The following is a 57,671-nucleotide window of genomic DNA, read 5'->3' as shown; positions in this document are numbered from 1 at the left end:
CTTCTGACCGTTGCGTGCCTGCGTCAGTAAATGGCCAGAGCGGCTCATGCTCTCCGCACCGCCAGCAAGCACGATATCGGCTTTGCCAAGCTCAATCTGTTCGGCAGCGGAAACGACCGCCTGAAGGCCCGAACCGCACAAGCGGTTCAAAGTCAACGCAGGCGACGTGTGAGGAACCCCAGCACGAACCGCAACGACGCGCGAAATATACATATCTTCCGGTCTGGTGTGAATGACATTGCCGAAGACTGTCTGCTCAACCTGATCGGGCTCGATGCCAGCACGCGCGATCACTTCGCGCGCCACTGCGGCTCCCAGTTCACACGGAGGAATACCTGCAAGAGAGCCACCAAAATCTCCGATTGGCGTGCGAACCCCGGAAGCAATAACCACTGAACGTTTCATGTTGGTCTTCCTTAAACCTTGTCAGCCATTTCAGGCAAAGCCTGGAACAAATCAGCCACCAGCCCGTAATCGGCGACCTGGAAGATCGGCGCTTCTTCGTCCTTGTTGATGGCGACGATGACGCGGCTGTCCTTCATGCCAGCCAGATGCTGGATAGCGCCGGAAATACCGACAGCGATGTAAAGCTCCGGTGCAACCACCTTGCCCGTCTGGCCGACCTGCCAGTCGTTTGGCGCATAGCCCGCATCGACTGCCGCACGGCTGGCGCCAACGGCAGCACCGAGCTTGTCGGCAACCGGAAGGATCACTTCCTGGAACTTTTCAGCCGAACCAAGTGCACGACCGCCTGAGATGATGATCTTGGCCGAGGTCAGTTCCGGACGATCCGAAGCCGACAGCGCATTGCCAACAAAGCTCGACAGCGCCGGATCGGCAGGCACGGTTGCGTTCTCGACGGCAGCCGAACCACCCTCGCCCGTTGCGGAGAAGGAGGCCGTACGCACTGTGATCACCTTCTTGGCGTCGGTGGACTGCACTGTCTGGATCGCATTGCCCGCATAGATCGGACGCTTGAACGTATCCGCTGACACCACTTCCATGATTTCGGACAACTGCATCACATCGAGAAGTGCTGCAACGCGCGGCAGGATGTTCTTGGCCGAGGTCGTCGCCGGTGCGATGACCGTGTCGTAATTGGCGGCGAGTTCCACGATGAGTGCTGCCGTTGGCTCGGCCAGACGGTTTTCCAGCGCATCGCTTTCAGCCAGCAGAACCTTGCGCACGCCTTTGAGCTTGGCGGCTGCATCGGCTGCAGATTTTGCACCCTTGCCTGCAACCAGAATATCGACATCGCCGCCGATCTGGGCAGCTGCCGTCAGCGCCTTTGCCGTCTGGTCCGAAAGGGTTGCATTGTCGTGTTCGGCGATAAGAAGAATAGCCATTTATCTCGTCCCTTCCGATTTCTTAGATGATGCCGTCAGCCTTGAGCTTCTCAACCAGCTCGGCAACCGAGCCAACCTTGACGCCAGCCTTGCGGCCACCCGGCTCTTCGGTCTTCAGCACCTTGAGGCGTGGCGCAATATCGGCGCCGAAATCGGCAGGCGACTTCTCGTCCAGCGGCTTCTTCTTCGCCTTCATGATATTGGGCAACGACGCATAACGCGGCTGGTTCAAACGAAGATCAACCGTGACAATCGCCGGAAGCTTCACATCGATGGTCTGCAGACCGCCATCCACTTCGCGCGTGACCTTGGCCGAACCGTCAGCCAGTTCCACCTTGGAGGCAAAGGTTGCCTGGCTCCAGTTGAGGAGCGCCGACAGCATCTGGCCGGTCTGGTTGGCATCGTCGTCGATCGCCTGCTTGCCGAGGAAGACGAGGTCCGGCTGTTCAGCCTCGACCACACCCTTCAACACCTTGGCAACGCCGAGTGGCTCGACCGTCTCGTCGGTCTTGACCAGAATGGCGCGGTCCGCACCCATGGCAAGCGCCGTGCGCAGCGTTTCCTGCGCCTGTGCCGGGCCAACCGAAACAGCCACAATCTCCGTTACCTTGCCAGCTTCCTTCAGACGGATCGCCTCTTCAACCGCAATCTCGTCAAAAGGGTTCATCGACATCTTGACGTTGGCAAGCTCAACGCCCGAGCCGTCTCCCTTCACACGGATCTTTACGTTGTAATCGACAACCCGTTTTACTGCGACAAGGACTTTCATTCCTGACTCCTTCGAATTTTTGCTGCCCCAATTGCATCGGTGCCAGACATAATCGCAGCCAACTGGATGGCTCCCGTCGATGCGTACATCGCGTTATGGTCTGGTTGATAAGAACTGGGGCAAATCACATTAAAAATCGATGATTTCTGCGGCTCTGGCTGCGAGTGCAAAGGGCCCCTCGCGCCAGGAATAGCCAAGCTGCATGGCGGTATCGATTGCACCAGCGTCCGATGCAATCTCGGACAGATGTGTCTCGCAGTAGCGCACCAGCTTGCGCAACACCGAACGCGCGTAGTTCCCAACCGGACCTTGTTTGCTAAGCAGGTCATGCAATTCCGTAGGCAACGGCACCGGGCGAGTGGCGCGATAAAGCATTTTGTCAGTATCGAGCACTTCGAACTGCCCATCGGCGGCCTTGCGGTAGAACCCGCCGCCCGCCTTGCGCCCAAACGACCCTTTTGCCAGCAATTCAATGATGAGCGGATTGCCCGGCAGATTATAGTCCTGCAAGGCATCATCTTTCGGCAGCGCCTGCATCAAACCGCCCCATATGGTTGGCACGAGGTCAATGCCAATCAGATCGAGCAACCCGAAAACACCGGTATTTGGAACTCCGAGTACCGTCTGCACAGCGTCGGCAGTTTCGATATCCAGTCCAAAACGACAAGCTTCCGTGACCGACACCGCTATCCAGAAACAGCCGATACGGTTGGCTATGAAGCCTGGCGTGTCATGGCAATCAATCGGTGTTTTGCCCAGCAATAATCTGGCCGCTTGATGCAACTGATCGCGCAGGTCAGGATCAGCCTGATCGTCGACAACAACTTCCAGAAGCGGCATCAGTCGTGGCGGATTGAAGAAATGCGTGATGGCAAAGCGGCGTGCAAGACTGCTTTCCATATCAGCAACCAGATCATGACGCGGGATGGTTGATGTGTTCGAAGAGAGAATTGCCGACGGTTTCAGATGGGGTGCAATTTTCCGGAACAACTCGCGTTTAATGTCGAGTTTTTCCACCACTGCCTCAATGACCCAGTCTGCATCCTGTAACCGCGCGAGATGATCGTCAATATTGCCGGGGCGTATTCGGGCTGCAGCCTCCGGCGTCGTAAACCCGCCCAATTTAAGCTGGCGGGAAATCCCGGTTTCCGCCGGTTCGATACGGTTGACGCCACGGGCAATATCCAGCAGTTCAACGGCAATAACGGCATCGGCAAACTGCGCTGCAATACCCGCCCCCATGGCGCCGGCTCCGATGAGCCCGACTTTCTTTATTCCGGTTGTCTCGGCACCCGCGACTTTTGCTATCAGATTTTGCATGACGTGATCTCAGTCCAGTCGTACATCGATGAGCACCGGCCCATCCTTGGCCAGAGCTTTGGTCAAGGCTAAATCCAGCTCGCTATTGGTGGTCACCGTCACCGCCTCGACGCCAAAGCCCCGTGCAATCGATACCCAGTCAATTTCCGGCCGGACCAAGCTCATCATGTCGAGCGCTGTCGGGCCGGGTTCGGCACCAACCTTGGCATATTCTCCGAGCAGAATGGCGTAGGAGCGATTGTCGAGCAGCAATGTGGTGACGGGCAAGTTTTCGCGGGCCTGCGTCCACAATGCCTGGACCGTATAGGCGGCGGAACCGTCAGCCTGCAAAGCGATGACCCGTCGTCCCTTGTCGCCGACCGCTTCCGCCCCGATGGCAGCGCCCGTTGCGAGCGGCATTCCTCCACCGATTGCACCGCCTGTCACAGTCAACCAATCACACGGAGCAGCCAATGGCATGACCGCAGCAAAACCGCCTCCTGAGGTCAGCGCCTCATTGACGATGATGCTGTTTTCCGGAATCTGACGCGCTACAATCTGGGCCAGAGTATCCGACGTTACCGGACCATCCACCGGCACTTCGATCTCTCCATTCTGGATGGCGATGTCGCTTTCACGAGCCCCAAGCGCTGTGGCCAAAGCAGTCAACGCACCCTTCGCGTCCTGATGAGCGGTCGTCAGAGTCAGAACCTCGGCATCGGCGCGATGCAGCAGGCTCGGCAGACCGGGATAGCGGAAGAAGCCCACTGGCGGCGGACAATTGACCAGCACGACCAGATCATAAGGATCAAGACAATGTAGCGCTTCCGTTACCACATAAGGCACGACCGGCAGCACCAGCCGCCCTTTTCCCTTCGGCATGTTGGAAATGGTTGAACTTCCCATCAATTCAACGCCGGTTTGGTCGGCAATGCCCTTGAGTAAGGGATGCAACTCTTCGACGACAGCCGGATTACCGAGGATGATGACCGCCTTGCGGCCAGATTTCAGAGCTTCGGCAACTTGTGTCACGATTGCCGGGTCCATTGGAGATGGCCCTTCTATGTCCCCAAGTTCCGCCGTTTCGCCGCCTTCGCTCCATGACACGTCTGCGGGCAAGACCAGAGACGCGATCTGGCCATAGCCAAAAGAGGCCTCTTTCAGACCAGCCATGGCGTCGGCACCGATTGATGCCGGTTTTGTGCCGAAGCGGTGCCATTCTGAACTGCCCCCTACGAGCGCTTCCACATCGGCAGTCAACGGACTGTCATGCGCAACATGATCTGTTGCATGATCGCCGACAATATTGAGCATGCCGCTGCCAGCACGACGCGCATTATGAATATTGGCAATGCCATTGGCATAACCTGGACCGCAATGCAGCAGTGTTACCGCCGGGCGCTGCGTGACGCGGAAATAGCCGTCGGCCATCCCGGTCACCACATTCTCCTGCAAACCCAGCACACAGCGGATACCGGGTATCCGATCAAGCGCCGCGACAAAATGCATTTCACTCGTGCCGGGATTGGCAAAGCAGGTATCTACCTTGGCAGCAACAAGACTATGGACGAGCGCTTCCGCTCCAGTGAGATGCGGTCTGTTCATAATGTTTCCAGTCGGACTTGAGTGAACATGGCCGCCATACGCCGACGGCGGCCAGTGGCTTCATTCTAACGATGTTCTATGATGAGGGCGTCCACAGCGATGGCGCTGTCGGTTCCCAGCATCAACGGATTGACGTCTAGTTCGAGCAAATTATGCCGATGATCGCCAGCATAGGCCGCAATGGCCATGACAGCATCAATAACCGGCTCCAGTTGCACCTTTGGCTTGCCGCGAAAACCGTCGAGAAGCGCAAAGCTCTTCAGTCCGCGTAGTGCATTTTCAACGTCTGCACGACTGACCGGTAACAGCAATGGTGTGGCGTCCTTCAACAGCTCCACCAGAATACCGCCTGCACCGATGACGAGAACCAGCCCAAACAGCGGGTCGCGTTTGACGCCGACGATCAGTTCAGCAAGTGGGGCCGCTTGCATCGGTTCCATCAGAAATGTCGTAAGCTCGATTGAAGCATCGTGCTGTTTGACCGATGCGACCATGCGCTCGGCTGCAGCGATGGCATCATTTCGGCTACGAATGTTGAGAGCAACACCGCCAACTTCTGTCTTATGCGCCAGCTGATCGTGCAGAACCTTCAGAACCATCGGGGTGTCGAAGGTTTCCGGCAGTTCGCGGATCGTCTCAATGGTCAAAATGTTGCCGTTCGGCACATTCAACCCATAGGAGCTCAATCGCCGCTTGGATTCCGCTTCATTCACTGTCACGCCGTTTGAAGGCAAGGCGGTGACTGCAAACGGGACTTTGGGTTCCAGGGCAGCATCGCCCTGCCGCCGGTCGCACCCAACCATTTTGCAATAATTCGCCCATTTCGCGACAACCTGCGCAGCATCATGCAGACCATTCAGAGGGACTATCCCTTGCGCGATCAGCGCTTCGGCATCTTCTGGCGGTATGCTTTCCGTATTCACCGATGCATGAAATACCGGCTTATCCGCAATCTTGCCAGCTGCAGCCAGAGCCCGGTCCATAGCCTGATGCGCGGATTTATCCTTGTAGGGCGATCCGACCGGCGGATAATCGATCACCAGCATAGCCGCATCGTAATCACCGTTCAGCATGGTGGTGAACATGGGTGTCAGCAGTTCTTCGCTGCCCCAATAGCCTGCTGTGAAATCGAGCGGGTTGGACACATGACCAAAATCAGGCAATGTCGGCTTGATGATAGCTTTCTGTTGCTGACTTGGCTGTGGCAATTGCAGGCCAGCAAAGGAACAATAATCCGCAGCCAGGCCATTATCGCCGCCGGAACTGGAAAACACGGTGATGCGCTCGCCTTCAAGCGGTGCGGCAATCGAAGCAAGCTTCATCATTTCGAGGAATTGCGGGACCGTATCGGTCTCGATCACGCCGAGACGGGCAAACAATGCTTCATAATATTCATTTTGCCCTGCCAGCGAACTCGTATGGCTGGCGGCCATCACCGCACCAAGTTCTGAACGCCCGGAACGGCAGACGATGACCGGAATACGCTTTGCACGCGCCCGCAAGGCGGCCTGCGAGAACGCGGCCACATCACGTATGCCTTCCATAAACAGACCCAGACAAGTCACGTTCGGGTCATCGATGAGGTAATCAATATAGTCTTCAAAGCCGAGAACAGCCTGGTTGCCCGCGCTGATCAGATAGGAATAAGGCACCGAACGACCGTTGGAAACCAGATGCCCGGTGACGTTGCCACTCTGGGAAATGACCGCCGCGCCGCGACTGTTCTGCAACTTCGGGTAAAGTGCTGGCCAGATCGAGCCATGATTGACGTAATTGACGAGGCCATAACAATTCGGGCCGACCACCGCCATGTCGCCTGCAGCTTCGACAAAAGCCAGATTTCGCTCAAAACCCGCCGCGCCAATTTCGGAAAAGCCGGAAGCATAGCAAACGACACCACCCGCCTTCATGGCCGACAGTTCATGCAATGCGGTGATGGTCGCATCGGCATTGACGGCCAGAAATACAGCATCAGGCGAAACAGGCAGATCGGCAATCGACGGAATGCATTTATATCCGGCGATTTCGCTGCGCTTGGGATTCACCACATAGACATCGCCAGCATAATCCTGCTGACGCAGGGTTTTCAATGTTGCCTCGACCTGACCACCACCAATGAAGGCCATGGCGCGGGGCGCAAGAAGACGCGCAAAATTCTCTCGCAGCGTAGGGCTGATACGGCCCTCCTCCACGCTCGTACTCACCTGTAGCATATTCCTCTGCCTCTTAACTTAAGGCACTGCCAGCCCAGCGGGCTCAAACTTCCACGGCAGCGCTCGTTCCAGCTTGACTGGTAAGAGGTGCAGACGTCGGGAAATTCTCCACATCGAAATTGGGCAGCAGCGGATGATCGGCGGGATTTTCGCCAAACAGATCGCACAGCCATTTGCGGATGATGATACAGCAATCCTCGGCCGAATAGGCTTCTTCCATGACCCAGCCGTGCCATAGCCCGTCCGCCAGTTGCGTAAGAGCGATGGCCGCCAGGCGGACATCAATTTCCATATTCTTTTCTGCCGCGACCTTGGCAAGCCGACGTCCGAGAAACGCGCGGTATTTGCCCCATAGTTCGCGATGTAATGCCATAATCTCTGGAACAATCCAGGCGGCACTGTTGTAGTGAATATGAACCTGTTGATATCCGCGTCCGTGGAAAAATGGCCCGCAGGCAACAAAGTATAGCGTATCGAAATTCCCGGTCTTCACCGATGATACAAGGTGCCGGTAATAATCGTCCCCATTTTGAAGGTAATAGCGATGTGCTGCGGTCAGCAGATCTTCCTTGCTGTCAAAATAGTGGTTTATCAATCCACGTGAAAAACCAGATTCTTCACTGATCGTGTTGATCGTCGAATTCAGATAGCCATGTTTGACTATTGAATTCAGCGTCGCAAGGATCAGATCCTGTCGTCTGATTTCGTTGGTTTGCCTCTTTTTGACAGCTTTCCGCATTCTTTACCTTCTCGAAGGCCGATGACTAACGGCGACACTTATTATTGATACGGTCTCAACAGATCCTTTGCGATAATATCCTGATGGACCTCGGACGTACCTTCCCAGATACGTTCGATACGCGCATCTCGCCAGAAACGCTGGATGGGGAATTCTTCCATAACGCCCATGCCACCAAAGATTTGCACGGCATCGTCCGCAACCCGGAACACCATTTCCGAGCACCAGTAATTCACCATTGACGCTTCAGTGCGGCTCATCGTCTGATTCTCAATTTTCCACGCGGCTTCTTTCACCATAAGATCACCGAGCTTTATATCAACCGCCATATTGGCAACCTTGAAACCGACCCCCTGGAATTCACCAATTGTTTTGCCAAACGCCTTGCGGGTTCCGGCCCACTCCTTGGTCATTTCGAAGATGCGTTCAGAACGACCGACACAATGGGCGGCCAAAGCAACCCGGCCATCGTAGAGCCACTCATTGGCAGTATCGAAGCCCTTGCCCTCTTCGCCCAGAATATCATCGCTATGAACACGAACATCTTCGAGATAGACCATCGTCGGATTATAGCCGCGGGTGACGATCGACTTCATCGGCTCTACACGCAATCCCGGCAGGGTTTTGTCGAGCAGAAACGCCGTAAAACGCTTGCGTGGTCCGCGTGGCGTTTCATCCACGCCGGTAACGGCAATGAGAACGATGAAATCTGCGATATCGGCGTGAGAGATAAACTGTTTCACCCCGTTGATAACCCAGTGATCCCCATCGCGCACGGCCTTGGTCGTAATGCCGCGTGCGTCAGACCCCGCACCGGGTTCCGTGAGCGCGAAGGCATCCTTACGTTCGCCTCGGATAGCTGGCTTCAGATATTTTTCAATTTGGTCGCCCTTGCATTTGAAGAGGATGCCGGTAACGCCACGGTTCATGCACATGGTGAGCGCGGCGCTCGATTTACCAAGCACGCGTTCAGCCTGCATCTTGGTCTGCTTGTCGAGACCCGGGCCACCCCATTCTTCCGGCAGATTCATCCCGGCGAAGCCCGCCTGGATCGATTTTTGCTGAATTTCCTGTTTGATTTCCTCAGGAACGTAGCGAAGTTCCTCAACGAGATTCTCGTGCGGATAAAGTTCGCGCTTGCAGAACTCTTCCAGTGAATCGATGAGCGCCTGTTGTTCAAAACTTAATGCAAAATCCATGGTGTTCCCCCTTTACGCGCCGATGAAATTCGGTGCGCGGCGCTCATTGGCAGCAGCCAGGCCTTCTTTATGATCTTGGGTCTGTGCGCAGACCTTGCCCGCCGCTACTTCTTCCAGCTGCTGATCGGATAGGCTGCGCGTATGAGCGCTGTTCAGCAATTTCTTGGTCTGCGCGATGGCGACAGTCGGCCCGCTCGCCAGTTGCCGGGCGAAGGCCAGCGTGTCCTGCCACAGATTGTCAGAGCTGCTGACGTGGCTGACGAGCCGATTTTGAAGCGCAATCTGGGCGGTCCATAATTCACCTGTATAAGCAAAACGCTTTGCCGCCTCGAGACCGATCACGCGCGGCATCAACCAGGTTCCGCCGCAGTCCGGGTTGTAGCCGACATTGGTATAGGAACAGATGAACTTGGCCTTTTCCGATGCGTAGCGAAAATCGCACGCCAAAGCCATATCAAGACCGGCACCAACGGCTGCACCGTCGATCATGGCGATAACGGGCTTGGGCATCTCATGGACCTGCTGGACCAGTCGCAGCGACTCCTCGACCCAGTTCATGTCCGGCCAATCCGTTCTGCCCGCCGCCCATTCCTTCACGTCTGCACCGGCTGAAAAGGCGCCACCGCGTCCGGCCAGAATAAGGGCGCGGAGCGTTTGATCAGCCGCCGCCTCCTTTAGTGCCTTGCGCAGTTCTATGGTGATCCCCATACCGAGCGCATTGCGCGCCTCCGGCCGGTTGAGCGCGATAACGCCCACCGCGTCATGACGTTCAATTTCAAGAAATTTGTACATAGCTCTCCCTTTCTGCCCGGCCACAAGGGTTGGGCAGTCTCAATTGTCATTCAGTTATTGGTTCAGCGTCCGCGCCAGCGCGGCGGTCGTTTTTCGAGGAAGGCTTTTTGGCCTTCGATCATATCCTCCGAGGACAGCATAGCGGCAAAGGTGGACAGCTCCGGATTATCGCCAGCTCGCAATTTCATGGCGTCGCGGTCTGACATGCCATCCACGGCACGCAACGCTTCTTTCAACGCTTGTTGTGCCAGCGGTGCAGATTCCGCAATTTTCCGGGCTATTTCCAATGCCATCGGCATAAGATTTTCTCGTGACGCGGTGCGATAAACCAAACCCCAACGCTGCGCATCCTGCGCGCTCATGGGGTCGCCGGTCCAGATCATCGCGGTTGCCACATAATAGGGAATACGGCGAGGCAGACGTTGCAGTCCCCCGCCATCGGGCAGCAGTCCCCGCTCGAGCTCGGGCAGCTGGATGAAGGCGTCATCCGCCATCAAAAGAATATCGCAAGCCAACGATATTTCGAGACCACCGCCAATGGCCGGGGCGTTGATAGCAGCGATCAGCGGCTTTCTGAGTGACCACAACGTCGTTATACCGCCGAAACCGCCCTCTTTTGCGCCTTCGGTGCTTGCACCACTGTTCTGATCCGTTCCTTCCTTGAAATCATAGCCAGCTGAAAAGGCACGCTCTGACCCGCTGGACACAATACCGACACGCAGGTCGGGATCACCTTGCAAATAGAGCGCTGCCTTCTCCAGATTGCGGCTTAGACTGCGGCAGATCGCATTAACCTTTGGCTTGACCATACGAATCTCAAGTACGGATCCGTGTCTCTCAAGGTGGACAAAGCCATCCATTTCTCGGTTAAGTTCTGCAATCATATCAACCACCGTTCTTTGCTGCCCGCTGGCTGTAAATGTGCAGCAGAAGCGGTGGTAGCGATGTGACAATCAGCATGAGTGTTGAAACCGCCGCCAATGTAGGATCGAGATCATCGCGCAGCGTGGAGAAGGTAACGCGCGGCAATGTCGACATGGGCCCCGATGCCACCATCAGCGAGATAATCAATTCGTCGAAAGAGATCAGGAAAGACAGCAGCATCGAGGTTGCGACCGAAAGCTTGAGCTGAGGCAAAGTCACAGTCAGAAAGGCTTTGAGCCGATTGGCACCGAGACTGCGTGCCACCATTTCCTGCGATGAGTCATAACTGCTGAAACCGGCCAGCATGGTCAGGATCACAAACGGCATCGCAACCACGGAATGGCCGAGGATCATGCCCCAAATGGTGTTCAACAGCATTCCGATCTTTGCATAGACAAAGAAAATGCCGACAGCGATCAGGATCGAGGGCACTGCCAGCGGCGCAACCAGCACCGTCTTCAAAAGACCCTGAACGGCGATGCGTCCCTGATTAAGAGCGTAGGATGCCGCCACGCCGGTGACAGTCGCAACGATCATGGTCCCGAATGCGACCCGCAGCGACACCCAGAGCGAACTGATCCACTTTTCCTGACCGAAAAATGAAGCATACCAGCGTGTAGACCAGCCTGCTGGCGGGAAAACCAGTGATGTCGTTGAACTGAACGAAACCGGAATGACGATCAGGGTCGGAACGATCAGGAAAAATAGCACCAATCCGACGAGAATGTAGAGCCAGAGACGTGCACGGTGAGAAACGTGAGCTTCCATCATACCACCTATCGATCCGACGACAGCCGGCGCACCAACACCAGACTGATCCACAAGCAAAGAGCCGTCATTGCCAGCAGCAACACCGCAAGGGCAGCCGCAGGACCCCATGTCGGGTAAAGCGAGATCATCTCCTCAATGCGCTGCGCAATCATCTTTACCTTGCCACCGCCGAGCAGTGCGGGCGTGATGTAAAAGCCGAGGCACATGACGAACACCATTATGGCGCCAGCGACCAATCCGGGCATCGAAAGCGGAAGGAAGATGCGCAGGAACGCGTGCGTTGGCGACGACCCCACATTGGCGGCAGCACGCATCAGATTGGCGTCGATGGCCTTCATCGATGCATAAAGCGGCAGCACCAGAAACGGGATCATGATATGCACCATACCGATGACAACGCCGGTGGTGTTGTTGACCAATGCCAGCGGCTGGTTGATCAAGCCAAGGCCTTGCAATGTCTTATTGACCACGCCGTTGCGCTGCAAAATGATAAGCCATGAAAAGGTACGCACCAGCCCGGATGTCCAGAAGGGCACCAGCACTGCCAACATCAGTAGCCCCGCCCATTTGGGGGACAGGATCGACATCAGATAGGCAACCGGATAGCCGAGCAGCAGGCAGATAACGGTGACGATGAGCGCGATCTTGAACGTATTGAGAAACATCTCGATGTAGACAGGTTCCGAAAAGAACAATCGGAAATTTCCGAGACCATATTCCCCATTGATGTCGACAAAAGACATCGACAGCAACCACAACAGCGGCGCCACCATCAAGATGCCAACAATAGCGAGTGCAGGGATGGTGAGGCGCACCATCGACCAGCTTTCGTATTTTTTTTTGCGGTTCAGCGCACGGCGGTTTTCATCCAGTTCGGCTTGCGTCACTGGTTTGGGGGCTGCAACAGGAAATGAGACAACAGCTTTTGTCATCATCAAGCCTCCGCGCGCACAAGCCGCGCGTCCGCCCGTTCCAGGCGCAGCGCCACGCGTTCACCAACCTTTGGCACTGCCCGCAAATTTTCCGAGCGGTTGGCAATGCGTGTGAATACCTTATGGCCACCATCCAGCATGACCTCGAAAAGCAGGCATTCACCCTGGTAGATGGCCGTGACGACCTGACCCGAAAACAGGTTTGCTCCCGAAGCGCGCGCCGCCGCTTCGTCTGTGGCAAAACGCAGGCGCTCGGGGCGCATGCTCAGCAACATGTCGTCGTGCAGTTCGCCAACATCATCCGACAAATTTACGTCCTGGTCGCCATAGCTGACACCTGCGTTAGTGCGCCGGAGCGGCAGAAAACTGGTTTCACCAATGAATTCCGCAACAAAACGGCTTTCCGGGTGTTCATAAAGATCGGTCGGCGACGCGATCTGGGCCAGTTTGCCCTTCGAAAATACGGCAATCCGGTCCGACATTGTGAGCGCTTCACGCTGATCATGCGTAACAGAAATGGTCGTCATGTCCAGCCGGTCATGCAGTTTGCGGATTTCGATCTGCATCGTTTCCCGCAGTTGCTTGTCGAGCGCGGACAAGGGTTCATCCATCAGCAGAATGCGCGGTTCGAACACGATGGCGCGCGCCAGCGCTATACGCTGGCGTTGTCCCCCAGACAGTTCGGTGATCTTACGCTCGCCATAGCCACCGAGTTGCACCAGATCGAGTACTTTCTTGACCCGTTCCTCGATTTCGGCACGACCGATCTTACGCAAACGCAGCGGATAAGCGACATTCTCGAATACCGACATATGCGGGAACAGGGCATAGTTCTGAAAAACCATGCCGATATTGCGCTTATGGGGCGGAAGATGCACGATTTCCTGTGTACCAATCTTGATCGAACCATCCGTCGGACGGGAAAAGCCCGCAATCATCATCAGAAGGCTTGTTTTTCCTGACCCGGAGGGGCCGAGCAATGTGAGAAATTCACCGGCTTTAATCGCCAGCGATACGTCGTCAACCGCCCGGACCGTACCGTAATGTTTGGACAGTGCTTGGATCGTAACCGGCAAAGCCGTCGTTGAGGAGTGTTTCATCTCTGCTTTCCATCAGCGCACAACAGGACACCGCAGCGTTGTCAGCTACAGACTGTAATCTCGGGCTCCAAGAAGAAAATTCCGGGTTGGAGGCCGAAACCTCCAACCTTCCAGAACCAGCTATTGCATCATAGCCTTGTCCCACATGGTCTGCGCCTTTTCGTGATTTTCGGCCCAGTACGGCATGTTGGTGATGAGCTGCTTCTTGAGATTCTCAGTGCTCGTGACAATGCTCGCCGCCTTGTCGGCGGGTACAAGCCCTTGTTTGAAGGCATCCTGATTCATCGGCCCATAGGCGATATAATTTGGCAGGTTCGCCTGATATTTTGGATCGAGCAGATGGTTGACCAGGCGCATTGCACCTTCCGGATTGGGTGAATTTTTGGGAATGACCAGGCATTCCACATCCATCACCGCGTCGTCAAGCTTATAGGTATAAGGTGCGCCTTCCTTGATGGCGGCATCTATGCGGGCTGCCCAGATCGATAACATATCGACCTCTTCGGACGTTGCGAGCTGGGTCGCCTGCGCGCCCGTGGCCCATTGAACACTGATATTCGGTTTCAGCGTAGACCATTTGGCCATCGCCCTCTCCATATCAATGGGATAAATCTTGTCCTTGGCCACGCCATCGGCCATCAGGGCAATTTCCATATTTGTCGCTGGCGAATTTCCCGAGATAGCGCGGCTGCCGGGGAATTTTTCCGTATCGAAGAAGTCGGCCCAGTTTTGTGGCCCCTTGTCACCATAAACGTTTTTGTTATAGGCAAGGACCGACGTATAGGCGGTGAATCCTACCCAATATTTTGAGCGCAGGTGTTCCGGGATTCCAGCCGCATTGGGAATTTTTGAATAATCGAGCGGAACCAGAAGCTCTTCTTTACCGGCCAGATCACACAGACCACCATAGAGTTCGGCCACATCGATATCGACCGCATTTGCACGCACCTTGGTACGGATATCGCGGATACCACCAGCCAGTACATAATCGACAACGGTCATGCCATGGTCTTGGGGCAAGTGGTCAAGAATGGCCTTTCGCACGCCTTCCTGATAGGCGCCGCCGTAGGACGCATAACTGACCTTTTCTTCAGCCCCAGCCGAACCGGCTGCCATGGCAAGCACTGCACCCAGTATGAATGTCTTTTTCATTGTTCCTCCTCCCTATGCGGCCCACTAGCCGCGTTTTTTTGTATGCAACAACCGGCAAAGGTACTTCCTCCAAAGCACCTTATTCGGCATTCCGCTGACAAAAGTCAGTTGGAAAATGCGTGTAACCCCCTTGTCATGGCAAGGCGGCAATCACTGACAATACGCTCGATAAGCTCCTGACAGCTCGGAACATCCTTGATCAACCCAAGCGTCTGACTTGCCCAGACCAGACCGCTATCCAGTTCGCCAGTTGTCAGCGCGTGGCGACCTCGCTCTCCGGAAACCAGCGGTCGAACATCTGTAAACTCCGCACCGCCCGGCCGACCTTCGATAGCGACGACTTCATCGGAGATTGCGTTTTTCAAAACACGCCCGGTGTTTCTGAAAGTTCGAAAGATCAAATTGGTGTCGCGCTCACCGGCATTGACCAGCGCCTGTTTGATGTTCTCATGAATGGGAGCTTCTTTGGTGGCACAAAAGCGCGTCCCCATGTTCACGCCCTCGGCACCGAGCATAAAAGCTGCCGCCATGCCTTCGCCAGTGCCGATACCGCCCGAGGCGATCAATGGAATTTTGACCTGCGCCGCAGCAGCGGCAAAAAGGACCAAACCGCCAACATCATCCTCACCCGGATGCCCCGCCGCTTCAAATCCATCGATGGAGATGGCATCCACACCAGCCCGTTCCGCTGACAGCGCATGACGCACAGCCGTACACTTGTGAACGACAACCGCACCAGCCGCCTTTATTTTCTCGATGAACTCTTTTGGACTGCGTCCCGCCGTCTCTATCACCTTCACACCCGACTGTAGCGCCGCATCAAGATACTCTTCATAAGGTGGAGGCGCTGTCGTGGGGAGTATCGTGAGATTGACGCCAAATGGTTTATCGGTCATCTGCCGGCAGCGAGCGATCTCTTCGCTTAGCGCTTTGGGACTAGGTTGCGTCAGTGCTGTCAAGATTCCAAGGCCGCCCGCATTCGATACAGCTGATGCAAGTTCGGCACGACCAACCCATTGCATTCCGCCTTGAATGATCGGGTATTTCGTTTTCAATAGCTCGGTTACTCGGGTCTTCACGCCCCACTCCCTGCTGCAATCAAACCTGATGATTAGATACTGAAATTCGCCGCGGATGAAGTCAAACAAAAAATTTGCTGAACGTCCAACTTTTTATTAACATGCAGATATAACACGATGATTTTCGTCGGAGCCCCATAAAGAGGGCCAATTGGAGGGGGAACATCATGAAACTGCGAAAGATCACGCCATATCAAAGGTGTAGTCTGAATCATCGCTCAATATCCTCGAATTCGCCACCCCCGGAGCAGCGCGCAGAGACCCCGAATCCCGTGTCGCAGACAGCAGGTCTGATAGTTCGGGCGCGGTCTCCAGAGCGGCAACCTGTCGCGGTCATGGCGCGTCCACATGTGTGATGTAACGATCGCCATAACGCTTCCCCATCTTGAGCACTGTCCTTGCGAGTATTTTCAGGTCGCGACTGACCTTGAGGGGGCTGCATGATCCCACTGCGTTTCCTTGGCGCTGCCGCTCTCTGCACAAGCAGTCTTGCTTTTACCCTGAATGATACGACGACCAAGTTTCTCATCAGCGACTATGATGTGTCATCGATCATTTTGATCCGCGGCCTGATGGCATTGCCGATTCTTTACCTGTTTCATGTGCGGACAACCGGCCGAAGCAAAATATGGTCGGCCAGAATTGGGCTCCATGCGCTGCGGGGAGCTTTTGGCTTGATCGCCGCCTATTTATACATCGCTTCCCTGAAAACTCTGACTGTCGCTGAAGCGACAGTCATTCTCTTTATGACACCCGTCATTATCACTGCGATGTCCCGTTTTCTGCTCAAGGAGAATGTCAGTTTTCGCACATGGCTGTCGATCTGTTTCTGTTTCCTTGGCGTGGTCGTGGCGATCAATCCACGGGCATCCAACTTCAATTATGCTATGGGGCTGGCTGGGACATCGAGCGTGTTTTACGCCATCAATGCGATCAATTCGCGTTGGATTCCGTCCGAAGATAACCTGTGGACGATCTCGTTTTTTGGCGCGTTCTTTTCGGCGCTATTTGTCGCCCCGTTCGCCATTGAGCATTGGCGTGGATTGCAAGTCCCACACATTGCCCAGTTTGGGGCTGCGGCGGCATTCTCCAGCATGGGCATAGGTTTAAGCGCCATTGCCTACCGCATGACATCACCTGCCCTCCTCGCCCCCTTCGGTTATTCGGGGCTGATCTGGTCGATTACGGTCACCTGGCTTTTCTGGGGCATTCATCCGGGTCTCAATGCCATTCTCGGCACGCTCATCATTCTGGGCAGCGTCACATTGACCATCAAAACCAGCCGCATCGATCCGCAACCCAATCCGCAGAACTGTATCAAGGGACCCACAAATGACGACCCCAATCCTTGTCGATATGAATAAAGAAACCGGCTTCCGCACCATCACATTCAACCGCCCGGAAAAATACAACGCTATCGATGAGGCGATGGCAGCAGCCTTTCATGAGGCCGTGCAAGCCATAGCATCGGACAAGGGCATACGTTGCGTCGTTCTCAAAGGCGCGGGCAAAGCGTTTATGGCAGGTGGAGATGTCGCGGCTTTTGCAGCCGACCCTGATCGGGCTGATCTTGTCTTGCAGCGCATATTGCGCCACATGCACCCAGCTTTGTTAATCCTGCAGCAATTGCCAGTGCCTGTCATCGCGGCAATACACGGACCGGCAGCTGGCGCCGGATTGAGCATGGTTCTATCGGCAGACTATGCCATCTGCAGTCAATCAGCAGAGTTCATTCTTGCTTATGATCGACTGGCGACGGTGCCCGATTGCGGCGGCAGCTGGTATCTTCGGCAAAAGCTGGGGCCGCGTGCTGCTTTTGCCCTTATGCTCAAGGGTGGCAAACTCAATGCCAGTCAGGCCAAAGCAGTTGGGATCGTCAACGACGTGGTTGAGGATAGCAGTTACCAGGAACAGCTTTCTGCCCTGATACAAAAAATTGCCTCTGGCCCAACACGAGCCTTTGGACTGTTCAAGCAATTGCTGGCCGCGGATCTTTCGTTGGCGGCTCAACTTGAGGCAGAAAAGGCAGCCTTCATGGAAGCCACTTATACGCATGATTTCCGGGCTGCCATCCACAACTTCCCGAACAAGCAACCGGTTCAATTTCTCGGATACTGAAACGAGATCGTGTCCGACGGGAACCGTTGTATTCAACGTCACCCTGCAAAACCTAACAATTACCAGAGAGGGAAATATCGTGCTCCAATCCGACCAGAACACCAATTACATCGTAAAGACTGACATTTATATCGATGGCGCTTGGGTCGAACCTTTCGGAACCGACACCATTGCCGTCGTCAACCCCGCCAATGAGCAGCCTTATGCAACCATTTCGGCAGGCTCAACTCAGGATGTTGATCGAGCGGTCACAGCCGCCCGTAGGGCATTCTCTTCCTGGAGCGAAACCCCGGTTGAGGAGCGCGCCCGCTTCTTGCGCAAGATCGCAGAAATATATGAGGCGCGTCTCGAAGATATGGCCAAAACCATTTCGCTTGAAATGGGTGCGCCTATCACCATGGCCCGCGATCAACAGGCCGCTGCAGGCTTGTATCACCTCAACGCGTTCATCCAGGCGCTGAAAAACTTCGATTTTGAAGAAAAGCGAACAGATAATTCCGGCGAGATCATCGTGCGCGAACCAATCGGCGTCTGCGGTCTGATTACCCCATGGAATTGGCCAATGAACCAGATTGCTTTGAAAGTTATTCCAGCGATCGCGGTCGGATGCACGGTAGTTTTGAAACCCTCCGAAATAGCGCCCATGTCTGCAATGCTCTTTGCCGAATTTCTCCATGAGGCAGGGCTTCCAAAAGGCGTTTTCAACCTTGTCAACGGCGAAGGTTTGGTCGTGGGCGAAGCCATGTCACGTCACGCGGACATCGACATGATGTCATTCACCGGCTCGACCCGTGCGGGCACAGCCGTCGCGCGCGGCGCGGCAGATACAGTCAAACGTGTCTCACTTGAGCTCGGAGGCAAATCCCCCAATTTGATTTTCGCGGATAGCGACATTGAAAGCGCGGTAGAGCGCGCCATTGCGGAGTGCTTCAACAATACCGGTCAATCCTGCAATGCCCCCACCCGATTGCTGGTCGAGAACTCGGTTTACGATCAGGTCGTGCAGCTCGCCGCTCGTGCCACCGATCAGATGCTGGTCGGTGATCCGGCTCTCGAAGGAGATCATATTGGCCCGCTATCATCGAAAGTTCATTTCGACAAAGTTCAAGGTCTGATCCAAGCAGGCATTGATGAGGGTGCACGTCTGGTTGCCGGTGGCCTCGGTCATCCGAAAGGATTTAACGCCGGCAACTACGTCCGCCCGACCATATTTGCGGATGTACGGAACGATATGACGATTGCGCGCGAAGAGATATTTGGTCCGGTGTTGGTCATCATTCCGTTTGCCGATGAACAGGAGGCTATCGCTATCGCGAATGATACACCATACGGTTTATCCGCTTATGTCCAAACCGGATCTGTTGAGCGCGCCAAACGCCTTGGGCGGAAGCTCCGCGCAGGCATGGTGCAGATCAACGGCTCATCGCTTGGTTCCGGCAGCCCGTTCGGCGGCTACAAGCAATCCGGCAATGGCCGTGAAGGTGGAAAATGGGGGCTGGAAGACTTTACGGAAGTTAAAGTAATCTCCGGCTAAACGGACGCGAAAAACGCCAACCGCGGCGAGTTCGATCGATGTTGGAAATTAATCCACTCGACTGACATCATGAAGCCAACTGATTGATGATAGCGCGTTCTCGCCGCGCTCCCAAACGCTAACGATCCAAATTTTTGAACAAAAGCTGAACTGTTTATTTTACCGTCATAAGTGTTGAGCAGCCCTGCCCACTAGACGATGTTTCGCGGCAATGATCGCGCGAATTTTTACGTCCGCCCACAGCGGCCCGTGATCAGGGTATCCAATTTTTTGCACCGCGCATCTGCAGTTGCTTCCAGAAAGGCAGTATCGCTTTGCGCTTTTCATTCCGCTCCCTGTGAAAAGATTTTGAGAAATTATCGGCATTAAAGACTCATTATTGCATTACAAAAATTATCCGCTATCATATTTCAATCGAAGTAATCGCATAACAATTAAATGGGAAAATGACAGTGCCAGTGATTGCGGAACTGATCGAGCTAATCGGTGCTGACGCGGTGATCGTCGATGCCGTCGAAATGGCGCATGCCACCGAAGACTGGCGCGGTCGATATAGTGGCAAGGCGCTTTGCGTTGCGCGTCCGGCGAATACGGAACAGGTGGCGGCCATCGTCGCCTGCTGTAATCGCCACGACGTTCCCGTATTGCCGCAGGGCGGCAATACGGGTCTGGTCGGCGGGTCCGTACCGGCAAAGGATGGTCCTGCTCCAGTGATCGTGAGCCTCGAACGCATGCGCCGGATTCGCAACATCGATCCTGTCAACAACACGATGGAAGTCGATGCGGGTTGCGTCCTTGCCAACATCCACACCGCGGCGACCGATGCTGGTCGTTATTATCCGGTCAGCCTTGGCGCGGAAGGCTCTTGCCAGATCGGCGGCACCATCGCCACCAATGCGGGCGGCACGTCGGTTCTGCGTTATGGCAATACCCGCGAAAACATTCTCGGCCTGGAGGCCGTCTTGCCGGATGGTTCGATCTGGTCCGATCTCAAGGCCCTGCGCAAGAACAATTCCGGCTATGATCTGAAGCATCTCTTCATCGGCTCCGAAGGCACGCTCGGCATCATCACCGCCGCTGTCCTGAAACTGCACCCGCAGCCTATCCGCCATGTCGTGGCATGGGCCGGGCTGCCCAGCGCCTATTCCGCCGTCAAGCTTCTGACCACCGTGCAGGAGCGCTACGGCGCCAAGCTTTCCGGCTATGAACTGATGAACCGCCTCCAACTCGATCTGGTGGTGGCAAACGTTCCGCAGCGCCGTTCGCCGGTCGATACGGAACATGACTGGCATTTGCTGATCGAACTGTCCGACAGTGGCGGCGAAGACGATCTCGACGCTGCGCTGGAAAACCTGCTGGGACAGGCTTTCGAGGATGGCCTTATCGAAAATGCCGTGATCGCCAGCAGCGAGGCCCAGCGCGCCGCGATGTGGGAAGTGCGCCACAGCGTTTCCGAAGCCAATAAAAAGGCAGGCGTGGGACTGACCACCGACTGCGCCGTACCGGTTGCCGCGACCGCCGAATTCATCGACCGCGCCAGCGCCGCAGTGCTTGATCTCGCACCCGATGCGTCACTCGTCATTGTGGGGCATCTCGGCGACGGCAATGTCCATTTCATTCCGTTCTTTACCTTCGACGACTGGAAAGCGCTGGAAGACCGCGACGCGCTCGCAGCCAATATCCGCCATGCCGTCAACGACGCATCCTTTGCGCTGGGCGGCACATTCAGCGCCGAACATGGCGTCGGACAGGTCTCGCTCAAGGAAATGGAGCGTTACAAGACAATCACCGATCTGGCGCTGATGCGGGCTGTGAAGTCTGCCATCGATCCAAAAGGATTGTTCAACCCTGGCCGTCTCATACCGGCAGCACGGGCGGAGCATTGAAATCGAAAGCATTTCCAGCAGAAGCGTGAAGCGGCTTTGCGTCGGATAATGCAAAAAAACAATGAGTTAGATCCGACCGTTGGTTGGTTCAGCATTTTTGAAAGGGAACGAACATGATAATCAAGAATACCACCTGGTCACGCCGCCAGTTTCTGAAAACCACCGCAGCAGGTGCAGTCGCTCTGGCCGCCCCTGCGATCTGGACGCCGTCGCAGGCCCAGAACAAGCGCATCGTCGTGCGCGATGACGGTGGCATCTACACCAAGGCTTACGGTGCCGTTTTCTACCGTCCGTTCCAGGAAGCAACCGGCATCGAAGTCGTGGGTGTTCAGGCCAACGCGGAGCCAACCGCGCAGATCCGTTCAATGGTCGAGGCCGGGTCCTACACCTGGGACATGGCGAAGATCAGCGAACCGGCCATCCTCATGCTCACTGCGGGAGACAAGAAGTATCTCGAAAAGCATGGTCTCGAAAGCGAAGCCGTCATCGCCAGCCTGCCGAAGCAGTATCTGTCGGAATACGGCGTGGGCAACAATGTTTACACCACCGTTCTTGCCTATCGTACTGATGCTTTCGAAGGACGCGAAGCGCCCAAATCCTGGGCCGACTTCTTCAATCTGGAAAAGATTGAAGGCCGTCGCGCGCTGCGCAAGCACCCGTTCGACACCATCGAACAGGCCCTGATGGCTGACGGCGTGGCCAATGCGGATGTCTATCCTTGCGATCTCGACCGCGCCTTCAAGTCGCTCGACCGCATCAAGAAGGACGTTTCGGTATTCTGGACCAGCGGCGCGCAGGTCGAGCAGATGCTGATCTCCGGCGAAGTGGACATGATCCCGACTTGGGTTTCGCGCGCGCAGTCGGCGCAGTCGGGCGGCGCTCCGGTTGAAATCGTCTGGGACCAGAACATCTGGGGCCTCGACAACTGGGCTATCCTCGCCGGAACGCCGAATGCCGACGCCTGCCGCGAATTCATCAAATTCGCTTCCGACCCGAAGCGTCAGGCGCAGCTGGTTGAATATTTCGCCGCTGGCGTTACCCAGCCAGAAGCCTTCGACATCATCGATCCGAAAGTCGCGCAAAACTGCCCGACCTTCCCGGATCACATCAAGAACGGCGTCAAGATCAATGCCCAGTATTGGTATGACAATCAGGACAAGGCCATCGAACGCTATAATAGCTGGCTCCTGAGCTAACCGGAGCAGCAGGCCCGGCATCAGCCGGGCCTGTCACTTCGAGCAGATACGATGTTCGTTCAAACAAAAATTTAGAGCGCCGATCCGGTTCAAGCCGATCGAAACGCGCTCTGGCCCAGCGGAATTGACATGTCTTCATCCAGCCTAACCATCCAGAAACTCGCCAAGCGCTATGGCGACTTCATCGCACTTGCCGAAACGGACCTTCTCGTCCCGGAAGGCGAGTTCCTGACCCTGCTCGGCCCATCGGGATCAGGCAAGACAACCCTTCTCAGCCTCATCGCGGGTCTTGCACGACCGGATAACGGCGCTGTTCTGATCGGCAATGAGGACGTGACCTACAGCGCGCCGCATCTGCGCGACATCGGCGTGGTTTTCCAGAACTACGCCCTGTTTCCGCATATGACTATTCTGGAGAACATCGCCTTTCCGCTGAAGATGCGCAAAGTGGCTGCAGAAGATGCCCGCAAGCGCGCCACCGAAGCGCTGGAAATGATCCGCCTGCCGCATATTGCGCAGCGCTATCCGAAGGAACTGTCCGGCGGCCAGCAGCAGCGCGTGGCGCTTGCCCGCTGCATGGTCTACCGTCCGTCGATCATTCTCATGGACGAACCGCTCGGCGCGCTCGACAAGAAGCTGCGCGAACACATGCAGCTTGAGATCAAGCGCATTCACCGGGAACTCGGCGCTACCATCGTTTATGTGACGCATGATCAGGAAGAAGCGATGACTATGTCGGATCGCATCTGCCTGATGAATTCCGGCAATATCGAGCAGCTCGGCACGCCTGCCGACCTCTATTTCCGTCCGAAGACTCTGTTCGTCGCCGACTTCCTCGGTGAATCGAACCTGCTGCCTGCAAAGGTCGAGAAGATCGAGGGTGATGAAGCGGTAGTCCGCATCGGCGCAAAATCCGTCGAAGCGCGCGCGCTCAGCAATGGGTCGATTGCAGCTTCGGCTTCCATCCATGTGATGATCCGCCCGCAGAACCTTTCTGTGGCGCTTGCTGACGAAAGCAATGCTTCGGCGCTCCGCGCCACCGTCACCGATGTGATGGTGACGGGCAGCCTCACCAAAATCTATATGCGCGCAGAAGACGAAAGCCTGCCCGAACTGGTTGCGGCTTTCCCCACCCGTATTTCCGGTCGCGCTTTCCAGATCGACGACGTGCTTGCACTTTCGTGGCACGGCACCGACGCGGTCACCATTGCCGGCAACGGGAAGGCCTGACCATGAGCGCGCTTCCGACCCGTACCAGCAAACCGCCAAGGCCGCTGTGGATCAAGCATTCGCTGATGATCACGCCGCTGATCGTGCTTCTGCTGGCCTTCCTCGTTTATCCCGTCGGCAAGCTGCTGTCGTTAAGCTTTATCGGTCGCGACGGATTCTCGCTCGCCGCCTATCAGCAGCTTTTCGCCTCCAGTCTTTATCTCAACGTCCTGTGGATCACGCTGAAGATTTCGCTGGCGACGACCGCACTTTCGGTCGTGCTCGGCTATCCCGTGGCCTATCTCATCTCCACCGCAGGTCCGAAAGCCAAGAGTTGGCTGATCTTCCTTGTGCTCCTGTCGTTCTGGACCAGCTTTCTAGTGCGTGCTTTCGCCTGGGTGGTGATTCTCGGTCGTAACGGCGCCATCAATCAGTTCCTGCTGGCGATTGGCGTCATCGACCGTCCGGCCAACCTGATCTACAGCCTCGGCGCAGTTCTGGTCGGCATGGTGCATGCCATGCTTCCGCTTGCCGTCATGACCATGCTGTCGGTCATGGAAAATATCGACCGCAACCTGCCGCGCGCCGCCTCCACGCTTGGAGCGCGTCCGGGTTCGGCCTTCTGGACGGTCTATTTTCCGCTATCCATGCCCGGTGTGGCGGCTGCCGCCATCATGGTCTTCGTCACCTCCATCGGCTTTTTCATCGTGCCTGCGCTTCTGGGCGGTCGCTTTGAAACCATGATCACCCAGCTCATCATCGATCAGGTACAGCAGACACTGAACTGGGGTCTGGCCGGAGCGATTTCCGTGCTGCTTCTGGTGGTCGTGCTGGCGGTCTTCGTCATCTATGACCGGATTTTCGGCTTCGAAAGCCTGACCGGCGAAACCTCGGCAATCAATGTGAACCGCGACACCGCCGCACGTCGCGCCGGTGCAAAGTTTCTCGCCATCATTGGCGATATCAGCGACAGACTGATCGCGCTCTTTCCCGGCAGCCGCAAAAGCTCCGATGCCGAAACCTCGCCCAAGTTGCTGAGCGGCTTCGTCTGGGCTCTGCTCATCATGATCAGCCTTCCAGCCATCATGATGATCCCGATCTCGTTCAGCGCCGCTGGACTGAACTGGCCGCCGTCCGGCTTCACCATGCAATGGTATGAGCAGATGTGGAACACGCCCGTCTGGTCACAAGCCCTGTGGCGTTCGCTGGTCGTGGCGTTGGGCGCAGGCATCCTGTCGATGCTGATCGGCATTCCCGCTGCCTTCCTGCTGGCCCGCGCCAATATTCGCGGCAAGGCAGCAATCCTCGCCTTCGTGCTGTCGCCCATCGTTGCGCCGCGCATCATCATCGCCGTTGGTCTGTTCTATGTCTTCGCAGAACTCGGGCTGGTCGGAACTTCACTCGGTCTCATCATTGGTCATACGGTGGTGTGTGTGCCCTATGTGGTCATGACCATGGTGGCGGTGCTGCGCAACTACGATACGCGTCTTGATCTCGCTGCCCAGAGCCTCGGCGCCAGCCCGATGAAGAGCCTTGCCTATGTCACCTTCCCGATGCTGGCGGCAGGCATGTTCTCCGCCTTCCTCTTCGCCTTCGCAACCTCGTTCGATGAACTGACCATCGCGCTGTTCTCGTCGGGCGGCCTGAATTCCACCCTGCCCAAGCAGTTCTGGGACGAAGTGACCCTTCAGGTCTCGCCGGTCATCGCTGCGGTATCGACGTGCCTCCTCGTCTTTATCTCAGTGCTGATCTTCGTGGCCGACCGCCTGCGCCAGCGCAGCATGTCCCGCTGAACCAATTATTGAATTCGCATGAAAGGACTACCCATGATCAACTCTTCCAGTCTTCGCGGCATTTTGCCTGCGCTCGTCACCCCGGTTCAAAGCGACGACACGATCGACCTGAAGGCGACCGATGCTCTGCTCGCCTGGCTGAAGCAGCAGGGCGTGGACGGTGTCGTTCCGCTTGGCGGAACGGGTGAATATGGCGCTTTGGCTCGCCGCGAGCGCAACCGCTTTGTCGAGCTTTCGGCCAAAGCGATGGAAGGAAAGGGCCCTGTCGTCGCCGGTGTGCTCGATCCCGGCTATCACGACGCCATCGCTTCGGCGAAGGACTTTGCAGCGGCTGGCGCAGACGCTCTGCTGGTGATCACGCCTTACTACACCAACCCCACGCAGGCTGGCATCCGGGACTATTTCCTTCGTTATGCGGACGAATCTCCCGTGCCGATCCTGCTCTATGAAATCCCGTATCGCACGCGCATCGCTATCGATCCGGAAGTTATTCACGAGCTGTCGCGTCACGAGCGCATCATCGGCATGAAGGCATGCAACACCGACATGTACCACTATCTGCGCGTGGTAGCGGGCATCGATGCAGCATCTTTCGCCGTACTCAGCGGAGAAGACCACCTGTTCCCGCTGCATGTTGCAGCTGGTGCAACGGGCGGCATCGTCGTGACCGCAAACCTTCTGCCGCGCGTCTGGCGCAAGATGTTTGATCTCGCCGCAGAGGGCAAGACCGCTGATGCGCTGGCGCTGCATCGCGACATGATCCCGTTGATGAATCTGGCCTTTGCGGAAACCAATCCGGGACCGATGAAGTCGGTGATGGATCTGATCGATGTCAACGCCCCCACCATGCTTGCACCACTGCGCCAGCCGAAGCCGGAATTGAGCGAAGCGCTGAAGAAGGAATATGCACGTCTTCTGGACAAGTACGAAAGATCGCCTGTCGATCTTGCTTCTTGAGCCTTTAGTTAGGCAAATACAAAGTTGAGGTCGGGTTCGCGATCCGACCTTTCGAGCGCAGGGCTTTGCGGTCCTGCGCTTTTGCAGCACATGGAAAACGAAAGAGCCGAAATGTCGATGCAGGCGGATACAGGGAAAAAATCGGGTGAAACGGGCCGCGAGGAAGCCGATCCCAAGCGCTCGTCCCTATTCGTCGGATCGACCGAAAAGACATTTCAGATTCTGCAGGTCTTCGACGGGCCGCAGCGGCAGTTGCCGCTTTCGGAAATCGCAAAGCTGGCGGGGCTGGATCGCAGCGCCGCGCAACGTCTGGTCCATACGTTGGAGACGCTTGGATTTCTGCGCCGCGTCCACAATACCCGCAACTACGCCCTGACCTCAAAGGTTCTACAGTTCGCCTATAACTATCTTTCCGCCCATGAAGTCCTCCATAAGGCAGCCCCCTATCTGTTGGAGATCAGCCGCACGGTTGGGGAAACAGCCAACCTCCAGGAACTGGACGGGACCGAAATTGTCTATGTCGGACGCTTTCCGGGCCAACATCTCGTCAATGTCGATATCATGGTCGGCAGTCGCCTGCCGGCGCTTTTCACGGCATCGGGCACGGTCATTCTGTCCCACCGTTCGCCGGAAGAACAGGAAGACGTCTTCGAACGCTCTGTACTGAAGTCGCTGACGCCCTATACGGTGACGGACAAAGGCCGCTTGAAAGCCCGCATTCAGGAGGCGGCTGAGAAGGGTTATGCGATCGTCGCCAACGAAACAGTTCTCGGCGATATTTCGGTTGCCGCAGCCGTCACCGACGAACGTGGTCGCGCTGTCGCTGCTGTCAACATCGCCGCACCGACCACGCGCTGGTCACTCGAACGCGTCGAAGCCGAATTGGCGCATCATGTTCAAGTCGCCGCCACGTCGATCTCCATGTCGAAGTTTATTCGTTAGGACAAGACGCGTCGGCTCAACCGCCTCACGCATTGGAGGCTCATCCTCCGTTATGGAATGTAACGTCTTTCCGTCTGACATGGATTGAATTTTGCCTATCGATTAACAATATTGCTCAAAATACCGGCAAAAAGAAATAGCTTGACGGAATTGCGCTAAATTCAGTAATTTCTCAGTCAAATTGTTACTTGGCATTTGGGCCCTTCTCGGAATCTGAAAATTCCGGAGGGGTTTTTTTGTTTGGCTTTCTGCATGTCTCAAAACAACAAAATTGACATCCCTGTCGGCGTCTTGTTTTCGCACTCCGGTCCTTATCAAAAGCTGGGTTACGAGGGCTATTGCGGAGCTATGGCGGCGATCAAGGCCGTCAATGATCGTGCGCTTCCGTTCAATCTCGTGCCGCGCATCGCCGACCCAAGTGGTAACCCTGACCGTTATGCGCCGCTGAGCGAAGAACTGATCTCGCAAAAGGGTGTCAAACACATCATCGGCTGCACCACATCCTGGAGCCGCAAGGAAGTCATTCCCGTTGTCGAAAAGCGCGATACACTGCTCTGGTATCCGTGCGTCTATGAGGGATTTGAGGCCAGCGACCGCGTCGTTTATGCGGCGGCCTGCGCCAATCAGCATCTTGTACCGCTGATCGACTTCATCGTTCCCCGCTTCGGCAATCGTGCCATATTGCTCGGTTCAAACTATATCTGGGGTTGGGAAACCAATCGCCTCGCCCGCGAAATGCTGAATGCCGCAGGCGGCGAGGTTCTCGGAGAGCGCGCCATTGCAATCGGCGACACGGATATCAGCCATCTCATCCGCGAAATCGAAAGCAAGAAGCCCGACTTCATCCTCAACAATCTGATCGGTGAATCGTCCTACACGTTCCTGCGCGCCTATGCAGAACTGGGCCGCAAAAACCGCGATTTCCGCACCGATGTCAGGCCGGTTCTGAGCTGCAATCTCTATGAAAGCGAGCTGGAGCATGTCGGCGATGCCGCCGCGGGCAATTATAGCGTAAGCTGTTATTTCCGCACGCTGCCGGGCGAAACCAATCGCGCCTTTCTGGAGGCCGTCAGAAGCAATGGCTTTGACGGTAGCCTATCGGCCATCTTCGCCCAGGCCTATTCCAGCGTCCTGATGATCGCCGCCGGTATTGAGCGGGCTGGCACCGACGATGTCGAAAAAGTGCTTGCCGCCGTCCAGACGCACCCCACCAGCACGCCGCTTGGCGATGTGCTGGTCGAGCCGCGAACAAACCATATCGCCCTGCCCGCGCATATCGGACGGGCCAGACAAGATTGCAGCTTTGAAATCGTGCATGAGGCCGAGGTCGCCATTCAACCGGACCCGTTCATGGCGCGAACGCATCTGCAAACATCCGCCAATCCCGGCCACCAACCCGGCTTTCTGAGGCTCGTCAAATGACTATGACAGACCCGGCCTTCACCGTCGCCAGTTGGGGCGCATTCGAAAACTGGACCGCGCTGATCGTTCATCGCCGCCACACCAATGTCGATGCGATTGTGCAGCAGTTGCGCCGCATCGGCGTGGACGCTGTGGAATGCTGGCCGGACCTGCCTGAGCACGCCGACATCTCCCGATTCAACGTCGTCTTTTTCGATGTCGATATGGGACATGACGAGCAATTTCCGTGGCCACCGCAGCAGGCGCCTGTGCCCACCGTCGCCCTGATCGGCTCGGAAGCGCCGGGCCGGATCGGCTGGGCGCTCAATCAGGGTGCCGATGCGCAGCTTCTGAAGCCGATCGGCAATGCGGGCGTCTATAGCGCTCTGGTCATCGCCATGCACAACTTTCAGCGTCGCCATGCGCTGGCAACAGAAATCGGTGAGCTGCGCGAAAGCCTTGCCGGGCGCGAAGCCATCGCACAGGCCACGGCAATCCTGATGTTCGCAGACAATATCTCCGCCAGACAGGCCTATCAGAAACTGCGCCTTGCCGCGATGGCGGAGCGCGTCAGTGTCGAAGCCTTTGCCCGGCGCTTTCTGAACGAAAAGCAGACAGGGAACGATCGTGAGCGCGCTTGACACTCTTCCGGTCGGCCAGAAAAAAGCCGAACGCGGCGTTCTTGGCCGCATCATCCGCCGACCGCTGGCCGCATTCGGCCTTGTCGTCATCGTCGTCACTGTCGCAGCCGCGCTCTTTGCGCCCTGGATCGTCCCCTTCGATCCGAACGAACAGTTCTTCGACGGGCTGACGCTGGAAGGCGCGCCGCTCGCGCCCAATCTGAAATTCTGGTTCGGCACCGACCTCGTCGGGCGCGATCTTTTCTCCCGCCTGATCTATGGTGCGCAGACATCGCTGATCATCGGCGTCGTGGCCAACGGCATTGCCGTGCTCATCGGTTCGACTGTCGGCATTTGCGCCGGGTATTTCCGTGGCTGGGTAGAAACCGTATTGATGCGCTTTACCGATCTGATGATGGCCTTCCCCGCTTTGCTGTTGGCGATTGTGCTTGCGGCAATCTTCAAGCCGAGCCTCTGGATCGTCGCAATGGTGATCGCCATGGTCAACTGGGTTCAGATTGCGCGCGTGCTCTATACGGAAACCCGATCTCTCTCGGAACGCGATTTCATCGAGGCCGAGCGCGCAATGGGTGCGGGTGCACCCCGCATCATCCTCAAGCATATCCTGCCGCATCTCTTTTCCACGATGATCGTCTGGGCAACGCTCGGTATCGCCACCACCGTTCTACTGGAGGCGACCCTGTCCTTCCTCGGCATTGGTGTGCAGCCGCCGACGGCCTCCTGGGGCAATATCATATTCGAAAACCAGACCTATTTCACGAGCGCTCCCTGGCTCGTCTTCATTCCGGGCGCGGCAATCCTGTTGCTGGCGCTGGCCTTCAACCTCGTCGGTGATGCCTTGCGCGATGTGCTCGACCCAACCCAGCAGGGACACCACTGATGCTCGCCTATATTGCCCGCCGCCTCATCCAGACTGTGATGATCCTGATCGGCATCAGCTTCGTGACCTTCATCCTGCTTTATCTGGTGCCAGCCGATCCAGCGCGCCAGATTGCCGGGCGCAGCGCCACCGCACAAACGGTCGAAAATATTCGTGAGCAGCTTGGCCTCAACCTGCCTTTCTATGAGCAATATCTGCGCTATCTGAAGGGGCTCGTTCAGGGCGATCTCGGACGCTCCTATCTGCAGAAAACCGAAGTGGCGTCGCTGATCTGGTCGCGCCTGCCCGCAAGCCTGCTGCTGATGGCCGGAGCAATCTTTTCGGAACTCGCCATCGGTCTCACCATGGGCGTCATCGCGGCCACCCGGCGCGGCAGCCGCACCGACAATGCCTTGATGATCTTTTCATTCGTCGGCGTTTCAGCACCGCAATTCGTCATCGGCATTCTGATGCTCTACGTGTTTGCGGTTAAGCTCGGCTGGTTCCCGATTGGCGGCTACGGAACGTTCATGCATCTCGTCCTGCCTTCGCTGACGCTCGGCCTTCTGGGCGCAGGCTGGTATTCGCGCATGATGCGTTCCTCGCTGCTCGACGTTCTTCGTCAGGATTATATCCGCACCGCCCGCGCCAAGGGGCTGGCACGCTGGAAAATCCTGCTGCGTCACGCAATGCCCAACGCCATCCTGCCGATCATCGCGATGATCGGCATCGACATCGGCCTGTTCATGTCGGGCATTGTCGTCGTTGAAAGCGTGTTCGGCTGGCCCGGCATCGGCCAGCTTGCCTGGCAGGCAATCCAGCGTGTCGATATTCCCATCATCATGGGCGTCACGATTGTCTCCGCTTTCGCCATCGTTCTCGGCAATCTCATCGCCGACCTCATCACTCCACTGATCGATCCGCGCATCAAGCTGCGGTGAAACCAAAAGACTCCAGAGAAAGGGACACCAATGAAAAAGACTTTTCTATCCGGCATATCGGCGCTGGCGCTTGGCCTCGCCATCTCGTTCGGCGCGCAGGCCGCCGACATCAAGCAGGGCGGCTCGATGATCGTCACCTATAAGGACGACGTTTCGACGCTCGACCCTGCCATCGGCTATGACTGGCAGAACTGGTCGATGATCAAGTCGCTGTTCGACGGCCTGATGGATTACGAGCCGGGCACCACCAATCTGCGCAAGGAAATTGCCGAAGATTACACGATCTCTGAAGACGGCAAGACCTTCACCTTCAAGCTGCGCAAGGGCGTGAAGTTCCACAATGGCCGCGAGCTGACCGCCGATGATGTGAAATATTCCATCGAGCGCGTGGTCAACCCGAAAACCCAGAGCCCCGGCGCTGGTTTCTTCGGCTCCATTCTCGGCTTTGAAGATGTATCGACGGGCAAGTCCGAGGCACTTTCCGGCATCACCGTGGTTGATCCCTACACGATCAAGTTTGAACTGAGCCGTCCCGACGCCACCTTCCTGCATGTGCTGGCGCTGAATTTCGCCCATGTCGTGCCCAAGGAAGAAGTCGAGAAATATGGCGCTGATTTCGGCAAGCATCCAGTTGGTTCCGGTGCTTTCAAGATGACCGAATGGACACTCGGCCAGCGCATCGTCTTCGAGCGTTTCAAGGACTATTACAATCCGTCGCTGCCCAAGCTCTACCAGATCACGTTTGAAGTCGGCCAGGAGCCGGTGGTTGCGCTCCTGCGTCTCCAGAACGGCGAAGTCGACATTCCGGGTGACGGCATTCCGCCTGCGAAATTCATCGAAGTCACCAAAGATCCTAAGTTCAAGGACCTGATTATTCAGGGCGGCCAGTTGCACACCGGCTACGTGACCATGAACGTCAAGATCAAGCCTTTCGACAATGTGAAGGTGCGTCAGGCCGTCAACATGGCCATCAACAAGGACCGTATCGTCCGCATCATCAACGGTCGCGCCGTTCCGGCCAATCAGCCGCTGCCGCCGTCGATGCCGGGCTATGCCAAGGACTATAAGGGCTATCCTTACGATCCTGAAAAGGCAAAAGCGTTGCTTGCCGAAGCCGGTGTGCCCGATGGTTTCGAAACCGAACTCTTCGTCGCCAATACCGATCCGCAGCCGCGCATTGCGCAGGCCATCCAGCAGGATCTGGCCGCCATCGGCATCAAGGCCTCGATCAAGTCTCTGGCGCAGGCCAATGTCATCGCGGCTGGCGGCGAGCCCGAAGGCGCACCGATGATCTGGTCCGGCGGCATGGGCTGGATTGCCGACTTCCCCGATCCGTCCAACTTCTACGGCCCGATCCTGGGTTGCAGCGGCGCGGTACAGGGTGGCTGGAACTGGTCATGGTACTGCAATGCAGAGCTGGACAAGAAGGCGCAGGAAGCTGACGCCATCGTTGACCCGGCCCGCAAGCAAGAGCGCGAAGCCATGTGGCGCGATATCTATCTGAAGATCATGGACGACGCGCCGTGGGCGCCGATCTTCAACGAGGAGCGCTTCTCGGTTCGCTCCGAACGTCTGGGCGGCCCCGACGCGATCTTCGTCGATCCTGTCCACATCCCGGTCAATTACGACGAGGTTTATGCAAAAGATGTGCAATAATTGCCATTACACCATTCATGGTCGGCATCATCATTTCGGCTGGGACAACTCGTTCCGGCCGGCTGAAACGGTTGCGCCCGGCTCGACCCTGAAATTCGAATGTCTGGACAGCGGTGCAGGCCACTATCATCGCGGCAGCACGGTCGCCGATGTGTCGACGATGGACTTTTCCAAGGTCAATCCCGTTACCGGCCCCATCTTCGTCGATGGCGCCAAGCCGGGCGATATCCTGAAAATCACCATTCACCAGTTTGAGCCTTCGGGCTTCGGCTGGACGGCAAATATTCCAGGCTTCGGTCTTCTTGCTGATGACTTCAAGGAGCCGGCGCTAGCATTGTGGAACTACAATCCCACAACGCTGGAACCAGCACTTTTCGGAGAGCATGCGCGCGTTCCGCTGAAACCGTTCGCCGGAACCATCGGCGTTGCACCGGCGGAAAAGGGCCTGCATTCGGTTGTGCCGCCGCGTCGCGTCGGCGGCAATCTCGACATTCGCGATCTCGCAGCCGGAACCACGCTTTATCTGCCGATCGAAGTCGAAGGCGCTTTGTTCTCCATTGGTGACACCCATGCGGCACAGGGCGACGGCGAAGTTTGCGGCACCGCCATCGAAAGCGCGATGAATGTCGCTCTGACGCTGGATCTCATCAAGGATACGCCACTGAAGATGCCCCGGTTCACCACGCCGGGGCCAGTGACACGGCACCTCGATACCAAGGGTTACGAAGTCACCACCGGTATCGGGTCCGATCTGTGGGAAGGCGCGAAAGCCGCCCTCTCCAACATGATCGACCTTCTTTGCCAGACGCAGAACCTCAACCCCGTGGATGCCTATATGCTCTGCTCGGCTTGCGGTGATCTGCGCATCAGCGAAATCGTCGATCAGCCGAACTGGGTCGTGTCGTTCTACTTCCCGCGTTCCGTTTTCGAATAAGGCATAAGGGGGCGGCTCCGGTCGCCCTCTTCCATCACTCAGCGAGCACAAATATGAACACGCCTTCTCCGCTTCTGCAGGTAAGAGATCTGGTGACGCAGGTTGCGACACCTGACGGTGCACGCACTGTCGTCGACCGGCTTTCCTTTGATCTGCAATCCGGGGAGACCTTGTGCATTGCCGGCGAAAGTGGCTCCGGCAAATCCATGACCGTGCTCTCGCTGATGCAGCTTTTGCCAAAGTCCTTGGCGCGCGTGACCGGTGGCACCGCCATGATGAACGGTCGCGACATTCTCAAGCTCAACGAAAACCAGATGCGTAGCGTGCGCGGGCGTCATATCGGGATGATTTTTCAGGAACCCATGACCTCGCTGAACCCGGTTCTGACCGTTGGGCGACAACTGGCGGAAGCAGTCGCCAATGAAGCTGGCCCGAATGGCAGCCTGTCCAGTGCCGCGCTGAAACAGCGTTGCAAGGACTTGCTCGATCAGGTGCAGATTTCCGATTCCAGTCGTCGTTTGCTGCAATATCCATATGAACTCTCCGGCGGCATGCGCCAGCGTGTCATGATCGCGATGGCGCTTGCCCAGAAGCCCGAAATTCTCATCGCCGATGAGCCGACAACGGCACTCGACGTGACGGTTCAGTCGCAGATCCTTGCGCTCATTCGCAAGCTGCAGGCAGAGAACGGCATCTCGGTCATTCTTATCACCCATGATATGGGCGTCGTCGCAGAAATGGCAGACCATGTTCTTGTGATGAACAAGGGCAGGCAAGTGGAGCAAGGCCCGCTTCGCGATGTCTTCCATCACCCTCGTGACGAATATACGCAGCGATTGCTCGCAGCCGTACCGCGGCTGGGCGAAATGACTGGCACCGATAAGCCGAAGCGCGCGCCAGCCGAACCAAAGGCCGAGCCAGCGCCCGCTCCATCCAGCCCTATTCTCGAAGTCGAGAATCTGGTTGTTCGCTTCGACATAAAGGGCGGTATCTTGCAGCGCCCTGTTCGGCGCGTTCATGCTGTGGAGGGCGTATCCTTTACTGTCAATCGCGGTGAAACGCTGTCACTGGTCGGTGAATCGGGCTGCGGCAAGTCCACGACGGGTAAGGCCCTGCTCAATCTGGTGCCATGGAGCGGTGATATCCGCATTGACGGCAAGAGCACAAAGGGCCTGAGCCGCACGGCGATGCGGCCAGTGCTTCGCGACATTCAAATGATCTTTCAGGATCCCTATGCTTCTCTTGATCCGCGCATGCGGGTTGGCGACCTTGTGGGTGAGCCGCTGACGATCCATGGTCTGGCATCCGGCAGTGAGCTGAAAGACCGGGTCGAATATCTCTTCCGTCGCGTCGGCATGTCTGCCGACCAGATGAAGCGCTATCCGCACGAATTCTCCGGCGGCCAACGGCAGCGCATCTGCATCGCGCGCGCTTTGTCGCTTTCACCGAAGCTGATCGTAGCGGACGAAAGCGTGGCCGCTCTCGACGTCTCCATTCAAGCGCAGGTTTTAGACCTTCTGCAGGATATCCAGAACGAGACAGGCGTGTCCTATCTTTTCATCAGCCACGACATGGCGGTTGTCGAGCAGATCAGCCACCGTGTGGCGGTGATGTATGCAGGTCGCTTTGTGGAAACCGGGACACGCTCGCAGGTGTTTGAGCATCCCGCCCATGACTATACGCGTCGGCTGATGTCGGCGGTTCCCGTAGCTGATCCAGATCGTGAGCGTCGATTGTTTGTCGCCAATGAGGGAGAGCTTCCAAGTCCCGTCAAGTCGCTCGATTATGTAGCGCCACATCTTGATTGCGTGGAGCTAGGCGGCGAACACTTCGTTTGGCGGGAAGCTGTGGCCTGATGCTGGGAGCGCCCACCCATGACATTGCTTTGGGCACTGGCTTTTAGTTGAAGCGGTCAATCAGCTCTGAAATTGACCCCAATCCCAGCTGCCCCATAGCATTGATCAATTCGGCACGCAGCAATTCAGCCATCTGTTCCGGCCCCCTGGCAACACCGGCCGCAGCGACGGCGTAAAGAAAAGGACGGCCAATAAAAACGAAATCGGCTCCGCGATCGAGTGCAGAAATGATATCGGTCCCTGAGCGGATTCCGCCATCCATTAGCACCGGGATCTGTCGTCCCACGGCTGCGCGAATTTCCGGCAACGCAGCTAATGGCGCCGGTGCCGCTTCGAACTGCCGTCCTCCATGGCTGGAAACAATCAGTGCATCCGCCCCTGTGTCGACAATTCTTCGGGCGTCGGACGGATTCAACACACCTTTGACGATGAATGTTCCTTTCCAGCGTCGCCGCAGGTCGCCCAGAATTGTCCAGTCGAGCCTGCCCGAAGTCTGGCGGGCCATCAATCGCGCCAGCGATGTGCCGGACTGCGACCCCGATGCATAGTTCGCAAAATTAGCAACTTTCGGTGACCCCGCACGCAACGTGGCAAGACACCAGGCTGGGTGGGTCGCAAAGCTGAAAATGCTTCCAAGACTGGGACGCAAGGGCAATGTAAAACCATTCGCCAAATCCCTCAGCCTTCTGCCGGGAGCCGGTATATCAACCGTGACGACAAGTTTTTTGATACCGGCAGATTCCGCACGATCAATCAGATTGTCCACGATAGACTGATCTTCGCCCACATAGAGCTGGAACCAGGCATCCGGGTTAACCTTGGTGATATCTTCAATGGTTGTCGATGCCGCCGTCGAAAGTACGTATGGAATGCCAAGCCGATAGGCAGTCGCTGCCAAGGCTATATCCGTTTTTGGCCACACAAGATCGGCAAGCCCTATCGGTGGAATACCAAAAGGCAAAGACTGTTCCGTACCAAAAAGGCGGCAGCTCGTGTCGAATTCAGTATGACCCCGCAGAACACTCGGCACGAGTTCCACGGCATTGAATGCAGCTTCGGCCCGACGCAACGCATTCTCGCGCCCGGCACCGCCATCGATAAAATCGAACGCTATGCGAGGCAGGCGCCGTTGAGCCGCCTGACGTGTGTGTGAAACGCCGATCAAACCCATGGCGCGTCCTCAAACTTCTTCTACGAGTGACGGTCGGCGGCGGCGCCACAAAGCGATGAGTGCAGGAATGGCAATCATCGCAATCCCGGCGGTCATAACACTCCCGACGAGCCAATTTGAAAAGAAGACTGAAAGTGACCCTTGGGAGATCATCAAGGACTGACGAAAGGCGTCCTCTGCTTTCTGACCGAGCACCATGGCGAGCACAAACGGAGCGATGGGGTAGTCCAGCTTCTTGAAGAGATAACCTACTACGCCGAATATCGCCAGCAACACCATATCGAATGATGCGCTCGCCACCGTATAGGCACCAATCAAACACACAAACATGATCAGCGGTGCCACGATGGCAAAACGGACCCGTAGAATGACAGCAAAGAAGGGAACCGTTGCCAGGGCGAAGATGACACCAATGACATTGCCGAGATACATTGAGGCAATCAAACCCTAGACGAAGTCCGTATTCTGGACAAACAGCATCGGACCGGGATTGAGCCCCCAGATCAACAGCCCCCCCATCATGACGGCAGCCGTCGCTGAACCTGGAATTCCAAGTGCCAGCATCGGCAATATTGCCGAGGAACCGGCGGCATGATCGGCGGTTTCCGGCGCGATGATACCTTCTGGAATACCGGTTCCGAATTTCTTTTTGCCGGAGCGTTGCGCGACACCATAGCTCATGAAGGAAGCCGCCGTTGGCCCTCCCGGTGTTATTCCCATCCAACAGCCAATGGCGAGGGAACGCAGATATGTTGCCCAATATCGCGGCAGCGTTGCAATCGTTTTGAAAACGCGACGGATTTCAAGCTTTGATTTCACGGAATCGAATTTCAGGTCTTCCTCCATCGTCAGCAACAGCTCTCCGATGCCGAAGAGGCCTATCACGGCAACTAGGAAGCTGATCCCGCGCAGCAGTTCAGAAAAGCCATAGGTCAACCGCACTTCACCTGAAACGGTATCCATTCCGACCGATGTGAGTGCAAAACCAAGCGCAATTACTGCAGCGCTCTTCAGCATCGACCCGGAACCGAACCCGATAAAGCAGGAAAAAGCGAGAAAATAGACGGCGAAATATTCCGCCGGTGAAAAGCTGAGCGCGAAGGAAGCAATCCAGCTCGATAAAACCGTGATCAGCGCCACCCCGCACAACGCACCGATACCTGCGGAGGAAAATGCATAGGTCAATGCTTCGGTAGTCTCACCGCGCTTGGCCATGGGATGACCATCGAATGTGGTTGCCACCGAAGATGGTTCGCCGGGGATGTTGAACAAGATCGATGTGGTCGATCCACCAAAGAGTGCGCCCCAGTACATACTGGTTAGCAGGATGATGGCCGAGACGGGCTCCATCGAGAATGTCAAAGGCAACAAAAGCGTCACGCCATTGGGCGCGCCCAATCCCGGCAAAACGCCGACGAGAAGCCCCATCATGACGCCTGCAATCATGAGGAATATATGATAGCCGCTAATAGCGATCGAAAAGCCGTGCAGAAGATTTTCGAAGTTTTCCATCATTTCCACCTCACAATCCGAGAAGAGGTTCGATCGGCCCCTTCAATAGCGGGATACGGAACCAGAACTCAAACATAACATAGAAAAGACCAACCGCGAGAAGAGCGATCAAAAGCGCATTCAAAGTCGAAGCCTTGGCTTGAAACCGGATAGTCAAAAACAGATAGATCAGGCCCGCGCAGTAGATGCCCAGAAGATAACTGGCAACGACCAGTCCTATGATGGGCAGGAAGAACGACAGGACATCGCGTGCGCCATCGAGTGTCAGAAAAACTCTGGCTCTATAACGCTCACGTTCGAGATAGCTCGAAATCGCGATCCCCATACCGGCGAGCCCTATTCCCCATCCAAGATAGAATGGTACATAGCCTGAGTCCGGGCCGCTGGATGTCCAGCCATAACCCAGACCGGCGGCACCGTAAGCAACGAGTACGCCTATAGCGACGAGCAGTGCTGCCACAAACATTTCGGCAGCAAAGCGCGTTAGCAATACCTTCCTGGTATCGTCCATATCGGTCTCTCCCATTTCCAGCAGACAGCGCGGCCTGAAGGCGACCGCACAAAGCTTGCCCTATTTGACAAGCCAACCTTCACGCTCAAACACCGCTCTGGCTCTCGCACTATCTTGATCGATATAAGTCTGAAGTTCAGACCCTTGCAAAAACAGATCGCCCTGCATGGTTTTCTGGAGATAGGCTTGCCATTCCGGCTTCTCGCGCACTTTCGACAGAAGATCGCGAAAATAGGCCTGTTGCTCGTTGGTTAATTTCGCTGCGGAAAAGATCGTTCGCGGAATCTCGTAGGATTGTATTTTGCTGCCCTGACTTGCACAGGTTGGAATATCTCCAAAGCCCTGCCCGTCATACACTTTGTTCGTGTCCTCAAGCTTGGCGTCTGCAAAAACGCAGATTGGCCTCACCGCCCCACCAGCCCACTGTCCCACATTTTCCGACGGGTTATTGGTATTGATGTCGATATGCCCGCCGGCCAGCTGTACAGCGGCTTCACTTCCACTCTTGAAAGGAATGTAAATGAAATTGCCGCCTGCCTCTGCCGCAATCATGCGCACGAGAATCTCATCACCGTCTTTGGACTGTGTGCCACCAGACTTCAAAGGTGCGGACTTATCTTTAGCGGCGTTCGCCACATCCTGATAGATCTTGTAGGCGCTATCTTTGTTGGCCCAGAGCAGGAAAACATCTCTGGCCATGCTGGCGACTGGTGTCAGATCGTCCATCGAATAGCCGACCCTTGCCTTCATTGGCAGCAGCCACGCATTATTGTTTCCGAACAATAGCTTATAAGGATCCTTGCCACCGGTGACACCATACATGAAGGCTTCGCTTCCAGCACCGGCTGGCTTATTCGTCACGACGACATCCACATCCGCCAAATCATACTTCTGAATTATAGACTGGATTGTGCGCGCAAACAGATCGGTCCCACCGCCCGGCCCCGCACCTGCCACGAATTCAAGATCCTGTGTCGGTTTCCATTCCGCCTGTGCGATGTCCGAAAACGACATAGCCGCGATCAATGCCAAAAATGCAGTCGAATAACGCATTCCATCCTCCCAGTGGTTTGCTTTCCATCAGTAATCCTGCTCATCCCAACAGATGAAGCAGAGGTACAATCATCCTTTTCCACGTCCCATCGACGTCGGCATTTTCAACAGTTCCGCTTTGCGTTCAGGCGACATCGAAAAGCCCAGCCCCGGAGTTTCCGGCAGAGCAATCTCACCTTCTCCCAGAGCTGTCAGTCCTTCAAAGACCCCTTTGCACAGTTCAACCGAGATCAGGTGCCATTCAACCAGACCGCCATTGGCCATGGCTGCGTGCAAATGCATATTATGAAAAGGAAATGCCCCGCCATTGTCGATTGTGGTGTTAAAAGCTTGCGCCATACCCGCGATCTTAGCGCCCATTGTATAGCCGCCACCGATACAGACATTCGGTTGCAAAACATCGACGGCCTGATGCATGAGAAGATCACGATACCGGAACAGCTGTCCCTCGTTCTGGCCCGCAGCTACCGGAATTCTAATCTTGCGGCGAAAGTCCGCCAGACTTCCAACATCGTTTCCACGCAGGGGCTCCTCGAAGAACCGAATATCGCAATCGGCAATCCGTTCTGCCAGAAGTTGCGCGTGAAATTTGTCCAAACTGCAATTGGCATCAATGAAGAGGTCGACATCGTCACCAACCGCCAGGCGCACTGCGCGAATTCTGGCCTCATCTTCGCGAATGACCGCATCAAGCGAACGACCACTATCACGACGCGCCAGCGCATGATGGCCAACGACCATTTTCAACCGTTTCTGCCCCTGCCGGGAGAGGTGAGCTGCCGCTTCCGCGAGTTCCTCCCGATCAAGCGCGGCGAAACCAAACGTTACATAGGTTTCGACCTTGCTGCGCGCACCACCCAACAGACGCCAAACCGGCATCTGCAGTTTCTTTCCCGCTATATCCCACAGTGCAATGTCGATTGCGGAGGCGACGTGACTTGCATAACCGGTTTGCCCACGAGGGCTGAGCAACCAATAAAGGCGTTCTGCCACGGCCTCACGCGACATTACAGGCATGCCGACAAGATTGGGTGCAACAAGGCTGTTGACGGCAGCGCTCACCACCTCTTCATCGGTAATCGCCGTAAAACCGTGTCCAATGGCACCGTCGGCGGTTTCAATCTCAACCACCACGGCAGACAATTCAGTCGAGCGATGAATTGCACCGATTTTCAACTCGCACGGCAGAAAGACCGGGATAGCCTCTACCCGCGCAATTGTATCGCCTGCTAAATCGCTTCTAACCAGCATATTCATGGCTTCCTCCCAAGTGCCGAGCAGTCATAATGCTCGACAACCATTCACGGCTTGACGTTGACCTCTACCAGCGCCAGCCCCTTGTTCGCTGACGCATGGGTGACAGCAGCCTCCAAAGCCGCCGGCAAATCTTCCGCTCGTTTAACGTGCTGTGCAAAAGCGCGACTGGCTTGTGCGACCATCGCTAAATCGGGTGTCGGTCCCAGAGAGGTCAGAGGCATGATATTGGCCTGCGCTGCATAGCCTTCCGGGTAAAGGTCGGCGACCGACTGCCGCACCGCACCCCATTCGGAATTGTTTACCACCACAACCACGATCGAAAGACCCAGGGCTTCTGCAATCTGATGACAGACCACAGGGTTGGCGAACATGTAGGAGCCATCGCCCATGGTCGCGACGACCAGTCGGTCAGCTTTTGCCAGTTTCATGCCCAGAGCGGCTGGAAACGACCAACCCAAACCACCAGAATGCGGTTCCTGAAACCAGCTTCCATGCCTGTTCAATGTCAGCGGCTCCAACGGGCAACCGAGCTCCGACAGAACCGACGCTTCGTGGTTTTGTACAGCTCGCGAAAGGCAGAGACTGACATAATCCTTGGTTATACCGGAGTCCTGCCCGGTCTCAGCCTTGGAAATCACCTTTTCGCGTCGCGTGCGACAACGGCCCTGTGCGTCTTCGCGGCGGGTTTGGATATAATGGCCGCTTTCGACGCCCAACTCCTCCAAGGCCTTTTCCAACGCAACAAGAAATGCACCAACCTCGCTGGTAACGGTCCGATCCGAAGGAAAATTCCGATATGGGAACCTTTCGTAGAGCGGATCCGCGCCGACCTGAAAAATCCGGCAATCTGCTTTCGGTTCATGGATTGCAGGAGACCACGGCGCCAGACAATCCAAGACGACGATCAGATCAGCATCGTTGATCCATGGCGCGATTTCCGCACCGGTCGAAAAAGGATGATCAGTCGCAAGTGCAAGCTGCACTGCCCAATACTGGCTGACGGGGATAGCCCAGTTTCGGGCTATGCGATCAAGGGCAGCAAAACCCTGTTCTGTCCCAGCACCTTTTTGCGCCACGAATAGCGGCCGCCGCGCATCCCGGATGGCTTGCGCCAGCTCAGCCACGCCATCAAAATCGAGCGCAGAAACAGACGACGCCACTCGACTGGGCGCGGTCAGGCCTTCATAGTCAACAACCTCGCACAACACTTCGCGCGGAACACTGACGTAAACCGGACCTCTCGGTGTGGAATTTGCAATGGCAAATGCCCGATCAACGACATCTGGTATCTGCTCCGGAAAGCGGAGTTCATAGTCCCATTTGGAAGCTTCACGGACCAGCGCATGCTGATCGCGCATCTCCTGCCCCCAACCGATGGGCACTGTTCGGGCACCGAACCGACCCTTTTCAAGCGTTGGCGTTCGCCCCGACAACAGCAGCATGGGGATTTGTTCCGCCGCGGCGTTGATGGCGCCCATGGCGCAATTTGCAAGGCCAACATTGGTGTGCGCCATCACCGCTTGAGGGCGGCCTGATGCGAGATAGTACCCATGCGCCATTGCGACAGCGGCTGACTCGTGGGGAATAACAAGCGCCTCCGGCAAAGCGATCCCATTCGCCTTGGCTTCAGCCAGCCCCTCAATGATCGGGGGAAAGTCAGTACCGGAATTGGCAAAAATATAATCCACGCCAACAGCTTTCAAACGCGCAAGGAGCGCACCTCCCGCGGTCATGGAATGGCTAGTCTGGGGACGAACATCCACGCGTTTTCCTCCTCCCGAGAATTTGCGTCTTGTTCTGCTTCTCGCAGATATTTCTATATGTGAAATTTATATTGCAATTAATGATAGATATGTTACGCTTCGTTTGTCAACACGCTTCGGAATTTTGCGGATATCGCGTTCTGTAGGGAGAAAAATGCGTCATGAGCCAGGCCAATGGATCGGTTATTAAGGCCTTCCAGATATTGGACTTATTCGACGATCAGCTGCTCCAGATTGGATCAAGCGATGTCGTATCGCGCCTGGGGTTGAATACGATAACAGCGCACCGTTTTCTGAAAACCCTCGAAGCTGCAGGCGCACTCGTGGCGGTTTCGCGTGGACATTATCGACTGGGCTACAAACTGGCCGAACTGGGAAAACGCGCCGCCGGAGCAGACAATTTGCGCAGCGCCTTGCAGCCTGTGCTCGACCAACTGACGAAGGACGTTGGCGAAGCAACACTTGCGTCCAGTTTTGACGGTGAAAGCGCGATTTGTATCGCCCGTGCCTTGCCGGATCGGCCGATGTTCGTATCGATACAGCTTGGCAGTCATCTTGAAGCCTATGCCAGCGCGCATGGCAAATTGTGGCTCGCCCATTTAAGTGAAACCGCGCTTGATGCCTATCTTGAGCGCGTTGAGCTCAAGGCGATCAATGAGGGCTTTGTGCCAAACCGGTCGGGGCTCATCGCCGAACTGCAGGATATTCGAGAGTCCGGCCTTGCGTTTAATCGGGGTGAACGGGAGCCCGATGTCTATGCGCTGGCTGTGCCAGTCCTTAACCCCTCCGGCAAAATGATCTGCGGCCTTTCAGTCTTCAGTTCAAAAAGCCGGATGGAACCGCTGATCGCCAATGATCTCGCAGCCAAACTCCGGGCTGCCGCAAAGAAAGTGCAGATCGCCTTCTACGGAACGGCAACCCACGCCAGTTGAACACACCTCAATTCCAAAAATGGGAGGATTAGATGAATATTGGACTGCTGATAGATGGCCAGGATGTTCCGGCACTGGGCAGCGCGACCTTTACCCGTATTGACCCCGTCACCGGAGAAGAGGCCACTGTAGCGCCCGCCGCCCGGCAGCCTGATATCGACAGGGCCGTCAAGTCATCGGCAACAGCCTTCGCAGAATGGTCCGAAGTCGGCCCGAGCGAGCGCCGCACCATCCTGCTCAAAGCAGCAGATCTTCTCGAAGCCAGGATCGGCGAATTCACCGCCTGCGGCATCGCTGAAACCGGGGCGACTGCCCCGTGGATCGGATTCAACGTCGGGTTGGCTGCCAAAATCCTGCGCGAAGTCGCCGCCGCAACAACCCAGATCAAGGGCGAGATCATTCCATCCGATAAGCCTGGAACCCTTTCCATGGCCGTACGCGAACCTGTTGGCGTCATGGTTGGAATGGCGCCATGGAATGCCCCTGTCATTTTGGCGGTACGCGCCTTTGCGATGCCCATTGCCTGTGGCAATACGGTTGTTCTCAAATCGTCCGAGATGTGCCCGCGACTGCATCGCATGCTGGGCGACGTAATGATTGAAGCGGGTCTGCCAAAAGGTGTTCTCAATATTGTCAGCCACAGCGCTGATGACGCACCGGAAGTTGTCAACGCGCTTGTAACGCATCCTCTCGTTAAGCGGATCAACTTCACGGGTTCCACGCGGGTGGGGAAGATCATCGCTCTTGAAGCTGCCAAACACCTCAAGCCTGTGCTTCTAGAACTGGGAGGCAAGGCGCCATTGGTCGTACTGGATGATGCCGATCTTGATGGCGCCGTCAACGCGGCGATTTTCGGTGCCTTCATGAATCAGGGGCAAATCTGCATGTCCACCGAACGCATCATTGTCGATGAAAAAATCGCCGATGAATTCGTGACCAGGTTTACGGCACGGGCTTCAGCATTGCCAAGCGGCAATCCACGCGAGAAAGTCGCTCTGGGCGCTGTCGTCGCGCAAGGCACAGTTGATCGGGTGCTCGAACTGGTTGCCGATGCCAAAGAATCCGGTGCCACAATCACAACTGGGGGCACGGCAAGCGGAACAATCATGCCAGCCACGATTGTCGACAGGGTTACACCCGCAATGCGTCTGTTTCGCGAGGAGTCATTCGGACCGGTCGTCTGCGTGGTGCGCGCCCGCGATGACAATCATGCCGTCGAGCTTGCAAATGACACGGAGTATGGTCTGTCCTCTGCCGTATTCAGCCAGAATATCGACCGCGCGCTCAAGGTTGCGCGTAAAATTGATGCCGGCATTTGCCATATCAATGGGCCGACGGTGGGAGATGAACCACAAATGCCTTTCGGCGGCGTCAAAGACAGCGGCTCTGGTAGATTTGGCGGGTCCGTAGGCATAGACAGTTTTACCAATCTTCGATGGATCACAATCGAAGACCCCAAGCAGCATTATCCATTCTAGCATCAGCTCCATCAAACCGGAGCCATATCAGACCCGATATGGCTCCGGCCAGCATCTCAAGAGGTCCCTACATCACAGCCAGCAACATTGTTCGCCAAAGGCGTCCTACCTCTCAATCTAACCCAGGAGTGGTATCACGATGACCAAATTGACCCGACGCAATGTGAATACTCTTATCGGTACACTTATAGCCGGTGGCATAGCACCGAACAGCGCCTACACACGGAATTACGGTAGTGGCGGCACAAGACTGGCGATGACCAATATACGCATGCTGATAGGCCAGGAGATGTCTGGCCCCGGCGCGATCCTGATTGAGAATGGAACTATTTCAGCGGTCCTTAACGAAACGGACAATACGGCAGCAGCTTTGCAGAATGCGCAGATTGTCGATTATCAAGGACGATATCTGATCCCCGCATTCACCAGCAACCACGCCCATGTCGGGCTTATCAAGGGCACGACGGGCGGACGACATAATTTCACACCGGAAAACGCTTATGCAGCGTTACGCCAGTTTCAGGCTTACGGTATCGGCACGGTGGTTTCGCTGGGCATGACCCCCACGCCCGAGCCCAAAACCCGCGAAAACATGCGCAATAACCCGCAATACGGTGCGTCCTTCATGACAGCAGGTGCGGGAATATTTGCCCCTGACGGTCTGTCACCACGTCCGCAGATACCGGAAGAAGCGCGTCAGGTCGTTCGCCAAATGGCGCAGCAACCGATAGATATCATCAAGCTATGGATCGACACATTCGGACCTATCCAACCGATGAGCGAGGATTGTTTTCGCGCAGCAATCGATGAAGCACACCAACTGGGTTTCGCTGTCGCCGCCCATGTCTACACACTCCACCACGCCAAAAAGCTGGTCGCTGCGGGTGCTGATATTCTAGCCCACGGTGTTCGCGACGTTGAGATCGATCAGGAGTTTATCGATGCTCTTCGCGAGAAGGGTACGTGGTATATTCCAACGGTGCACATGGACGAAGCAACTTATATTTTCGCCGACCAGCCTTCGCTACTGGAAAACCCCTTCCTGCAATCGGCTTTAAGCCCTGAACTGAAAGACCAGTTTTCCAGCGCAGAATGGCGCGAAAAGACAGCTACCAGCGAACGGGCACAAAAAGCGCGACGAGATGTGGAAATGAACCTCCGCAATTTGTCAAAATTGATAGAGGCTGGCGGTGTAAAATTCGGCTTTGGTGCGGATGCAGGTGCATTTCCAGAACGTATACCTGGCTTCGCCGAACATCGCGAGTTGGAACATCTGGTCAATGCAGGACTCTCGCCCGTTCAGGCAATCGGCGTAGCAACCGAGCAGGCCGCGGCGCTGCTGAAATTGACCGACAGGGGCAAGATTGCCGAAGGACAGCGGGCCGATCTGATCGTCCTTGATGCCAACCCGCTGGATGACATCACCAATACGCGAAAAATTCATGCCGTCTGGCAACAGGGCGAGCTGGTTTCCCTCGGCACTCCGTAATCGGCGGACTGTGTCGCATTCAACCGCCGCCAGATCGGTCTCATAGCCTCGTCTATATCGTTAAAAAGGGCATAGCGCCGGGCGTAATGCCCTTCCAGCGACGCGTCCGGAAGGTAATGCCGCTCGGCCTTGACCATGGCGGCTGCACCTTCGCTGAAATCGGCAAAAAGCCCGACACCGGTTCCGGCGGCAATCGCCGCTCCGAGCGCACCAGTTTCACGCGAACGGCTGACGGATACAGGAAGGCCGAGTATGTCCGCGAATATCTGAGGCCATATCAGGCTGCGAGCCCCACCGCCTGAAAGCACGGCTTCGTTGAACACGGCACCCGCTCTGCGAATCCTCTCGACATGCTGGCGATGACCGAAAGCGACACCTTCGAGAAGCGCCCGAACAAGATGTCCTTTGGTGTGCCAACCCGCGATACCGTAGAAACCAGCGCGAGCGTGACCATCTTGCTGGGCACCATAGAGGTAGGGATGATAAAGCGGATCGTCCGCTGCTGGCGTGATCGCTCCGGCCAAGGCACAGCACGCATCGAAGGGTGAACCACCGTCCGCATTCTCACCTTCGAAGAACTCCTTGACCAGCCATTCCAGATTGGCGGCCGAGGTCGCGCTGTTCTCCATCGCCATGTAGCGGGTACGATCAAATGTCGAGGACATGAATACCGGTTCATTGAGGTCCGGTCCGTCGATAATGACCTGATTGATGCTCCAGGTGCCTGCAATGATTGAGGCGCTACCGGTGCGCGAGACGCCTGAGCCGAGCGCCGAAGCGACAACGTCGAATAGCCCCCCAACCACCGGCGTTCCCGCAGCGAGCCCCGTCTGCGCCGCAACTTCTTGCGTGACAGTACCCGCGATATCAGCGCTTTCGATCAGCGGAGGAAGGAGGTCAATACAATCTTCAAGGCCATAGGCTGCCATCAAGGTCTTGTCATAGCGGCGCGTCGCCAGATTGAGCAGACCCGCGCCGGACATGTCCGAAACCTCGCTGACGCGTTGGCCAGTCAGGCGATTGACGACGAAATCCTTCGAGAAGAACACCGTGCCGATGTTGCTGAACAACTCCGGCCGGTTTCGTTTCAACCATGCAAGCAAGGTCGGCGTCTGCGATGGCCAGGGGCGCTGGCGCGCGATCGGCTGGGTGCGCTCGCCCACACCCCGAGCGGCCCATTGCTCGACCAGCCCGGTCGCACGCGTATCGATCGACTGGATGCCGATGAGCGGCGCGCCATCCCGGTCCAGCGCATAAAGTCCGTTGCCATGGCCTGCGCAACCGATTGCGATAATTTCAGCCGGCGATATCCCTGCACGCTCGATACAGCTACGGATCACGTGCCGTGCGTTCGTCCATAGCTCATCCAGACCACGCTCTACATGGCCTGGGCATGGCATGCGGCTGCGTCCCTCCTCGGAAGCAGCCGCAATTTCATTACCTGTTCGGTCAAAGATCACCGCCTTGATAACGGTGTTTCCAGCGTCGAGCCCTAAAAGATATTCTCCCATACAGAACCCCTCCCAAGGTCCAAAATCTCTGCTTTAGCCCTTCAGATAAAGTTCGAATGCCTCTTCCCCGCTCGCATTCCCATGGATAATGGCCATCAACCCTCGCACGACCGCATTGGGATTGGCATGCTGATAAATGTTGCGCCCATAGACCATGCCCAACGCACCTTGCCGCATCAAGTTCGCAGATTTGTCGAACACCGCACGAAGATCTTCCTTGCCGCCACCGCGCACCAGAACCGGGCACCGTGCGGCTTCGACCACGCGGTGGAAATCTTCCACATTATTCGTCGGGTCCGCCTTGATGATATCCGCGCCCATTTCGCGCGCAAGCCGCGTCAACGTCACAATTTTTTCGGCATCACCGTCGACCATATAGCCGCCCTTTTCGGTGACCGGCTGCATGACCAGTGGCTCGATCATAAGCGGCATTCCGTATTTGTCGCAATCGGCTCGCACGCGGGAAATGTTCTGCACACATTGACGGAACAACTCAGGCTCGTCCGGCAGCATGAAGAGGTTGACGACGACGCAAGCCGCATCCATCTCGATTGCACCGATCAACGGCTCTGCTTCGTTCTGCAACACCGCCCACATGTCACGGTGGCGGATGCGATTATAGGGGTTGCCCATATCGATACGCATGACCAAAGCCGGTTTGTCCTTCCCCGGAATGTCCTGTAGAAGGTCTGACTGGCCGTAATTCATCTGGATCGCATCCGGTGCGGCCTCGACCAACGCCTTGACGACAGACTGAATATCTTCCAGCCCATCCAGAAAGGACGGCTCGTTGCAGACGCCGTGATCGATAGCTACGTCAAGGCAGCGCCCGCCGCCAAACAGCCTGTTCATCCGGACTTTGCTATTGTGTCGCATTCTGTACTCCTTTGTTCGTTCCTTGCGGAAAGCATGATTTCGCTGACGCCGTGGCGCTCGCTGAGAAGGTTGAGAAAACGGGCGCGCTCAATGGCACGCTGTGTGGTGGTCCAGCGCTTTTCCTGTGAAAGCAGGTCGAGAACGGCATCCATCATGTCGAGCGAAAGCTCGCCCGAAACGGCCAGCGTCGTTCGTCGCAAAAGCAGATCATCGAGATGTTCGACTGCCTCGTCCCGGATCAGGAACAGGATTTCACGCTCGGAATAACCGGGGTGTGGCAGTGGCCTTTCCGGTCCTGCGGCGATGAAGTCGGCAACTGTCTCGGCATGCGTACCATAACGCTCGAACAATTGAGCCATGCGCACCTCGGACATACGCCTCGCTGTCGCCAGGCCAGCCAGCCAAACCGGCGCGTTTGTGGGAAATGCGCGACCGCCGCCGATTGCGCGATCAGTTGTCGAAACAAGTCGTTGCCGACCAAGCTTTTCCAGAACGATATCTGCTGCCATTTCACCAAACGAGCGGAATGTCGTCCATTTCCCACCGATCATGCACAACACTGACGGGCCGTCGTCGCTCTGTTCGATGACCTTACAGAAATGGTCCCGTGGAATGCGACCGGTAAAGCTGTCAGTGCTGGTGGGCAATGGCCTTACGCCAGAAAACTGGAAGACGATCTCGTCAGGCCTGATCCTGATGTCTGGCAGGACGAAGGCGAGTGATTGCAGGATATAGTCCCGCTCATCCGCCTCGCAACGCACCGCTTCGGGATTGTTCACCCGGATATCCGTGGAGCCGACCAGAACCTTGCCGAGATAGGGAAAGAGGATGCAAATTCGCCCATCCTCGTTCTCGTAATAAATCATGTGATCGGCAAGCGCGTCACGCAATTGCGCATTGTCGATGATCAGATGCGAGCCCTTCGTGCCGCCCATCAAGGGCGCCGGGCGCGCTCGCGGTGAAAAAAGTGCTTCATTGGCAATGTCGATCCAGCCGCCGGTGGCGTTGATGATCAACGCCGGATCGATGGTAACAGAGGTGCCGCCGAGATGGTCTTCAACGCGATAGCGCCCATCCTCTGTGCGGCGCAGTTCCGCGTAATTCAGCGCCCAAACATCACCGCCCGCCTCCAAACCATCCCTCAGCAGTTCGATCCCCAATCTCTCTGGATGGCTCACCCAGGCGTCAAAATAGGTTGCGGAACTTTTGATATTGCGGTTGAGCGCGGGCCATTTTTTGAGTGTCGTGCGACGACCGCGAAACTGGTGACGCGGCATCAGTGCCCGCTTTCGCGTCAAGAAATCATAGATGCAGAGGCCAGCTTTGATTGCGAGGGAACCGCGGCGGCTGGGCCGGCGGCTTAACCCCAGGAACCGGACGATGCCGTTGCCAAGACCGGAGAAGATATCGAACACAGGTACTGTCGTCGGGAGCGGCGCAACATAATGCGGCGCATTGCGCAGCAGGCGATCACGCTCGGCCAGCGACTCCTTCACAAGCTTGAACTCGCCATTTTCCAGATAGCGAAGCCCTCCATGGACCATGCGTGAGAGGGCCGAACTGGCGCCCGAGCAATAATCGTGCTTCTCCACCAGCAATACGTTCAGCCCTTGCAACGCGAGTTCCCGGAAGACGCTGACGCCATTGATGCCGCCGCCAATCACGCACACGTCCACCTTCGGGATCTGGCGGATCCCGTCCAATATCTCTTCACGCTTCATGATGGCGATCCGTTACCTGTCCATGTCAGTCAGTTTCACCGCTATGGCCGTATCGATGGCGGCAAGATCGGCAGCGTCCAGCCGGATTGTTCCAGCCCGTGCATTGTCCATCGCCTGTGCCGGGTTACGCGCTCCACAGAGCGCAAAGGTCACGCCGGGCTGCGCAAGCGTCCAGGCGATCACCGTTTGAGCGATACTGGCACTGTGCTTTTCAGCAACCGGTCGGATCGTTTCGGCAAATGCCGTCGCCTTCTGCCGATTGCCGACGGAGAAGCGCGGATTGTCCTTGCGCTGATCGTCGCCAGAAAACACCCGGTCCGCACCTATCGCGCCGGACAAGAGCCCTAACGCCAGCGACGAATAGCTCAATGTCGCGATGCCCTTGTCCCGGGTGAGCGGCAAAAGGTCGGCTTCGATTTCACGATCGATCATGCTGTATCGTTCTTGAATGGCATCCAGACCGCCAACCGCAATATAGGCATCAAGATCATGGCGACTGACATTGCTCGCTCCAATCGCCCGGATCTTGCCGGAGGTTCGAAGATCCTCCAGCGCCCGCATCGTCTCCTCAACCGGTGTCGTCGGGTCCTGCCAATGGGTGATGTAAAGGTCGATATAGTCGGTTCCAAGCCTTCTCAGGCTTTCTTCAACCTCGTGCTGGATCGCATCGCGACCGAGGTATCGGTGGACCGGCTTGCCGTCCTGATCGAAAAAGTGCCGCCCCTTTCGCGTATGCCAGACAAGGCCGCATTTGGTGGCAATAACCGCCTTCTCGCGGCGTCCGGCCAATGCCTTTCCGACGATCTCTTCGGAGCGGCCAAGCCCATAGGCTGGCGCAGTGTCAATCAGCGTGACACCGGCATCGAGCGAAGCCTGTATCGCAGCGATAGATTCTTTTTCGTCGGTGCCGCCCCACATCCAGCCGCCGATCGCCCAGGTTCCCAGCCCGACTGCCGAAGCGAAGACGCCGGACTTGCCGATCTCTCTTATCAACTGTTGCCCGCTCATATCCATTTCCCCTCGCCATTCGCCAGTTCCAATACCCGAGCGCCCGTTGCCTCGTCAGTCACCAGCGTATCCAGATGATTGCCGCGCAGAACGCTGAGGATCGGCGCTGCCTTGTTCGGCCCGCTCGCCACACCGATCTTGGTCGGGATCGAAGCGAATTCGGGCAGCGTCAATGACACCAGCGAACGGTTGAGGCTGTAGTCGCAGACCTGCCCCCGATCATCGAGCAGATGTGCAAGAAGTTCGCATGCCGCGCCAGAACGCTCGATTGCAGCGCGATCCGTGCTGGAAGATGGGTGCAGGTCGTAATAGCTTGAATCATCAGTCAGGATCGAACCGATGCCGACCACTGCGATCTTGGCTTCGCGCGCTCGTTCGAACACGTCGGCAACAGAGCGCATATTCATCAGCATGTCACGCTCAGCCGCACTATCGGCAAACAGCGGCGCATGGATTTGGTAGGAGTGACCGCCCAGCCGATCCGCCATCAACGTTGAGACGTGATTGACGTCGGTATAATGCTTTCCCTGCACACAACCGGTCGCCGGGATCACCTCCACAGCGAAGGGCCGCTGCGCCTGAAGCCCGGCCACTACGGCACTGACGCCCTTGCCACCGGTGATGCAGATCGTATCTCCGTCGGTAATCTCTTCAAGCAGCAAACGGGCTGCCGCCTCACCAACCGCCTGAAGAGCCGTTTGCGGATTGTCAGACACGGTCGGTACGATCACGGCACGACCGATGCCGCCGAGCGCCAGAAGCTGTTCCTCCATGTCGACCAGCGGTTCGACGGGCGACTTGATCTTGATTTCGACGAGGCCGAGCTGGCGACCACGCTTGATGAGGCGGTTTACCGTCGCATGCGAGATGCCAAGCTGGTCGGCAATTTGCGCCTGTGTTAATCCTTCGAGAAAATGCAGGACCAGGGCCTGATGCATCTGCCTTGCGACGACAATTTCCTCGCGCGGCGCGTTAGCGGGTTTCCGTTTGGCAATCGGCATGTCAGGCAGCCTTCCGCTTATGAAGGAAATGGTCAATCGATACGGCGGCAAGCAGAATGCAACCCTTGATCATGTCTTGCCAATAGACAGAGACGTTTAGCAAGATCAGCGAACTTGTGACCACCGAAAGCAGGGCAATACCGAGAATTGCCCCCAGGATCGTGCCTGAGCCCCCACTCAACGAGGCGCCCCCGATCACGGCAGCGGCAATGATGTTGAGTTCCATGCCAACACCGAAGGTGGGCGTCGCTGCACCGAAGCGGGACATGTAGATAACGCCTGCCACACCCGACAGCGTGGCGCAAAGTACTGTTACCCAGAATTTCACCTGATTGGTCTTGATGCCGGAATAGAGCGCTGCCTTCTCGTTGCTGCCGGTGTAGAAAACCTTGCGGAAGGCCGTTGCACGACGCAGCAGGAAATCGAAAAATACGACCACGGCGACGAAGATCAGAATGACAATCGGGACGCCCTGAAACGTGCCCTGCCCGATCGCCTTGAACGATGGCGGCAAGGTGAAGAGCGACAGCGGGGTGCCTTTGGTTATGATCAGGCAGACGCCGCGTACGATCACCATCGCTGCCAGCGATGTGATGAAGTGGTTCAAGCCCACGACCGTAACGAAGAAACCCATGACACAGCCGATCAATCCGCTGGCGATAATGCCGATCAGCGATGCGCTCCAGGGGTCGAGCCCCATCAGAAACAATGTCCCCGAAAGAACCATCGAGAAGCAGACGACCGAACCCACCGACAGGTCGATGCCGCCGACGATCAACAAGATCGTCATACCAACAACGACAATGCCTTCTACCGAAAACGACATCAGCATGGCCCGAAAATTGCCAAATGTCAGGAAGTGCGGCGACGCGAAGCTCATGGCGATGCAAAGCGCCAGAATGATCGCGATCAGTCCCGCTTCGCGCATCGTGCCCAGCCGTTTCCAGCCTGAGGCGCCTTTTCCATAGGTTGTTGTCACTGTTGCGCTCGTCATGACCGTCTTCCCAGCCCCTGTTTCCTGTTCATGCGACATGCTGTGATGCCTTCGAATTCTTGGGGTCATCAATGCCCGACGCAAGCCGCATGATCGCTTGTTCCGTCATCGCTTCGCCCTCGACTTCACCCATAACCCTACCCTCCCGGATGACCAGCACCCTGTCGCAAAGGCCGAGAAGTTCCGGCAGTTCCGATGAAATCACAATGATGCCAATTCCGGAGCGCGCGAGATCACGCAGCAGCCGGTGGATTTCCGATTTCGCACCAACATCGATGCCTCGCGTCGGTTCGTCCATCAGGATGACCTTCGGATTGACCGCCAGCTGCTTGGCTATGGCCACCTTCTGCTGATTGCCGCCCGAAAGCGACGAGACAGGCATGCCGATCCCGCCCATTCGCACGCCGAGCCGACGGGTGAGTTCTTGTGCGCGTTCGGCTTCAGCCTTGGAGTTCAATAGACCTAGCGGTCCGGTCAGCGATTTCAGGTCCAGGACAGCAATGTTTTGGGCAATAGAAAGATCGAGGAAGACCCCGGAACCCTTCCGGTCTTCCGAGAGATAGACAACCCCCGCCTGCACTGCGTCGGCGTAAGACTTCGCCCGAAGCTTCTGCCCATACAGAAACACCTCGCCCTCGTGAACAGGGCGCAATCCGCAGATGCCTTCGGCGATTTCGGTACGTCCCGATCCAATCAGCCCACCAACACCCAGAATTTCGCCTTGTCGCAAGTTGAAACTGACGTCTTTGAAACGGCTGTTGTCCCCAAGACCACGGACACTCAGAACGGTTTCTTCCGTACGCTCTTCCAAAGCCTGCTTTTCAGGATAGAGCTGCGTAATCTCGCGACCGACCATACGACGCACGATATCATCCGGCGTCAGGTCCGCGACGTTCTCTGTCGAAACATAGCGCCCATCGCGCAGCACGGTGACCCGATCACACAGGCTGAAGATTTCGGCCATGCGGTGGCTGATATAGATGATCGATATTCCCTGGGATTTCAGGTTTCGGATAATACCGAACAGAACCTTTGTCTCGGCTTCCGTCAGCGCCGCCGTTGGTTCATCGAAGATCAGAACTTTGCAATCGAGCGTCAATGCTTTTGCAATTTCGACCAGTTGCTGGTTGGAGATCGACAGTTCCGAGACCTTGCGGCGCACATCAATCGGTGCCAGCCGGTCCATCACTGCCTGCGCGGTCCGCTGTAACTCGGCGTAGTTCATGAAGGGCGAACGGCGACGATCTGTTGTCGCCATGAACATGTTCTCGGCCACGGTCACATCGGGGCAGAGCGCAATTTCCTGATGGACAAGACCAAGCCCAAGAGCCTGCGCAATGGTGGGCGACGTTACCCGGACCGGCGAACCCTCTACGCGGATTTCGCCTTCTGTCGGCTGCACCACACCGGCAATGATGTTCATGAGCGTCGACTTCCCCGCGCCATTTTCGCCGCAGATCGCATGAACTTCGCCCTTCGCGAGGCTGAAGTTCACGTCCGTTAACGCTTTCACCGCACCGAAATGCTTGCTCACGTTGCGGATTTCCAAAACGGACACAGACACCATGACATGCTCCTCCCCAAGCGTGCGGTGGCCATACGGAACTTAACCATCCCGGATGGCCGACACAAAAGGTTACTCGTCGATCCCTTTGGTGCCCCGCCGCTTCAGGTACTTGTCCCAATAAAAGTCGTCCGCATTCTCTGCCGTAACAATCGACAGCCCATTGTCGACGAATGGAATGCTCATCGGATTGAAGCCGGAACGCTTGGAGTCGTTCATCGGGTCAATGAGTTCGGGATGTTTGGCGAGCCACAGCATCAAGAAGCCCATATAGCCTTGCATGCCCTGATTAGGGTTGATCGAGCCGAACACTTGTCCAGCCTTGATCATATCGAGAATGTTGGCATTGACGTCGGCACACATGACGAGGATCTTGCCGCCGCTTTCCTGATTGGCCTGGGAGGCTCCGATCGCCGAGTTGGCTTCCGGCATGAAAACCGCGCCCAGGTTTGGGTGTGCCTGAACCAGACTCATAAGCCCCTGATAGGCCTTGTTAGGGTCCTGGTTGGAGGCCGCCCGACCAACGAGCTTCATGTCTGGATATTTTTCATCCATCCGGGCGATGAAAGCCGCTATGCGCTTGTCATGGTTATCCTGACCCGGATTTTCGAGAACGGCATATTCGCCCTTGCCACCCATCTTCTTTGCAATCGCGTCAGCGGCATAGGTGCCTTCGCGGGTATTGTCCGAAGTGATGAACGAAATACGTTTCGAGAGTGGTGAGTCCGCAGCGAAAGTGACGACGGCAGTGCCCTGATCAATCGCCCGGTTGATCGGCTCAACGAAGGGGTCCGAGTTCATCGGGTGGACAAGAATGCCCGCCGGATTTTGGGCCAGCGCCTGATCGAAGGTAGCGATCTGCTTGTTGACGTCATATTCCGGCGTGCCGGTATAGGCTGTCTCGCAACCGAACTGCTGACCGGCTTGTTTGAACATTTCGTAAACCGGGAACCAATATTCGACGCCCGAAACCATGACGTTCATGACATATTTTTCGCCCGGCTTGCAGCGAAACGGGTTTTCCGTTTCCGCCCTTGCCACGCCGGTGAATAGCGTCGTTGCTAGGATCGCCGCTGCGGATGTGCTTAGAAAATTGCGCAAGTTCCCTCCTTGAGGCCGAAGCCCCTCCCAATATCCTTTGTCGCCCTACCGAGCGGCCGATGAACCCTGAAGACCGAACCTCCTCCTCGAAATCCGGTAAAGCCAGATAATCGGAAGAAATTTGCTATGTCAATATAATTCACATAATGAAATATATTTCACACCGCTCCGAGCAGCGTCGAATACAAGTTGCTAATCCTGCGCGGGAAAGATCTTTGATATCATTGTAGGCGCTGATGAGAAGGGCAGGCATGCGTGACGCGGATATGTGGCAGAACCATCAAGCAAAGTAGAATGATGGTGAAACGCCTATTGAATAGATGCGGTGCAAGCGGCACTAAAGCATGTCGCTGTTAACCGGATTCGGGATTCCCGTTTGGCTTGATCTGTGATTCACTTGTCTCATGGAAGGAGATGCACCATGGGCAAGCCGCATCCGATTGAGTTGCGTGAGCGTGTCGTTGCGTTTGTGAATGAGGGCAATAGTCACCGGGAAGCCGCTCGGCTTTCCGTGTTTCGCCTCGGTTCGTCAACAACATGATGATCCTGTATCGGTCATCCGGCTGTCTGGCCGCCGCCAGGCAGGGCCACCCGCCTGGTAGTGTGAAGCTTTTGGCTCATGGTGATTGGGTCCGCGAGCAGATGTCCGCCCGTGGCGAAACGACTTTGGACGAACTGTGCGTTGCGCTCGCGGAGCGCGGTATTGAAGTCCACCGCGCCACGGTCGGGCGATTTCTACACCGACTTGGGCTGAGCAATAAAAAAAGCCTCAAGGCAAGCGAGCAGCGTAGACCAGAGATCGCCAAGGCGCGTGATCTTTGGATCAATCGCCGAAAGCGGTTCTTCAACAAGGCCTTGTCGCGTCTCATCTTTATCGATGAGACTT

48 protein-coding genes and 1 pseudogene (1 of these 49 running past the window's edge) are annotated in these 57,671 nt (G+C 56.4%); 20 read left to right on the top strand and 29 right to left on the bottom strand.

Translation table 11 applies throughout. The features are described 5' to 3' along the window. The 15 genes from bktB to ABWW11_RS10765 form a co-directional block, all read right to left on the bottom strand. On the bottom strand, window positions 1–405 hold the 5' portion of the coding sequence (gene bktB, locus ABWW11_RS10835; RefSeq protein ID WP_124916546.1) for a beta-ketothiolase BktB. 777 nt of this gene lie to the left of the window's left edge; the window shows 405 of its 1,182 coding nt (coding positions 1–405); the start codon lies at window positions 403–405; the stop codon falls past the left edge of the window. Between the two features lie 11 nt (window positions 406–416). Continuing rightward, window positions 417–1,346 carry an electron transfer flavoprotein subunit alpha/FixB family protein gene (locus ABWW11_RS10830; RefSeq protein WP_109366233.1) on the bottom strand — a complete coding sequence of 310 codons (930 nt, stop codon included), beginning with the start codon at window positions 1,344–1,346 and terminating at the stop codon, window positions 417–419. Window positions 1,347–1,368: 22 nt separating this feature from the next. After that, a complete protein-coding gene (locus ABWW11_RS10825) occupies window positions 1,369–2,115 on the bottom strand; it encodes an electron transfer flavoprotein subunit beta/FixA family protein (RefSeq protein WP_109366234.1) in 747 nt (248 codons plus the stop codon). Between the two features lie 129 nt (window positions 2,116–2,244). Next, window positions 2,245–3,435 carry a 3-hydroxyacyl-CoA dehydrogenase family protein gene (locus ABWW11_RS10820; RefSeq protein ID WP_109366235.1) on the bottom strand — a complete coding sequence of 397 codons (1,191 nt, stop codon included), beginning with the start codon at window positions 3,433–3,435 and terminating at the stop codon, window positions 2,245–2,247. Window positions 3,436–3,444: 9 nt separating this feature from the next. Further along, window positions 3,445–5,019 carry an acetolactate synthase large subunit gene (locus tag ABWW11_RS10815; RefSeq protein ID WP_109366236.1) on the bottom strand — a complete coding sequence of 525 codons (1,575 nt, stop codon included), beginning with the start codon at window positions 5,017–5,019 and terminating at the stop codon, window positions 3,445–3,447. A gap of 65 nt (window positions 5,020–5,084) precedes the next feature. Beyond that, complete coding sequence (locus ABWW11_RS10810) at window positions 5,085–7,232, bottom strand: acetate--CoA ligase family protein (protein ID WP_109366237.1); 2,148 nt, start codon at window positions 7,230–7,232, stop codon at window positions 5,085–5,087. A 43-nt stretch (window positions 7,233–7,275) separates the two neighbouring features. Beyond that, window positions 7,276–7,971, bottom strand: a complete 696-nt coding sequence (locus ABWW11_RS10805) for a TetR/AcrR family transcriptional regulator (protein ID WP_006188557.1) — start codon at window positions 7,969–7,971, stop codon at window positions 7,276–7,278. 41 nt (window positions 7,972–8,012) lie between these two features. Continuing rightward, a complete protein-coding gene (locus ABWW11_RS10800; RefSeq protein ID WP_109366238.1) occupies window positions 8,013–9,170 on the bottom strand; it encodes an acyl-CoA dehydrogenase family protein in 1,158 nt (385 codons plus the stop codon). 12 nt (window positions 9,171–9,182) lie between these two features. Beyond that, complete coding sequence (locus ABWW11_RS10795) at window positions 9,183–9,962, bottom strand: enoyl-CoA hydratase/isomerase family protein (RefSeq protein ID WP_109366239.1); 780 nt, start codon at window positions 9,960–9,962, stop codon at window positions 9,183–9,185. A 62-nt stretch (window positions 9,963–10,024) separates the two neighbouring features. After that, window positions 10,025–10,846, bottom strand: coding sequence for an enoyl-CoA hydratase-related protein (locus ABWW11_RS10790; RefSeq protein ID WP_109366240.1), 822 nt, complete (start codon window positions 10,844–10,846; stop codon window positions 10,025–10,027). A gap of 1 nt (window position 10,847) precedes the next feature. After that, on the bottom strand, window positions 10,848–11,657 hold the full coding sequence (locus ABWW11_RS10785) for an ABC transporter permease (protein WP_235858923.1): 810 nt from the start codon (window positions 11,655–11,657) through the stop codon (window positions 10,848–10,850). A gap of 5 nt (window positions 11,658–11,662) precedes the next feature. Then, the gene (locus tag ABWW11_RS10780) at window positions 11,663–12,592 is read right to left on the bottom strand and encodes an ABC transporter permease (protein WP_109366241.1); all 930 of its coding nucleotides are present in this window, start codon (window positions 12,590–12,592) and stop codon (window positions 11,663–11,665) included. Further along, window positions 12,592–13,689, bottom strand: a complete 1,098-nt coding sequence (locus ABWW11_RS10775; RefSeq protein ID WP_109366242.1) for an ABC transporter ATP-binding protein — start codon at window positions 13,687–13,689, stop codon at window positions 12,592–12,594. The genes ABWW11_RS10780 and ABWW11_RS10775 overlap by 1 nt, the downstream gene beginning before the upstream one ends. A gap of 120 nt (window positions 13,690–13,809) precedes the next feature. Beyond that, window positions 13,810–14,841: an ABC transporter substrate-binding protein gene (locus tag ABWW11_RS10770; protein WP_109366243.1), complete on the bottom strand. Its 1,032-nt coding sequence runs from the start codon at window positions 14,839–14,841 to the stop codon at window positions 13,810–13,812. A 104-nt stretch (window positions 14,842–14,945) separates the two neighbouring features. Then, on the bottom strand, window positions 14,946–15,920 hold the full coding sequence (locus tag ABWW11_RS10765; RefSeq protein WP_109366450.1) for an NAD(P)H-dependent flavin oxidoreductase: 975 nt from the start codon (window positions 15,918–15,920) through the stop codon (window positions 14,946–14,948). 440 nt (window positions 15,921–16,360) lie between these two features. On the opposite strand from ABWW11_RS10765, the gene ABWW11_RS10760 reads away from it, so the two are divergent. The 16 genes from ABWW11_RS10760 to ABWW11_RS10685 all read left to right on the top strand — a co-directional run bounded on the left by ABWW11_RS10760 (window position 16,361) and on the right by ABWW11_RS10685 (window position 35,843). Then, a complete protein-coding gene (locus tag ABWW11_RS10760; protein WP_319080673.1) occupies window positions 16,361–17,284 on the top strand; it encodes a DMT family transporter in 924 nt (307 codons plus the stop codon). Continuing rightward, window positions 17,253–18,038: an enoyl-CoA hydratase/isomerase family protein gene (locus ABWW11_RS10755; protein WP_109366245.1), complete on the top strand. Its 786-nt coding sequence runs from the start codon at window positions 17,253–17,255 to the stop codon at window positions 18,036–18,038. The genes ABWW11_RS10760 and ABWW11_RS10755 overlap by 32 nt, the downstream gene beginning before the upstream one ends. A 79-nt stretch (window positions 18,039–18,117) precedes the next feature. Beyond that, window positions 18,118–19,572: an aldehyde dehydrogenase family protein gene (locus tag ABWW11_RS10750; protein ID WP_319080678.1), complete on the top strand. Its 1,455-nt coding sequence runs from the start codon at window positions 18,118–18,120 to the stop codon at window positions 19,570–19,572. A gap of 452 nt (window positions 19,573–20,024) precedes the next feature. After that, entirely contained in the window at window positions 20,025–21,458 is a 1,434-nt protein-coding gene (locus ABWW11_RS10745; protein ID WP_109366247.1) for an FAD-binding oxidoreductase, read from the top strand. A gap of 113 nt (window positions 21,459–21,571) precedes the next feature. Continuing rightward, window positions 21,572–22,654, top strand: coding sequence for an ABC transporter substrate-binding protein (locus tag ABWW11_RS10740; RefSeq protein WP_319080674.1), 1,083 nt, complete (start codon window positions 21,572–21,574; stop codon window positions 22,652–22,654). A gap of 129 nt (window positions 22,655–22,783) precedes the next feature. Then, the gene (locus tag ABWW11_RS10735; protein WP_109366249.1) at window positions 22,784–23,884 is read left to right on the top strand and encodes an ABC transporter ATP-binding protein; all 1,101 of its coding nucleotides are present in this window, start codon (window positions 22,784–22,786) and stop codon (window positions 23,882–23,884) included. Window positions 23,885–23,886: 2 nt separating this feature from the next. Beyond that, window positions 23,887–25,656: an ABC transporter permease subunit gene (locus ABWW11_RS10730; protein WP_109366250.1), complete on the top strand. Its 1,770-nt coding sequence runs from the start codon at window positions 23,887–23,889 to the stop codon at window positions 25,654–25,656. 33 nt (window positions 25,657–25,689) lie between these two features. Beyond that, window positions 25,690–26,613 (top strand): 4-hydroxy-tetrahydrodipicolinate synthase, encoded by a 924-nt coding sequence (gene dapA / locus ABWW11_RS10725; protein ID WP_109366251.1) that lies wholly within the window; start codon window positions 25,690–25,692, stop codon window positions 26,611–26,613. 90 nt (window positions 26,614–26,703) lie between these two features. Then, window positions 26,704–27,555 carry an IclR family transcriptional regulator gene (locus tag ABWW11_RS10720; RefSeq protein WP_235858921.1) on the top strand — a complete coding sequence of 284 codons (852 nt, stop codon included), beginning with the start codon at window positions 26,704–26,706 and terminating at the stop codon, window positions 27,553–27,555. A 252-nt stretch (window positions 27,556–27,807) separates the two neighbouring features. Then, on the top strand, window positions 27,808–28,977 hold the full coding sequence (locus ABWW11_RS10715) for a transporter substrate-binding domain-containing protein (RefSeq protein WP_121537494.1): 1,170 nt from the start codon (window positions 27,808–27,810) through the stop codon (window positions 28,975–28,977). Between the two features lie 2 nt (window positions 28,978–28,979). Beyond that, window positions 28,980–29,597 (top strand): ANTAR domain-containing response regulator, encoded by a 618-nt coding sequence (locus ABWW11_RS10710; protein ID WP_109366253.1) that lies wholly within the window; start codon window positions 28,980–28,982, stop codon window positions 29,595–29,597. A gap of 49 nt (window positions 29,598–29,646) precedes the next feature. Then, a complete protein-coding gene (locus tag ABWW11_RS10705) occupies window positions 29,647–30,477 on the top strand; it encodes an ABC transporter permease (protein ID WP_371830809.1) in 831 nt (276 codons plus the stop codon). After that, window positions 30,477–31,397: an ABC transporter permease gene (locus ABWW11_RS10700; RefSeq protein ID WP_040129398.1), complete on the top strand. Its 921-nt coding sequence runs from the start codon at window positions 30,477–30,479 to the stop codon at window positions 31,395–31,397. Before ABWW11_RS10705 ends, ABWW11_RS10700 begins: the two co-directional genes overlap by 1 nt. Before the next feature lie 30 nt (window positions 31,398–31,427). Then, window positions 31,428–33,053 (top strand): ABC transporter substrate-binding protein, encoded by a 1,626-nt coding sequence (locus tag ABWW11_RS10695; RefSeq protein ID WP_109366254.1) that lies wholly within the window; start codon window positions 31,428–31,430, stop codon window positions 33,051–33,053. Continuing rightward, window positions 33,043–33,987 carry an acetamidase/formamidase family protein gene (locus ABWW11_RS10690; RefSeq protein ID WP_109366255.1) on the top strand — a complete coding sequence of 315 codons (945 nt, stop codon included), beginning with the start codon at window positions 33,043–33,045 and terminating at the stop codon, window positions 33,985–33,987. The genes ABWW11_RS10695 and ABWW11_RS10690 overlap by 11 nt, the downstream gene beginning before the upstream one ends. A 53-nt stretch (window positions 33,988–34,040) precedes the next feature. Continuing rightward, window positions 34,041–35,843 (top strand): ABC transporter ATP-binding protein, encoded by a 1,803-nt coding sequence (locus tag ABWW11_RS10685; protein ID WP_121537490.1) that lies wholly within the window; start codon window positions 34,041–34,043, stop codon window positions 35,841–35,843. Window positions 35,844–35,886: 43 nt separating this feature from the next. Here the strand turns inward: ABWW11_RS10685 and ABWW11_RS10680 are convergent, their stop codons facing one another. The 6 genes and pseudogenes from ABWW11_RS10680 to ABWW11_RS10655 form a co-directional block, all read right to left on the bottom strand. Beyond that, complete coding sequence (locus ABWW11_RS10680; RefSeq protein WP_109366257.1) at window positions 35,887–37,014, bottom strand: alpha-hydroxy acid oxidase; 1,128 nt, start codon at window positions 37,012–37,014, stop codon at window positions 35,887–35,889. A gap of 9 nt (window positions 37,015–37,023) precedes the next feature. Beyond that, window positions 37,024–38,526: pseudogene (locus tag ABWW11_RS10675) on the bottom strand (tripartite tricarboxylate transporter permease). A gap of 10 nt (window positions 38,527–38,536) precedes the next feature. Next, complete coding sequence (locus tag ABWW11_RS10670) at window positions 38,537–39,037, bottom strand: tripartite tricarboxylate transporter TctB family protein (protein WP_167836055.1); 501 nt, start codon at window positions 39,035–39,037, stop codon at window positions 38,537–38,539. Window positions 39,038–39,097: 60 nt separating this feature from the next. After that, window positions 39,098–40,090 (bottom strand): tripartite tricarboxylate transporter substrate binding protein, encoded by a 993-nt coding sequence (locus tag ABWW11_RS10665; RefSeq protein ID WP_109366259.1) that lies wholly within the window; start codon window positions 40,088–40,090, stop codon window positions 39,098–39,100. Window positions 40,091–40,159: 69 nt separating this feature from the next. Then, on the bottom strand, window positions 40,160–41,347 hold the full coding sequence (locus ABWW11_RS10660; RefSeq protein ID WP_235858918.1) for a mandelate racemase/muconate lactonizing enzyme family protein: 1,188 nt from the start codon (window positions 41,345–41,347) through the stop codon (window positions 40,160–40,162). Between the two features lie 44 nt (window positions 41,348–41,391). After that, on the bottom strand, window positions 41,392–43,110 hold the full coding sequence (locus tag ABWW11_RS10655; RefSeq protein WP_319080676.1) for a thiamine pyrophosphate-requiring protein: 1,719 nt from the start codon (window positions 43,108–43,110) through the stop codon (window positions 41,392–41,394). A gap of 161 nt (window positions 43,111–43,271) precedes the next feature. Between ABWW11_RS10655 and ABWW11_RS10650 the strand changes: the two genes are divergently transcribed. From ABWW11_RS10650 to ABWW11_RS10640, 3 genes are all read left to right on the top strand, one after another. Continuing rightward, entirely contained in the window at window positions 43,272–44,042 is a 771-nt protein-coding gene (locus ABWW11_RS10650; protein ID WP_109366261.1) for an IclR family transcriptional regulator, read from the top strand. Window positions 44,043–44,074: 32 nt separating this feature from the next. Then, window positions 44,075–45,520 (top strand): aldehyde dehydrogenase, encoded by a 1,446-nt coding sequence (locus ABWW11_RS10645; protein WP_319080677.1) that lies wholly within the window; start codon window positions 44,075–44,077, stop codon window positions 45,518–45,520. A gap of 139 nt (window positions 45,521–45,659) precedes the next feature. Next, window positions 45,660–47,009, top strand: coding sequence for an amidohydrolase family protein (locus ABWW11_RS10640; protein ID WP_109366263.1), 1,350 nt, complete (start codon window positions 45,660–45,662; stop codon window positions 47,007–47,009). On the opposite strand, the gene ABWW11_RS10635 is transcribed toward ABWW11_RS10640, so the two are convergent. The 8 genes from ABWW11_RS10635 to ABWW11_RS10600 form a co-directional block, all read right to left on the bottom strand. Continuing rightward, entirely contained in the window at window positions 46,961–48,520 is a 1,560-nt protein-coding gene (locus tag ABWW11_RS10635) for an FGGY-family carbohydrate kinase (RefSeq protein ID WP_109366264.1), read from the bottom strand. The two genes, ABWW11_RS10640 and ABWW11_RS10635, sit on opposite strands and share 49 nt — an antisense overlap. A 33-nt stretch (window positions 48,521–48,553) precedes the next feature. Then, the gene (locus tag ABWW11_RS10630) at window positions 48,554–49,396 is read right to left on the bottom strand and encodes a class I fructose-bisphosphate aldolase (protein WP_109366265.1); all 843 of its coding nucleotides are present in this window, start codon (window positions 49,394–49,396) and stop codon (window positions 48,554–48,556) included. Beyond that, entirely contained in the window at window positions 49,369–51,117 is a 1,749-nt protein-coding gene (locus ABWW11_RS10625) for a glycerol-3-phosphate dehydrogenase/oxidase (protein ID WP_109366266.1), read from the bottom strand. Before ABWW11_RS10625 ends, ABWW11_RS10630 begins: the two co-directional genes overlap by 28 nt. 12 nt (window positions 51,118–51,129) lie before the next feature. Further along, window positions 51,130–52,125 carry an aldo/keto reductase gene (locus ABWW11_RS10620; RefSeq protein ID WP_109366267.1) on the bottom strand — a complete coding sequence of 332 codons (996 nt, stop codon included), beginning with the start codon at window positions 52,123–52,125 and terminating at the stop codon, window positions 51,130–51,132. Further along, a complete protein-coding gene (locus ABWW11_RS10615) occupies window positions 52,122–53,126 on the bottom strand; it encodes a sugar-binding transcriptional regulator (RefSeq protein ID WP_109366268.1) in 1,005 nt (334 codons plus the stop codon). Before ABWW11_RS10615 ends, ABWW11_RS10620 begins: the two co-directional genes overlap by 4 nt. A 1-nt stretch (window position 53,127) precedes the next feature. Further along, window positions 53,128–54,120 (bottom strand): ABC transporter permease, encoded by a 993-nt coding sequence (locus ABWW11_RS10610; RefSeq protein WP_109366269.1) that lies wholly within the window; start codon window positions 54,118–54,120, stop codon window positions 53,128–53,130. A gap of 28 nt (window positions 54,121–54,148) precedes the next feature. Further along, on the bottom strand, window positions 54,149–55,687 hold the full coding sequence (locus ABWW11_RS10605) for a sugar ABC transporter ATP-binding protein (RefSeq protein ID WP_109366270.1): 1,539 nt from the start codon (window positions 55,685–55,687) through the stop codon (window positions 54,149–54,151). 69 nt (window positions 55,688–55,756) lie between these two features. Beyond that, entirely contained in the window at window positions 55,757–56,785 is a 1,029-nt protein-coding gene (locus ABWW11_RS10600) for a substrate-binding domain-containing protein (RefSeq protein WP_109366271.1), read from the bottom strand. 537 nt (window positions 56,786–57,322) lie between these two features. On the opposite strand from ABWW11_RS10600, the gene ABWW11_RS10595 reads away from it, so the two are divergent. Continuing rightward, window positions 57,323–57,671, top strand: a 349-nt coding sequence (locus ABWW11_RS10595) for a winged helix-turn-helix domain-containing protein (RefSeq protein WP_353410086.1), incomplete at its 3' end; no start/stop codon positions are given.

Origin of the sequence: Brucella sp. NBRC 113783 (assembly GCF_040372265.1) — a bacterium.
GTDB lineage: Bacteria > Pseudomonadota > Alphaproteobacteria > Rhizobiales > Rhizobiaceae > Brucella > Brucella teleogrylli.
This window is presented reverse-complemented; position numbering and strand designations above follow the sequence as displayed.

Bases quoted from the DNA above. Each gene is read 5' to 3' on its own strand.
- ABWW11_RS10830 (WP_109366233.1), bottom strand. From the start codon at position 1,346: ATGGCTATTCTTCTTATCGCCGAACACGACAATGCAACCCTTTCGGAC.
- ABWW11_RS10825 (WP_109366234.1), bottom strand. From the start codon at position 2,115: ATGAAAGTCCTTGTCGCAGTAAAACGGGTTGTCGATTACAACGTAAAG.
- ABWW11_RS10820 (WP_109366235.1), bottom strand. From the start codon at position 3,435: ATGCAAAATCTGATAGCAAAAGTCGCGGGTGCCGAGACAACCGGAATA.
- ABWW11_RS10815 (WP_109366236.1), bottom strand. From the start codon at position 5,019: ATGAACAGACCGCATCTCACTGGAGCGGAAGCGCTCGTCCATAGTCTT.
- ABWW11_RS10810 (WP_109366237.1), bottom strand. From the start codon at position 7,232: ATGCTACAGGTGAGTACGAGCGTGGAGGAGGGCCGTATCAGCCCTACG.
- ABWW11_RS10805 (WP_006188557.1), bottom strand. From the start codon at position 7,971: ATGCGGAAAGCTGTCAAAAAGAGGCAAACCAACGAAATCAGACGACAG.
- ABWW11_RS10800 (WP_109366238.1), bottom strand. From the start codon at position 9,170: ATGGATTTTGCATTAAGTTTTGAACAACAGGCGCTCATCGATTCACTG.
- ABWW11_RS10795 (WP_109366239.1), bottom strand. From the start codon at position 9,962: ATGTACAAATTTCTTGAAATTGAACGTCATGACGCGGTGGGCGTTATC.
- ABWW11_RS10790 (WP_109366240.1), bottom strand. From the start codon at position 10,846: ATGATTGCAGAACTTAACCGAGAAATGGATGGCTTTGTCCACCTTGAG.
- ABWW11_RS10785 (WP_235858923.1), bottom strand. From the start codon at position 11,657: ATGATGGAAGCTCACGTTTCTCACCGTGCACGTCTCTGGCTCTACATT.
- ABWW11_RS10780 (WP_109366241.1), bottom strand. From the start codon at position 12,592: ATGATGACAAAAGCTGTTGTCTCATTTCCTGTTGCAGCCCCCAAACCA.
- ABWW11_RS10775 (WP_109366242.1), bottom strand. From the start codon at position 13,689: ATGAAACACTCCTCAACGACGGCTTTGCCGGTTACGATCCAAGCACTG.
- ABWW11_RS10770 (WP_109366243.1), bottom strand. From the start codon at position 14,841: ATGAAAAAGACATTCATACTGGGTGCAGTGCTTGCCATGGCAGCCGGT.
- ABWW11_RS10760 (WP_319080673.1), top strand. From the start codon at position 16,361: ATGATCCCACTGCGTTTCCTTGGCGCTGCCGCTCTCTGCACAAGCAGT.
- ABWW11_RS10755 (WP_109366245.1), top strand. From the start codon at position 17,253: ATGACGACCCCAATCCTTGTCGATATGAATAAAGAAACCGGCTTCCGC.
- ABWW11_RS10740 (WP_319080674.1), top strand. From the start codon at position 21,572: ATGATAATCAAGAATACCACCTGGTCACGCCGCCAGTTTCTGAAAACC.
- ABWW11_RS10735 (WP_109366249.1), top strand. From the start codon at position 22,784: ATGTCTTCATCCAGCCTAACCATCCAGAAACTCGCCAAGCGCTATGGC.
- ABWW11_RS10730 (WP_109366250.1), top strand. From the start codon at position 23,887: ATGAGCGCGCTTCCGACCCGTACCAGCAAACCGCCAAGGCCGCTGTGG.
- dapA (WP_109366251.1), top strand. From the start codon at position 25,690: ATGATCAACTCTTCCAGTCTTCGCGGCATTTTGCCTGCGCTCGTCACC.
- ABWW11_RS10720 (WP_235858921.1), top strand. From the start codon at position 26,704: ATGGAAAACGAAAGAGCCGAAATGTCGATGCAGGCGGATACAGGGAAA.
- ABWW11_RS10715 (WP_121537494.1), top strand. From the start codon at position 27,808: ATGTCTCAAAACAACAAAATTGACATCCCTGTCGGCGTCTTGTTTTCG.
- ABWW11_RS10710 (WP_109366253.1), top strand. From the start codon at position 28,980: ATGACAGACCCGGCCTTCACCGTCGCCAGTTGGGGCGCATTCGAAAAC.
- ABWW11_RS10700 (WP_040129398.1), top strand. From the start codon at position 30,477: ATGCTCGCCTATATTGCCCGCCGCCTCATCCAGACTGTGATGATCCTG.
- ABWW11_RS10695 (WP_109366254.1), top strand. From the start codon at position 31,428: ATGAAAAAGACTTTTCTATCCGGCATATCGGCGCTGGCGCTTGGCCTC.
- ABWW11_RS10690 (WP_109366255.1), top strand. From the start codon at position 33,043: ATGTGCAATAATTGCCATTACACCATTCATGGTCGGCATCATCATTTC.
- ABWW11_RS10685 (WP_121537490.1), top strand. From the start codon at position 34,041: ATGAACACGCCTTCTCCGCTTCTGCAGGTAAGAGATCTGGTGACGCAG.
- ABWW11_RS10680 (WP_109366257.1), bottom strand. From the start codon at position 37,014: ATGGGTTTGATCGGCGTTTCACACACACGTCAGGCGGCTCAACGGCGC.
- ABWW11_RS10670 (WP_167836055.1), bottom strand. From the start codon at position 39,037: ATGGACGATACCAGGAAGGTATTGCTAACGCGCTTTGCTGCCGAAATG.
- ABWW11_RS10665 (WP_109366259.1), bottom strand. From the start codon at position 40,090: ATGCGTTATTCGACTGCATTTTTGGCATTGATCGCGGCTATGTCGTTT.
- ABWW11_RS10660 (WP_235858918.1), bottom strand. From the start codon at position 41,347: ATGAATATGCTGGTTAGAAGCGATTTAGCAGGCGATACAATTGCGCGG.
- ABWW11_RS10650 (WP_109366261.1), top strand. From the start codon at position 43,272: ATGAGCCAGGCCAATGGATCGGTTATTAAGGCCTTCCAGATATTGGAC.
- ABWW11_RS10645 (WP_319080677.1), top strand. From the start codon at position 44,075: ATGAATATTGGACTGCTGATAGATGGCCAGGATGTTCCGGCACTGGGC.
- ABWW11_RS10640 (WP_109366263.1), top strand. From the start codon at position 45,660: ATGACCAAATTGACCCGACGCAATGTGAATACTCTTATCGGTACACTT.
- ABWW11_RS10635 (WP_109366264.1), bottom strand. From the start codon at position 48,520: ATGGGAGAATATCTTTTAGGGCTCGACGCTGGAAACACCGTTATCAAG.
- ABWW11_RS10630 (WP_109366265.1), bottom strand. From the start codon at position 49,396: ATGCGACACAATAGCAAAGTCCGGATGAACAGGCTGTTTGGCGGCGGG.
- ABWW11_RS10625 (WP_109366266.1), bottom strand. From the start codon at position 51,117: ATGAAGCGTGAAGAGATATTGGACGGGATCCGCCAGATCCCGAAGGTG.
- ABWW11_RS10620 (WP_109366267.1), bottom strand. From the start codon at position 52,125: ATGAGCGGGCAACAGTTGATAAGAGAGATCGGCAAGTCCGGCGTCTTC.
- ABWW11_RS10615 (WP_109366268.1), bottom strand. From the start codon at position 53,126: ATGCCGATTGCCAAACGGAAACCCGCTAACGCGCCGCGCGAGGAAATT.
- ABWW11_RS10610 (WP_109366269.1), bottom strand. From the start codon at position 54,120: ATGACGAGCGCAACAGTGACAACAACCTATGGAAAAGGCGCCTCAGGC.
- ABWW11_RS10605 (WP_109366270.1), bottom strand. From the start codon at position 55,687: ATGGTGTCTGTGTCCGTTTTGGAAATCCGCAACGTGAGCAAGCATTTC.